This window comes from Psychrobacter sp. AOP30-A2-5 (genome assembly GCF_052378115.1).
GTDB lineage: Bacteria > Pseudomonadota > Gammaproteobacteria > Pseudomonadales > Moraxellaceae > Psychrobacter.
Map to the genome: position 1 here is coordinate 1 of NZ_JBQSXK010000017.1, position 57,671 is coordinate 57,671.

Sequence of the window (57,671 nt, forward strand, 5' to 3'; positions counted from 1 at the left end):
CTAATAAGCGCATAGATACGCTGGTTGAGCCAACTGTTTTCGATATCATTTGGCGCAATTGGACGTTCTGATCCATAGTAAAAAGTCTTAATACGATCAGGATCAATATTATATGTCATGGTCATATAATTTTTAACTCCTTCCACGCGGTATCTTGATAATGTTTGATTTGCATTATTGTCTTCACGTTTGGATATATGCCCTTCAATATGCATAACAGCGTCCAAATGAACTTGCATTTTTTTGCCTGCGTTATCTAGCTGTTCATAATACTCACTTTTTATCTCACTGCTATTTTCATCATAATAGGCTCTAGCTTCCATCATAAATTCATTTTCACCAAAAAGTAAGGAATCTGGACACCCTCTTTCATCTATCACTACGTTAAAAGGTGTACCTGGACATTCATCTATATCATCGAGTACGCCATCGCCATCTGAATCAATCTCTGCTTGCATCGTCCTGATATTTTCATCTTTAGGTAGCTTTTTAGACGGCGCAGCTGTAGTGGTTTGGCAGCCAGCTAAAGCAATAGATGCTATTAATAATAAAACGCTATAAAGTCCCATCAGTAGCCTTCCTCTATACAATTAAATACTACTTTAGCATTCGTAAAAAATTAATTAAGAAAAGTATAACCTAAGCCATCTCTAGATTTTTTTCCACCTGACACGCCTTATCATGCCACTGGATAAACTCATCAATATGAGAAGGTGCTCCACTGCCACTTTCCCTAGCAACCTCTTTACCAACCATACTTTCGACATAATGGCATGCTCGATAGTTTTTGGCATACTTATCATAATCAGCCATCCATTGTTTGCGCGCTTTTAACTCATGTTGACGTTGCTCAATGCTACTATCTATATCTGTGTTCTCGGAGCCAAACCAAAAGTCCTTAGCAGGGATATCTTTAGCCAACTTCTTATTTTCAACTTCACTCATACGCCACGGCTTGGCAGTAATCCGCGCTCGAAAGCACTGTTGCACCTGACACAGACGGACATAATTGGTATCCGCATGGAAATATGCAAACCAACCTTCTACCACGTTATCACTTGGCGATACAACATCGTGAGTCGCAATAATACGAAAGCCTGCAGGTGTTTGATATAAACGAAAGCATTCGGTAGGATGATTAGCAATACGTTTTTTGATCAAATCCGTCATATAGGGCAGTAACGAGGCGGCGTCATCGGCATATTTTTGCGCGCGGGCCTTGTCTTTAACACTGGCTTGTTGCCACAAATAGACGGTCGCACCAAACATAACGACTAACAGCCATAACCATGACAACCCCAACCAAGCGATAATACTGGCGATGAGTATAAAAACAATAACAAAAGCCCAAACTTTTATTTTGGTTGTTGGATTGCTTTGATTAATGAGAAAGGCAGGCATAAAGCCATGATGGTTATAATCATCAGGATAGTTATGACGCAATAAATCATCATTATCAACATCAATAATGGCGATATTATCGACGTTAGCGACTTGTGCGCCATAGCTGTTGCGCGTGACAATGAGCTTCGTTACTGCTGCACTATTATTAGATAATTCATTTTTTGGAAAATCATGCTCATAAATAATCTCTTCACGAATAGGAATGCTATTGCCTTCGTTATACTCTTCCCTGCGCTCACGGCGTAAGATATCTTCACCTGCCAGCCAGCGATGATGCGCCTCATTGACTCGCAATTTAGCATGGGATAGCGCTTCCATTTGGCTGATATCTGACCAACCGTAACGTTTTATAGTGGCTTGCTTGGAAGGTTTACTAGACGTTTCTAGCGATTCAAAGCGCTGTTTGTGTTGCGCCCAGTATTTAGGGATGAGCATGAAGTTTACCTTCGAGTAGTTATTTTTATTTTATGGTTATTTATTAATAAATGACAAAAACTAAAACTCGATACACCTGTTTGAGCCTAGGTCATTTTGATGATAATTAGCTTTGTAGTTTTTTAAATCAGTTACTAAGCTATAAACTCTACGATTCATAGATCTGCCTTCCTCGGTATCAGAAGGTGCAATAGAACCTTTAATACCGCAATCGAGAGTAGTCAGACGACTAGACTCGATTTTGTGATTTAAAACTAGGTAGTTTTTAACAATGAGTGCTCTATTCTTAGCTAGTGAGTTTGATTGCAACATTGAGGTAGAAGCTTTATTGACCTCATCCTTCGAGACATGAGCTTCAATTTTCATAGTAGCCGTATCATAGTTATTCATTTGTTCTGCTACTCTATCAAGCTCATCATGATACTGTGGCAGTAATTCACTGCTGTCCTTGGTAAAAAAAGCACGATACTCCATCATTGGAGGCATACCAATAAGACTTGTAATCTCAGGACAACCTCTTTCGTCCACTACCACGTTCTCTGTCGTATTTGGGCATTGATCTAAATCATCAGGCACGCCGTCGCCGTCGCTATCTAAATTAATCAGAATAATTGGCAAATTAATAGTTTGAGCTTTTTGGTTAGACAAGTCATGTGTTTGACATGCGGATAGCGTTAAGACGCTGATTAAAACAACAAGTATACTTCTCAATAGCGTATTCATAAATTATTTCTTCTAAAGCTGCTGACAGACTTCTTTATAATGCTTCAAAGAATGCTGCTCATCAGGGTAATTCCTAGAATATGCTTTATCAGCTTCTATTACCGCCCCAAAAACTCTTTGATTCAACAATGACATTTCAGCAGCATGCTTTTCAGTTTCAATATTAGCACCTTCATTATTAACACCAAGCTGAATTTTATCCCTGCAATCAAACGCCAAAATTTTATCAGCAACAATCCCTTGCTCTACTAAATAATCTTTGACTAATTTCACGCGATTACTCGCTAAGCGTCTATTATTAGGCGTGGCGTTAGTGGCTTGACGGTTTTCAGCTTCAGCTTTGGAGATATGCCCTGATAAAATGGTAACTAAGTCAGGATTGTTACGCGTTTTTTCAGCGACCTTTTGTACTTCAGTTAAATAAGCTTCGTTGGTTAGGGTAATACTATCTGAGGTGAAATAGACTCGAATATCCATTACTAGTGACCCAATCAAATTGACCGCCACTGGACAACCATAGGGATCAACCTTGACCCCTTCAGCAGTGTTAGGACAGTTATCAATTTCATCGGGCACGCCGTCATTGTCTGTATCTGCAAGTGGTTCTATCAATACTTTAGGTGTGTTGTCTGCCTTTTTATCTATTGTATTATTTTTAGGTGTAGATTGGCAGGAGGCTAAAATAAAACTAGCTATTACGACAGCTATCGCCATCCATGACTGAGTCTTCATACGCCATCCTTAGTTTAGTTAATAACTTCATTCAAACCTCTAAACCCCACTCGCCTGTTTAGCAAACAAACGCATCAATGGCTTGATTTTGCCAACGCGATACATACCTTCATTACGAATTTGTTGAATAGGACGCATCTGTGCAAGTGACCCTGCAAATAGCCAGTTAAGCGCCGAGAAGCTGTGCATCATTAGACTGTTATGCGGACGGCGCAAACGCTCGTAGCTACGCAACGTTTGATTGCTGCCCCAGCTGGTTCCACCACTACGTTCAAAATCATGTGCCAATTGCTCGCTTAAAGTCTGTACATCGAGCATGCCCAGATTCAACCCTTGACCCGCTAACGGATGGACGCCATGCGCTGCATCACCGATCAAGACTAGGTTGTCCGCGACGTAGCTTTTCGCTTGTTGCGCGGTCAGTGGAAAGCTAGCGATTGACTCAATCTGAGTGATAGCACCTAACTCATAGTTACTGGCAGCAGCCAATTTATCAGCAATGACGCGCGCGTCCTCCTCTATCAACGCCAATGCTTGATTGCGCGGCAATGTCCATACGATCGACTGCCAATGTTGTGGGTTGGCTTTATCCTCATCGGTAATATCCGCTAACGGCAATAGTGCCAGCGTACCTGTGGGCAGCATTGCTTGGCGCGCAGTCGCTTGATGCGGTTTTTCGGTGTGAATCGCACAGCAAATAGCGGTTTGATTATAATCAAGTGTATCTAGCCCAATCGCCGCTTGCTGGCGCACAAATGAGCCACGACCATCAGCACCAACCAGCAGCATCGCATCGATAGCAGTCTGATTGTCTAACGTCACACGGTAGCCTTGATCTGCACCTAACCAATCCATGTTTGTGACTTTTTGCCCCGCGATAATGGTTAGATAGTCACTGACATCATCTTCATACAGGCGTTGCCACAATGCATGTTCAATGACGGCAGGCTCGACCATGCTACCGAGCATTTTCGGTAAATGACTGTTAGGATAATTATCAGCACTGTCACCAAATAATAGCTCGCCCATGCCATTCAGTTGCCATACCTGCATTTGTGAGTAGTCCGCTTTACGCTCAGAGGCAGCAATCTTTTGCCATGCGCCCACGTCTTTAAGTAAGTTAATACTGGCAAGACTCAAGGCATAAACGCGCGCATCCCGCTTGCCAAGCACCTGTTGCCATTCTGAGTCATCACGTGCAGGGCGAGCATCAATTAACGTCACGGGCATTTTTGCTTGCGCCAACTGTAAAGCAAGCGTTGCCCCAACAATACCGCTACCGATAATCAGCGTATGATTATTCTTCATAAGTTATTCCTATAGTTAAGTGCAATCGTATAGAACATTGGTCTAGACCGTTAATATACCGTGATATGGCAAACTAGGACTTTAATCCCATCGCGTAGTTAGCGACTAGTGGCTTAATATTTGGCAGTTTATCAAAGGCAACCAAGGCCACATTCCTTGCCAACTTGATGGCTGGATTAGGATGGGTAAAACCATGTACCACGGCATCACAGAAGCGAATGACGCGTTTTTGATCGCTTAGACGCGCTGTCTCATAGCGTTTTAACAGTTGCGTATCGCCGATGTCTTCGCCCTTTAGCACTTGCGCGCTCATCATTTGTGCCAGCACATGGGCATCGCGCATACAGAGGTTAAAACCTTGTCCTGCAACAGGGTGCAAAGTGTGGGCGGCATTACCCATGATGACACAGCGACCCTCGACTTGCTTGTCTGCCAGCACGCGTGTCAGTGGATAAGCGCCGCGGCGACCAGCAGCGACAAACGTGCCCGCACGCTCACCAAAGGCTTGCTGCAATGTCGCTAAGAAATGCGCATCGTCTGCTAAGTATTTATTTTCTTCCCCTTTTGGGCAGACCCAAACCACCGAGCGTCTATAGCCTGTCTGATAGTCATCATTGCCGTCACCTTCTGGATCGGTCAATGGCAACACCGCCAGTGGCCCTGCTGGACTAAAACGCTCTATCGCCACATGTTCGTGTGGCTTGTCCGTTTCTACCACACCGACGATAGCGGTTTGCTGATAATCAAAAGTCGTCGTGCCAATATTTAATAATTGGCGTACCGTCGAATCGCGACCATCACAGGCGACCAAAACGCTGGCTTGCAATTGCTGCTCATGCTCCTCTTGACCATAATAGTTAAAGCTGAGTGTCACCCCATCCGCTTGTTGGGTCACGGCGCTGACATTGGCATTATCGATCAAAGTGATTAATGGCTCTTGCTGCGCGGCTACTAAAAGCTTACGTCCGAGCCACGCATTTTCCATCACTTGTCCAAATGACTCGACCCGCTCTTCAGCTTTGTTTAATTGTGCACGCCCAAAGCTGCCTTGCTCACTAATTTGCACCGCATCGATACGACAAGCATGACTTTGCAACTCATCCCATAACCCAATCTCTTGATAAATCTGTACCGTACGACGTGACAGTGCTGTATTGCGGCTGTCTAAATAATGGCTGCTATTGCTGTCATCATTTGGACTGATGGTTGGATAGCTATTTTTTTCTAATAACGTGCTAGCAATACCGTGATGCGCTAGTAACAGTGCAAATGACAATCCCACATGACCACCGCCAGCGATGAGGACTTGCTGTTCAGTAGCTGCCTTTTTATGTTCAAACTTTTTTTTAGCATTCGATAAATTCACATCACTATTTTGCATTATTATTCCTAATTTTCATGTCTATTTTACGCTGTTGGGCGCACGCACTATAAGCGATGAATAATCGCTAGAATTATCTTAATTTTATAGGGAATAGTTAACATTCACACATCGGCATAGCCTTAGTCGAATACGTAATATGCCCTAACCTTCGTCAGCTTTCATCATTTTATTCATCTTTTAAACCTCGCGACGAAGTACTATGACATCCCCCATAGATTACCACAAATCACTCATCACTCTGTCGCCTTAACAGTAGCCAAAACGTATAACAGAAACGCTTGATTTCGTCACGCTCTAAACGTTATTTGCAATACTGTAACCCGCTCAAAAGTAGACATAAAAATATCAATGTCGAAAAGCGGTTGCAATCGTCGTACAAAAACAGTGTCATCTGTTCGACGTATGGCTTGAAATTTAAAATCTATCGACCATAATAAAGGCAAGACCGTTACTTATCATCACTCCTAAAACGAATAATAATTCTACCGTCATTTCTATCTCTATAACGTAAAGCCAAGACCATAACGACCGACCATTTTATCTCTTAAACCCGCAATGCCATCAAAACCAAATCATAGCGTTGGGGTACATAATAAAAGGATAATCGCTTGACTGATTCCATGAGCCGCCGTATAAAGTTTGAATCATTGACACCCGCACAGCTCAAAACCGTGCTTGGTGAATACAACAACCACATGAAATATATCCAACAACGCCTCGATATCAAAATCATGCAGCGTCAAGGTGACTTCTGCTTGAGTGGCGACATATCGAATGTCGAGCGCGGTGAACGTATTATTTATAAACTGGTAGACGAGGCACAGAATACCAAGGACATTAGCGCAGCGGAGCTACATCTTATTATCCAATCCAGCATTTCTCGTGATGAAGATATGGAAGCGGATGAGCAAGAAGCCAAGGATAATGCAGACGCTGAGGCGGACTTAGAATCAGCTCACGAGTTTACGCCAGTTAGCTTACGCACGCGTAAAGGTCGTATCATTCCTCGCGGTGGCAATCAGCAGACCTACGTCCAAAACGTACTGAACTCTGATGTCTCATTCGGTATTGGCCCTGCTGGTACGGGTAAGACCTATTTAGCCGTGGCTTGCGCCGTGGATATGCTTGAGCGTAATGAGATTGAGCGGATTTTATTGGTGCGTCCGGCGGTAGAAGCTGGTGAAAAACTGGGCTTTCTGCCAGGTGACTTGACGCAAAAAATCGATCCCTACTTGCGTCCATTATATGATGCGCTATATGAGATGATCGGCGTTGAAAAAGTGGGCAAGCTGATTGAAAAACAAGTCATCGAAATCGCACCCCTTGCCTATATGCGCGGTCGTACGTTAAACAACTCGTTTGTCATCTTAGATGAAGCGCAAAACACCACGCCTGAACAGATGAAAATGTTTTTGACCCGTTTGGGTTTCGGTTCACGAGCAGTAATTACAGGTGATATTACACAGGTCGATTTGCCACGTGGTCATAAGTCAGGCTTAGCGCAAGCAATGGAAATCTTAAGTGGTATTGAAGAAATTCATATCACCAAGTTTGATTCAAAAGATGTGGTACGTCATCAATTGGTACAGAAAATTGTAGAAGCCTACGATGTTTATGATGAAGAACAAGTAGCGTTAGAAGAAAAGCGTAAGTTTGAGCGCAGAAAAGAGCAAGAGCGTAAACAAGTTATTGCTAATGCTGCAGCCAAGCTATAAACGGTCTAGCCTGCTACTTAATTTTATAAAAATGCAAAGCCGGATTACTATCAGTAATCCGGTTTTTTACGACGAGAGCTTTTTAGATTTAGTCATAAGTTCTATCAGATGATAAAGCACACCATCTTACAATAAAGTAAAAGGATAATGGCATGAGCCAAGAGAAGGGTAACAACAGCTTTGACAACCATGATACAAATGAGCGTGCTGGCAATGATGCCAGTTTGGCAGCACTTGATATCAGTGCCACCAGTAGTATTGATGATGACATACTAGACACTTTTTATGATCGTAAGCACTTACAGTCTGTGATGATGGCAGCGTTGGATTATATCGATGGGCGCATTAAAGAAGGTCTAACGCTACCCTATTTTGTAGATATCGACCCTGAGCTATGGCAAGAGAAATCTAAAGTATTAGACATATACATTACCGATGAAATTGAGGGTCAGGCTTTAAATCTGGAAGCACGCGGTAAGGATTATGCGACCAATATTTTATCTTATCCAAGTGATCTGCCAGCCGCAATTATTGAGCTGATGCCAACGCTACCCCTCGGTGAGCTGGTCATCTGTCATGGCGTCATAGTACGTGAGGCCGCAGAGCAAGAAAAAACAACCGCACAGCACATTAGCCATTTACTGATACATGGTGTGCTGCACTTATTGGGTTTTGATCATGAGCTTGGACAAGCCGAGCAAGATGAGATGGAACGGTTTGAAATTGAGATTTTAGCAGGTCTCAGCCTTCCAAACCCTTATACTTAGTTCGAATTCTTAGCGACTAGTCTTTGGTCATCGGTAGCTTTTGTGCTTGACTCATCTGATTAATCATTTGATCTAATCCTTTGACATGGACATTACGCTGCGGGAATGGAATGTCGATTTTTTCATCATCTAAGGCGTATTTGAATTGCTCCAGCAAATCACACTGCATCGTCCACCAGTCAGCATTGGTTGTCCAAATATTTAGTGTCAAGTCTACTGAGTTATCACCCAAATTGGTGACACGTACGATAGGTTCAGGGTCAGTAAAGGCCAACGGATTATTTTTTGCCAAATTTAGCATCACGTTTTTGGCAGTTTTGATATCGGCATCATAGCCAATACCGACCGTGATATCGACACGGCGGTTGGGTAGCGCCGTATAGTTCGTCACAGCTGAAGTCGTAATATCACTATTTGGGATAATGATATCGTGATTGTTTATCGTCGTCAGGTGGGTATTGACCAAAGTGATTTCTGTTACAGTCCCTGTGTAGCTGCTGATTTGCACATAATCGCCGCGCACAAAGGGGCGAAACGTCACAATCATGATGCCAGCGGCAAAGTTAGACAACTGATCTTTTAGTGACAGACCAATGGCGACTGCGGCACCGCCCAATATAGCGACGACTGAGGTGGTCTGTACGCCAACCTTACTCAAGGCAGCTAATGCAACCACGACCAGTAGCACCCCGTAGATTAGACGACCTAAAAAGTTCGCAACAGTGTCATCTAAGCGACTACGCAACATCATTTTGTGAGCAACGGTGACTGCCTTTTTGGCAAGCCAGCGACCTACGACGAATATTAATATCGCTAGCGCAACTTTAATGACCAAGCTTAATGCGTTACTGGTTAAGTTGGCAACATCTATTGTAAAACCTAAAAATTCCATACTGACTCTTTATTTTATAGCGGTGTGTGGTATTCGTTTGTTATAAATATTGGTATCTTATCTGTTTGCAGCGTAGCTAATGCTCATCATCTACATATTGAATTCACTCTAATAAGTAACATCCACTTTATCGCTGTAACGATAGGTACGTATCAAACGCAGCTCAACAATATCTTCCATGTCTTTAGTGAATTTACCAAAGGGCGCTGCTTGGCGTACCGATTGTTTTGCTGCTTCATCTAGTAATGTGGAGTTGGAGCTTTCAAGCAGACGTATGGCTTTAATATTACCATCACTACTGATGATGACCATAAGGCGCACTTCGCCCGTGATACCTTGTGCCCGTGCCTGCATGGGATAATGCAAATTCCCAATGCGTTCGACATGCTCACGGAAGGTATTAATATAATCGGCCGCGGCACCACGCGTCGTCGAGTTGCTATCGACCGTCACTACTTTTGATTTGGTTGCATAAACTTGCTGACGTTGAGACAGCTGTGTCTCTAAAATAGCAATTTGTTTGCGCAGACGCTCTTCTTGCGCCATCATATCATCTTGTGCTTGCTTGCTATCATTATCAGACTCCACGCTCGCTTGACGCCAGCTTAAGGTGGTACGCAGATAGCTTTCTTGATAATGCTGCTGGCGGACTTGACGCTGCAGGCTAATCACATCTTGCGTCTCACTTATTTGCTCAGCAGACAATGGGCTGATTTGGTCGTTCTCTTGTCTTAATTGCTCCTCCACTGTGCCGCCACCTTCTTGGGAGGCATTAGCAATAAAGTGAGCGTCTTCATTTGGCTGCATATTGTCGGTTAGCGCTTTTGCCACATCTTGCATCATTGCCGCAGGATCTTTGCCCATCGAAAAGCCAATACCAAAAATAATAATGGCGTGTACGGCCACAGCGATAACGATGGCCACTGGTAAACTAACATCCCGCTTAGGTGCTTGCGCGGAAAAATGATAGCTTTGTGAATCTTTGATATAGGCCACAATAGGTCTCAGCTTATGAATATGAGCTTATAAATACAAGACAGCAAGTAATAAGCGTTATGATAATGGGCAGGATTTATACTGGCGCTATCATAACATGACATAGAATTCTGTCGCTAGCACAACCGTTGCCGACTCATTTTAATCCGCTCACACAGTATTTGTCTCCTTTGGTCAATTTATTGACGAGCGGAACCAGCAAAAATGATATAACACCAATGCGGTTATGTCATCGCTAGACCGTATTTTGAACATATAAGCATTGCCAATTAAATGATTTGCGACAAAACCCATGTGTCCATTTTGAAGCCATCATATTTGTTATATACTGTTTTATAATTTTTGTGTCATTAGGGCGGGTTAAACAGGCGTAAATAGACAGGGCAGATTATTGCTGATTTGGCAAAAACGCATACAATGACCACTCGCCAGCTTTCATTAAAGAACAGTCTGTCATTTTTTAATCAGTCGCTCTTTATGCCATTGAGTCAGCTACCTCCCCTATAATTATAAGGATAATAAGTTTGAGTGATTTTGATAACAGGGATAATTCAGACAATTTTGATGAATTTTTTGAAAATATGGGCTATCGTTTCGACGAATCATTTAGCGATGGTTGGGAGCGCCTTACCCAATCAATCAAACAGATATATCATAGAACGACTGATAAATTCGAAGATGAGTTGTCGCTGCCAGTGGCACAGATTTATGTCAATGATGCGCTGCAGAAGTTCGTCACTGATAATGTAAAAGCCATCTTAGAGCTGCGTGTTGAGATGCATGATGACTGGTTCCGCTTATACTGTACGGTCGATGCTGGTGGCATTTATGCAGAGGTGGCGAGTAATTTTAGTTTGATTCATGTACAGCTCGATCGTAACGTCCAGCGATTTGTCTTTGGTCAACAGACTTATACTGATGTGCTAAATCTACGTTGTGAGTCGTTTATTAAGCGCCAAGGTATCAAACTGTTTATTTGGTTTTATCACACTATTCTGAAAAAAGACCCTTTAGGCTTTATTCTCTCCTATATCAATATCGCCCGTGCAAAGGACGAGGTTATCTACCTTGATATCAATCGCTGGTTAAAAAAGAACAAAAAAATCATGAGCACTTTGCATAAAGTTCAAGTCAACTATGGCGAACTTGAAGAAGAGCAAATGATTTTGAAAACTCAAATCAATTATCGTGATTTATTGGCTGCCAGCAGTAACGAAGATATCATCGGCGATGATGATGAGCCTGAGCTGATGCAAGGCCCTATTAACCCAATAGATGATGCGACCGAACCGAGTCAGGTATAAATCCCTCAGTATAAAAATGACGTTTTTTAGTTAGCAAAAAAGCGCTGACACTTAGAGACTATTGTTGTCTTTTAGCGTCAGCGCTTTTTTATCAAGCAAATTTTCAATGGCTTCTAAAGCGTGCCGTCATCAATCATGCAACTACCAGTAATTTTCTACCGCAATATTGCCCTCGCCGCGACGATTCATCACCAAACCTAAAGTCTTGAGCGCTTCTTTGGTGTCTTCCACCATGTCTGGATTGCCACATAACATGACGTGCGTGCTATCAATATCTAAGGCAATCCCTGCGCGCTCTTGTAGCGTGCCATCCAGCAGCAGCTTGGGCAAACGCTCTGTCATTGCGCCTTCGACAGGTTCACGGGTAACGATGGGAATAAAGATTAGTTTTGCAGGATTGTCAACCAGAGAACCAAAGTCTTCTTGCAAGCTTTCAATCTTGTCGATATAGGCAAGCTCTTCTATCGAGCGCGCACTATAAGCCAAGATGATGTGCTCGTAATCTTCCCACGTCTGCAAATCTTGTAACATTGACAAAAATGGTGCCAAGCCCGTTCCAGTCGCGAGCAGCCATAAATCTTTTGGTAAAGGCTTTTGATAACGTGCTAACGTCAAAAAACCAAACGGCATAGTATTAAGCAGCAGCTCATCGCCCACTTCTAAATGCTGCAACTGCGACGTAAATGCACCATCGGGGATGACAATAGAGAAAAATTCTAATACTTCATCAAAAGGTGAAGAGACGATGGAATAAGCCCGAAAGATGTCTTCATTCAATGCAGCATCAGGTACATCGTTAACGGTGTCGCCTTGTTGCTGCTGGTAATATTTTAATTGACTGGGATTGACGCCCAAACGCACAAATTGACCCGCAGTAAACTTAAAGCTATCAGGACGGCTGACAGTGAAGCTAAATAGGTTTGGCGTCCACGTAGTCTTACTAAGCACGGTTACTGTCTGAATATTATCACTCATAAGAATTATCGACTCACTTTTTAGTAATCATTATTTTTATCAAGACTTTGAACGACACAAAATAAAAGATGCGCCAAGCTTATCATAAAGCTGGCGCATCTTGGGTTTCTGACCGTAATAACAGATAAGCAGCGGTATCAGCATACCCCTACTTACCCTTTTGCTATTTACCAAATACGTGCCAGACTTGCCCATTCAATCATGCTGTTTGGCAAGATACCAAAGAAGATAATCATCGCGGTCACCGCAATAACCATGATCCCGCCAGTACGCATCGCCCATTGGCTAGAAACGTCAAACTCAATGAACTGTTTCGGACGTTTAAAGAGGGTGAGCATCACACGTAAATAATAGAATAAGCCGATCGCACTACCCAAGATGATCATCGCTGCCAAGAACCAATTAGTTCCTTGTACCGCTGCCAATATCGCAAATAGCTTGGTAATAAAGCCAGCCGTCAAAGGAATACCCGCCAATGACAACATCATAATAGTCATAACCGCAGTCAATACGGGACGACGCCAGAATAGACCTTGATAATGGGTTAGCTCATCAGCTTCACCAGACAAGCGATAAGGGCTCGACATCAAGGTTACGACGCCAAAGGCACCGATAGAGGTCAAGGCATAAACCGCCATATACATACTAGAGATACTATCCGCTGCCGCGCCGATACTGACGATGACAATCAACACGTAACCCATATGAGCAATGGATGAATAACCCAATAGGCGTTTTAGGCTGGTTTGACGTACTGCCAATAAGTTACCGACTAAGATAGATAGAGTTGCCATGACCATGAGCAGCATCTGTACCGAGGGTAAGGCCAATAAAGACGTATCGATTAAGAAACGAACCGCTAAGCCCATCATAGCTACTTTTGATACCGATGCTAAAAAGGTAGCAATTGGTGCTGGAGCGCCTTCGTAAACATCTGGTGTCCACATATGAAACGGCGCAGCAGAGAGTTTGAAGGCGATACCGAACATCATCATCGCCGCACCAAGTATCAGAAGTGGCGACTCAAAAACATCACCCAATACCATACTGATTGGCTTAAAGGCGAGCGAGCCTACTTCGGCATAGATAAATGCCATACCCATGAGCAATGTCGCCGATGCCGTCGCTGACAGCACCAAGTATTTCAGCCCAGACTCTAGCGAGCGGTTGCGCATATAGGTATATGACAGCATACCGTATAGCGGTATAGACAGCATCTCTAAGCTCATAAAGAATGACGCTAAATGCTGAGCACTGACCATCAGTAAAGCACCAATCGTCGATAGCAACATGAGCAAATACAGCTCTTCTTTATTATCCTTGAGATTTGCCAAATACGCATAAGAGAGCGTACAACAAGCCAATGCACAGATAAAAATAATCACCATATTAAACTGAGCAAAGTTATCAATAACGAATAACTGCTCAGCGTTTGGTATGAGAGTACCGCTATTCACAATCCCTGTCATTTGCCCAATGAGGGTAAACAGACCAATATTTAAGCCGACGACCGTCATCGTACCAGTCACCATATGTGAGCGTTTAATTGCGATGGCAATCATGACCACCAATACCGTAATAACGACGGCAATGATTGGCGCATAAGGCAATAACCCCATCAAATCATTCATCGTAATATCATTCATGACTTAACGTGCCTCCATTGCATCAAGCAGTTGCGACGCATCTACTTGTGTGACTTGACTGTATATATAAGCGTTATTGATCCACTGCATCGCATGACTTGAGGTATCAAGGAACGGCTGTGGATATAGACCAAGCCATACCAAGCCTGCAGCGAGCATCAATAACAATGACAACTCACGCTTACCCAAATCTTTTAATGGACGCGTAGGCAAACCATGTGCTTTGGTTTCTTGCATGGCGACTGCTTCGATGTTGTTTTTGCCAAATAATGCACGGTGAATCAAAATAAGCGAGTATAGCCCTGCTAGTACCAGACTGAATGTTGCAAAGACCACAAATACTGGATACTGAGCAAAAGCACCAAATAAAATCATGAACTCGCCAATGAAGTTACCTGTCCCCGGAATACCGAGCAATGCCGCACAGAAGAACATCAGTATCGGTGCGTAGTAACGGAACTGACCCCACATACCACCCATCAAGGTTAGATCGCGCGTATGTAGACGCTCATATAACTGTCCTGCCATGATGAATAGCGCTGCTGAGCTTAAGCCATGCGCTAACATCTGAATCATCAGACCTTGCAAGCTGAGTAAGGTTCCAGCATAAATTGCCAATACGACAAAGCCCATGTGCGAGATACTGGTATAAGCGAGCAAACGCTTCATATCGGTCTGCATAAAGGCGAGCCATGCACCATAGAAGATACCAATCGTACCCAAGGTCATCGCAATCGGCGCAAAATCTTGTGATGCTGCTGGAAATAATGGCAAGACGAAGCGAATCAAACCATAAGCAGCCGTCTTAATGAGCACCCCTGCCAAATCCACCGAACCTGCCGTTGGTGCTTGCGCATGCGCATCTGGCAACCAGCCATGGAACGGAATAATCGGCAACTTAACCGCAAAGCCAATAAAGAAGCACAGCATGATCGGATATTCCCAGCCACCAAGTGACGTACCGAGCAAATCATTATAATTAAAGCTCACCACCCCTTTTTGAGCGTAGCTGATAATGACCAATATCAAAATACCGACCAGCATAATAAGCCCAGACGCTTGGGTATAAATAAAGAACTTAGTCGCTGCGTATTCCTTGGTTTTGCCAACCACATCATGACCCCAAATAGCGATCAAGAAGTAGATAGGAACCAGCATCATCTCCCAAAAGAAGAAGAACAAGAACAGATCAATGGCTAAGAACACACCAATGACGCCGCCCAAACTCCACAAAAGGTTGAGATGGAAAAAGCCGACTCGACGCTGAATCTCATTCCACGAACAAGCTACTGCGGCAATACCGAGCAATCCTGTCAACGCCACCATCATCAGTGACAAGCCATCCATCGCTAAATGGAAGCTAATACCAAAGCTCGGTATCCATGGCACACTAAATTCAGCGACCCAAGGCACAGCAGCGTCTGGCGCAATCACTTGCTTACTCATGCCACTAAAGTCGCCGTATTGCCACATCACTAGCGACAATACAAAGGTCAACGTCATACCGATTAGAGCAATCCAGCGCGGCAGACGTTTATTAAAGCGCTCGACCAACCAACATAGCAATCCCGCAATAAAGGGAATTGCAATTAATGCTGGTAGCATCCACGTTTGTTGTAACTCAATCATCTTATACCACCGTCATCATTACCAGCACTAGTAATACAGCCATGCCCAAGCCAAAGCTTGCAGCGTAACCTCGAAGTGACCCAGTTTGCGTCGCAGACAATACCTTATTACCAGCAGATGCCAGCTTAGGCAAGACGAGCCACGCTTTATCGATAGGGTCGGCTTTAAATAAGCGGCCGATGAACAAAAAGGGTTTTACAAAAATTACATCGTATAGCGCATCAAAACCTAGACCATGATAACACCAGTGATATAGCGCCCCACCAACACGTGAGCGCTTAAAGCGGGTGAGCATGCGACCTTTATCCACCACATATAATAGCGCCGCTATTATTAGACCAGCCAGCATCGCACCCATGGCGATAAACTCAGCCGTATGCTTACCATGCGCTTGACCAGCGACTTCCAATAAATGCCCAACACTCTCTGGCAAGACGCCTTGTAATGGCGGGGTAATAAATGCGCCCACTGCCGTTGATAATACGAGCAACACACTAAGTGGTAGCCAATATGACACACCTGATAATTTGTGTGCATGCGTCTTTTCTTCACCAAAGAAGATAATCCAAATCATACGGAAGGTATAAAGCGCGGTTAAGAAAGCACCGAATACACCCATATAGAATAAGACCATATGACCGGTTGCATAACTCTCCCAAAGAATCGCTTCTTTAGAGTAAAAACCGACCGTGACCCAGGGTATCGCTGCCAATGCACCGCCACCGACGATATAGCACCAAAATACCAACGGTATCTTTTTACGTAGACCGCCCATCTTAAAGATGTTTTGCTCATGGTGTACCGCAAGGATGACTGCGCCTGATGATAAGAATAACAGGGCTTTAAAGAAAGCATGAGTCATCAAATGAAAGATTGCGCCTTGCCACGCACCAACGCCGAGTGCTAAGAACATATAGCCAATTTGGCTCATGGTTGAATAAGCAAGAATACGTTTGATGTCAGTTTGTGCCAGTGCACAGAATCCAGCAACGACCAACGTCAACGCCCCTACGCCGCCGACCCAATATAATAAAATACCAGGGGTCAGCTCAAACAATGGATGTAAGCGAGCGATTAAATAAACACCTGCGGTGACCATCGTTGCCGCGTGAATAAGCGCTGATACTGGCGTCGGACCTGCCATTGCATCAGCCAGCCATGTATGTAATGGCAGCTGCGCTGATTTACCCATCGCGCCGCCAACCAACATCATGGTGGTCAACATCATCGTTGGATTGTTGATATCAAACACTTCTGGTGCACGAGTAATAATTTCTTGAATATTAAGCGTACCAAATTCACGGAATAATAAAAACAGACCGAAGGCTAAGAATACATCACCCACGCGCGTCACCGTAAAGGCTTTCATCGCTGCAAGACCATTGGCGCGGTCATGGTAATAAAAACCGATCAGTAAGTACGAACAGATACCAACGCCTTCCCAGCCAAGATAAAGCAAGAACAAGTTATCTGCCAAGACTAGCAATAACATGCTGGCGACGAACAAGTTCATATAGCTAAAGAAACGGGCAAAGCCAGTGTCGCCTTTCATATACCAAGCGGCAAAGAGATGGATTAAAAAGCCAATCCCAGTGATGACACCCGTCATCGTCAGTGCCAAACCATCAAAGCTCAGACCGAAACTTGGGGCAAAATCTCCGACTTGGAACCATGTCCACAGCGGAATCTCTATGACTGTTCCTGCTGGATTATTGGTTAAAAAAGTATAACTAACGATTAGCGTGCATAGTGCTGATAACAGCATACTACCGACACCGACAATCGCTGCCACCTGCTCTGTTAGCTTATCGCGCATAAAGGCTAAAATCAAAAAGCCAACGAGCGGGAATATAAAGGTTAATGGTAATAAACTCATGACATCATCCTTTCATCTCATTGGCGCTGTCGACATCGAGATGCCCACGCTGATGATAAAACCGCAATAATATTGCCAAACCAATGGCGGCCTCTGCTGCTGCCAAGGTCAAAATAAAGATAAACATAATCTGTCCATCTGGATCAACCCAACGACTACCTGCCACCACAAATGCTAATGCTGTTGCATTCATCATGATCTCAAGGCTCATTAGCATAAATAGGAAGTTACGTCGTACCATGACGCCGCACAGACCAATGGCAAATAAGATACCTGCCAAAATCAGTCCATGGCTCATGGGTATCATGCCCAGTACATTCTGCGCCTCAGCAACTGGCTGTACTAAGCCTGCTACCTCGTGGGCAAACGGCACGTTTGACACATCTTGTGCCACGCTCGCTGCTAGTACCATTAGTCTGACTCCTTGCGCGTGACTTTATTCACACCCAGCTGCGTACCTACATTCATACTTACATAGTCATGCGGGTCAACATCTTTATATTCGTAAGATTCTGCCATTTTCGCCGCGTCAGCATCTATCGGCATGCCGTGATCATCGTAGTGTTTGATACTTGCGACATTAGCATTAGATCCTTGACTACCATTACTGTGGTTTGCATTAACAGTAACCTCATCAGCGATAGACTCTTTACCCAAATGATAAGCGGCGACTAAGGCTGCCAATAGTAGCAATGCAGCCACTTCTATCAACATCACATATTTAGTAAATAGCACCGTACCGACTGCTTTGGCAGATATTGTCGAGCCACCAATCATTGCCGCTTCGTCATGACCCATACCAATCATCGCATACAGCACAACCGCGATAATAATCGTTAACCCTGTCGGTAGCGCCCAAGTGCCCGCATCAAGCCAGCGCTCTTCACGCTCATCATTGCTCATGCCTAAATTAAGCATCATAATAACAAAGACAAATAGCACCATAATGGCGCCGGCATAGACGACAATCTCTAACGCACCAGCAAATGGCGCGCCTAGGACGAAAAATATCCCTGCGATTGCCAGTAATGACACAATCATCGATAAGATAGCATGCACTGGATTGGCCTGAGTCACGACGCGCAGACTGGCAAATATGGCCACTGCTGCAAGCGAATAAAACCCCGCCAGTTCAGGATGGTTCAAAATATTCATCATGGTAGCAAGCTCCTTAGATCAATCGGTGCAGCTTCGTTTTGTGCTGCGCCTTTTGGTTTGTCCGCTACCGCCATACCCGTCACACGATAATAGTTATAATCAGGATATTTACCCGGCCCTGAAATGAGCAAATGCTCTTTTTCGTAGACCAAGTCTTGGCGCTTATATTCACCCAACTCAAAGTCAGGCGTCATTTGAATGGCTGTCGTTGGACACGCCTCTTCACACAAGCCACAAAAAATACAGCGCGAAAAGTTAATTCGAAAAAACTCTGGATACCAACGACCGTCTTCACGTTCCGCTTTTTGTAAGGAGATACACCCTACCGGGCATGCCACCGCACACAAGTTACAAGCCACACAGCGCTCGTCTCCATCAGGGTCACGCGTTAGAACAATACGTCCACGAAAACGCGGCGGCACAGGTACCGGCACCTCAGGATAAAGGATGGTGTCACGCGGTCTGAGCGCATGACTATTGACCATCCACATGCTGCGGACAATGGTAAATAGTCCAATGACGGTCTTTTTTATGGTAGTAAACATGGGATTATTATCCTTATCAGCTTTACCCTAGTTCATCAATGATGGCTAGTGATGGCTACTAGTAATGATTACAACGTTGGGGAAAAGATCAAAATGACCGCAGCAGTAACCAACAGATTAATCAGCGTTACTGGCAGACAAACTTTCCAGCCAAAGTTCATCACTTGATCATAACGCGGACGCATGAGTGAGCCTCGAGCCAAAATAAACATGGTCATAAAGAACAGCGTTTTAATCATGAACCAAAAAGCTGGTGGAATAAATGGAATATCTAAATTAAAAGGTGCAAGCCAACCACCAAAGAATAAGCACGTCATCAAGGCAGAAATCAGTACAACGTTGACATATTCGCCAATAAAGAACATACCGAACTTCATGCCAGAATATTCGACATGATAGCCTTCAGCCAGCTCTTGCTCTGCTTCTGGCTGATCAAATGGATGTCTATGGGTAACGGCAACACCAGCAACGACAAAGGTCAAAAAGCCAAAAAACTGCGGAATGATATACCAGCCGTCGATTTGCGCCTCAACAATGGCGCGCAAGTTAAATGAGCCTGTCAATGCGACTACGCCCATCAGTGATAAGCCCAAGAAGACTTCATAACTGATCGTTTGTGCAGCAGAGCGCAAACCACCCAGTAGCGAGAATTTATTGGCAGACGCCCAACCACCGAACATCACTGCATAAACGGCAATACCTGCCATCGCAAAGAAGAACAGAATACCGATATCCCAGTCAGCAACACCAAGCGTTGGCGAAATAGGAATAATGGCAAATGAGGCCAGTGCAGTGAACATCGCGACCGCAGGTGCCAACGTAAACATAAACTTATCGGTAAAGTTTGGCGTCCAATCTTCTTTAAAGAAGATTTTGAGCATATCCGCGACTAGCTGCAACGAACCAAAGGGTCCGACGCGGTTTGGACCGTAACGATCCTGCCATAAAGCTAGCATGCGGCGCTCATAGACAATCATCATAGCGGCAACCATAACCACGACCAAGAAGATGACTAGTGATTGCCCGACCATAAATAAAATGGACCAAGCATCAAAGCTCATGCTACCAGCCAAGAAGCTTGGCACATCAGGGATAATACGGGTAACTTGCATATTACACCTCCTGTGTGGTGGTCGGTGCTGTGTTCATTTGCGCAGCATCGTTATTGTTCATCATATCGTTAGCCATGCTACCCATCATCGTCACTGGTGCATCCACTTTGCGAACCGACGCTGGCATTGATGGATGAATGATACTCACCTGCCCAACTGGGTAACCGATACAGCCTTCTGCTAAATAACCGACAATCTGTACTGGCAAGGTGATTTGTTGCTTATCGATTTCAATCGCTAAGTAATCGCCATTAGCGATGTTCCAGTCCTTAGCATCATCCATCCCGATACGCCATGCAGCAACAGGCAGTTGCTTCGCAACCACTGGGCTACGTGACGCCATCATAGAGCTGGCATAAATATTATGGATAGGCACCAGTTTGGCTTGTCCTTGCTGCATATCCGTCGTCGTCACAGATATAGCATCTGGTGCAACATATTGACGTGTTTCTAAACGTGCTAGCTGATCGAACATGCGCACACCTGGATCACCATTTTTCAGATAACCGCCGACCTTGTCTTGGTATTTGTTCCACGCTTGCGGTGAGTTCCAACCTGCCGCATTGGCAAAAGGAATCATCGAGCTTGGTGTTTCTTTACCGCTATAACCTTCCATTGAAAAGGTCAGACCAGTGTCCAAATCTTTCGGCTGCATTGGCTCGTGCACTGAGATTGGCGCGCGCATAGCAGTACGACCTGAATAACGGCGCGGCTGACGTGCAATCTTAAGACCTGTCATACGGTAATCGGCATCAGGAGCAGCATTTTTAATACCAGCAAGCTTAGGATGCGTTACGATCAATGCATTGATAACGTCATCTAGCTGCGTCCAATCAACATCACGACCCCCGATGCTGCTATGCACGGCATGTAACCAGCGCCAGCCCTCTTTAATACTGCTCATTGGATGGTAGTATTCGTTGTCGTAAACTTGGAAGAAGCGCTGTGCACGACCTTCAGCCGATATCAACGTACCATCCGCTTCAGCAAAGCTTGCTGCTGGCAATACGATATCGACATCTTTATGCCAATCAAGCAGCTGGTGATCTAAGGCAATGACAGTCTTATCGGCTAATAGTTGAGTCAACTTACTGGCATCGATGGCATCTGTTAGCTGATTTTCGGCAACAATCACCACATCAAAATCAGTGGCCAGTAGCTCTTCGACTGATTGACCGCCAAGCATGCAAACACCCATGCTGTTGGCATCGGTAACCGTTAGGTAAATACCTGCTTGTGCCTGATATTTATTGTTTACTTCTTTCAGCTCAAGTTTTTTAGCAGGAACGCGTTCTACATTGTCTTGCGTTTCTGTATCAACACCGGTTTCAGGTTTGTTTGGTTTAGCGGATAGCTCTTTATCTTCTATTTGCGCTTGCTCATCATGGACTTGAGCATTATACGTGTCCACTTGCTGCTGCTCAGTCGCTTTAATGGCTGAGCGTTTTTGGGTCAATGCTTGAGTAATCTGCGCCGCTGCTTCGATCAATACGGTAGACGATAAGCTGCTACCCGAGATGACCAGTGGCTTATCCGCTTGAATCAAGTCATAAGCGATTTGCTTCGCTAATGCTTGCATACCGTCAGTCTCAGTACTGGCATTAGTACTAGTAGCAGTATCGACATCTTGCTCAGCTGCTTGTGGATCTGCGATTTCTGCGAAATCATCAGCGAAATTGGCAATTTCATCAGCCACTTTAAAGCCAAGCTTAGTGATATCTTCAGGCGTTGCTACGACACTGACTTTACTGATGTCTTCTAGCTTAGTCTGTACCACGTCGATGACATAGACTGGGCTTAGCGCATCTTGAGCAATACGTTTAACAGGCTCGGCAAGCCACGGCTGCGTTTGTAGCGCCGCTGCCATTTTCAGGCCTTCGTTTTTTGCCGCTTGGCGTACTGACAACGCGACACGTGATGAAGTTTGGGTGATATCTTCACCCAATACCAACACCGCATCATAACTTTCGATATCAGTCATGCTTGGGTTATAAATGCCATCAGTACTCAATACTTCGATGCATTTATTAACCAATGCTTGCTGCTGATGATTGAGACCTGTTGAAAACTTATCAAAGCCAACCAGATTTTTTAGTGCAAAGTTGGTTTCTAAACTGGCACGAGGTGAGCCAATACCAATGACTTTTTTGTCTTTGAGTCGTTTGATGGTTTCATCAAGTGCATAGTCAATATTGATTTTGACATGCTTATCGTTGATACGCTCAAGCGCTTGGGTTGGACGATCGTCACGATTGACATAGCCGTAACCAAAGCGACCACGGTCACATAAGAAATAGCGGTTCACTTCACCGTTGTAGCGGTTTTCGATACGGCGCAATTCACCATAACGCTCACCCGGTGAGATATTACAACCTGCTGAGCAACCATGGCAAATGCTTGGTGCATACTGCATGTCCCACTTACGGTTGTAGCGCTCTGAATGCGTTTTATCGGTAAATACACCCGTTGGGCATACTTCCGTTAAGTTACCTGAGAATTCGCTTTCGAACTGACCATCTTTGTCACGACCAAAGTAAACGCGGTTGTTTGAGCCGTAAACACCCAAATCTTCGCCGCCCGCATAGTCTTTATAAAAACGGACACAGCGATAGCAAGCGATACAGCGGTTCATCTCATGCGCGATGAATGGGCCAAGCTCTTGGTTATGATGGGTGCGTTTGGTAAAGCGATAACGACGACGGCTATGACCTGACATATACGTCATGTCTTGCAGATGGCAATGTCCGCCCTCTTCACAAGTTGGACAGTCATGTGGATGGTTGGTCATCAGTAGCTCAACCATCGACTTGCGGAATGCTTTGGCTTCATCGTCAGTGACAGAGATATACATGTCATCGCCCGGAGCGACCATACATGACATCACAAGACGGCCGCGACCTGCTTCCATGTCTTCTTTATTTTGGAATTGCTTGACCGCGCACTGACGGCACGACCCTACTGAGCCAAGGGCTGGGTGATAACAAAAATACGGCACATCAATGCCGAGTGATAAGCAGGCTTGTAGCAAGTTATCTGCGCTATCTACTTCGACAGTGGTTCCATCAATATGTATGACTGCCATGCCGCTCTCCTTATTTCACTTCTGGCTGTTGATTGGCTGCCGCATCAATGACATCGACACCAACCGCCTGCGCGATTTTTTGATCAAACTCTGGACGGAAATATTTAATCGCACTCATCAGTGGTTCCATCGCACCTGGCGCATGTGCACAGAAAGTTTTACCAATCCATAAGTCACGCGTGAGGCCTTCTAGTTTTTCGACATCGCCGACTTGCCCTTCACCATCATTGATAGCGGTAAGCAATTTGACACCCCAAGGCAGACCGTCACGGCATGGCGTACACCAACCGCAGGATTCGCGTTGGAAGAAAATCTCGAGATTACGAACGAGTGGCACCATATCTTGTGCTTCATCAACGACCATAATTAGCCCAGTACCCATACGGCTACCTGCTTTTTGAATGGTGTCAAAATCCACCACCACATCTAAATGCTCAGTGGTTAAAAAGTCAGTAGAGGCACCGCCCGGTAGCCAAGCTTTGAGGGTTTTACCATCTTGCATACCACCCGCTAAATCTTCAATGATTTCGCGTGCCGTATAACCAAACGGTAACTCCCACAGACCTGGGTCATTGACTAAACCTGAGCAGCCAAACAGTTTGGTACCCGGTGTCTGGCTCTTGCCTTTGATGTTAGATAATGACTGATACCATTCAACACCATGGTTTAGGATGGCTGGCATGTTACACAAGGTTTCAACGTTGTTGACGACGGTTGGACGACCCCATGCACCAGAAATTTGCGGGAAAGGTGGCTTGGTACGTGGATTAGCACGGCGACCTTCTAAGCAATTAATCAATGCGGTTTCTTCACCGCAAATATAACGTCCAGCGCCAGTATGCACATGCAGATTAAAACTAAAATCTGAGCCTAGAATGTTCTTGCCCATGAGATTGTTAGCCAAGCATTCTTCGATGGCAGTGACCAGACGCTGGGCGGCTAAGATATATTCACCACGGATAAAGATATAACCGTCAGTCGCACCAATCGCATGTGCGGTAATCAACATACCTTCAATCAGCTGAAACGGTAGACGCTCCATCAATAGACGATCTTTAAAGGTACCCGGCTCCATTTCATCAGCATTACAGATGAGATAACGAGGTAAACCATCTGGTGGTGACATGAATGTCCACTTCAAACCAGCATTAAAACCTGCACCGCCGCGACCTCTGACGTTGGCAGCTTTGATCATATTCCCGACTTCTTTAGGCGATTGACTCAAAGCTTGCTTTAAGCCATCAAAGCCTTTTAACGACTCATAGGTGGTCAAATCTAGTACGGCATCATGATGTGCTAGACGCCATGTTAACGGTTTGGTTTCGCTAGTCGCTGTGGCTTTATCACCATAAATTGGAATGCGCTGCTCATTGAGCTGGCTAGGTGCTTTGCCTTGACTACGTTGAGCAATCTGCTCTGAAAGCGTTAATCTCATGCGTATAGCTCCAATAATTGCGTGACTTCTTCGGGCTGTACTGGACCATAGGTGTCTTCGTCAATCAACACAGCAGGGCCTTTGTCACAGTTACCTAAGCAGCAAATTGGCAATAGCGTAAAGCGACCATCAGCCGTCGTCTGACCATACTCAATACCCAGCTGCGATCTGATCTCAGCAGACAAGGCTTCATAGCCTGTCAAGAAACAAGCCACTGAATCACAAATAAGGATGACGTGGCGACCGACAGGCTGACGATAAATACGGTTAAAGAAAGTGGCGACTCCGTCCATATCTGACATCGGAATGTCTAGAATATTGGCAATGGCATTCACTTGTGCGTCATCGACCCAGCCGTTGCGCTTTTGCACAATCTTTAGCGCATCGAGCGAAGCAGCACGCGCTTGTGGGTAATGGTGCATAAACTCATGAATAGCCGCAATTTCCTCGCTAGTGAGGATGCTTGCCACATCTACTTTTGGCATTTTGTCGGAAACAATTTTCATAGTCTTCTATCTGTCCTCACTCATCACGCTTTATCAGCTAATAACGACAGTCTTATGAGTGTCGCTACATGGCAAGATATCAGCATTTTGGTGTGCCATTTGGCAATGATATATTGATAAACGTATTTCTTTAATAACGATAATTTTCTGATCAAAGCATTAGACTAAAGTATTAGCGATCACGGTACTAACGATCACAGTCGGCCATTACGATATCAATCGATGCCAAATACATGATGGCATCAGAAACGAGCGAACCATTAATCACCGATGGCATCTGCTGTAAATGTGCAAACGTCGGCGTACGGATACGGGTACGATAGCTCATCGTCGCCTTATCTGAGGTGATGTAATAGCTGTTCAAACCTTTGGTCGCTTCTACAATTGTCGTACACTCGCCCGCTGGCATCACAGGACCCCAAGATACTGAGATAAAGTGATTAATCAAGGTTTCAATATCGTTTAAGGTACGGTCTTTTGGCGGTGGTACAGCGAGTGGATGATCGGCTTTATAAGGGCCTTGTGGCATATTGTCCATACACTGGCGAATGATACGTAACGACTGACGCATCTCTTCGACCTTGACCATACAGCGATCATAAGCGTCACCGTTGTAACCCACTGGCACTTCAAAATCGTAATTCTCATAGCCCATGTATGGACGCGCTTTACGCAGATCAAAATCAACGCCTGTCGCTCGCAGACCAGCGCCCGTCACGCCCCAAGCAAGTGCTTGCTTAGCATTATACTGCGCAACACCTTGGGTACGACCTTTGAGCACGCTATTTTGCAATGCCGCTTTGACATATTCGTCCAAGCGTTTTGGCATCCAATCCAAGAATTCGCGAACCAGACGCTGCCAGCCACGTGGCAGATCAGCAGCCGTACCGCCGATACGGAACCAAGCAGGATGCATACGATAGCCAGTCACGGCTTCGATGACGTCATAGGCTTTTTGGCGATCGGTAAACATATAGAATACCGGGGTCATGCCGCCCGCATCCTGAATAAACGTACCAACAAACAGTAAGTTATTGGTAATACGAAAAAACTCGCTCATCATCACGCGAATGGTTTCAGCGCGCGGTGGAATCGTAATTCCAGCAAGCTTTTCAACCGACATGATGTACGGCAGCTCATTCATCACGCCACCGAGGTAATCGATACGGTCGGTATAAGGAATAAATGAATGCCAAGTTTGACGCTCAGCCATCTTCTCTGCGCCGCGATGGTGATAGCCGATATCAGGGATACAATCGACGACTTCTTCACCATCAAGCTGTAGTACTAAACGGAATGCACCGTGAGCAGAAGGATGGTTAGGACCGATGTTCAAGAACATAAAGTCTTCATCACGACCTGAACGCTTCATGCCCCACTCTTCTGGGACAAAACGCAAGTTTTCTTGCTCGTATTGCTGCTTGGCAGTGTTCAAGAAGTACGGGGTAAATTCCGTTGCACGCGCATGATACTCTTTACGCAGTGGATGACCTTCCCAGTATTTTGGTAATAGAATACGGGTCAAATGCGGATGACCGGTAAAGACAATACCGAACATGTCCCACACTTCACGCTCGTACCAGTTGGCATTTGGCCAAATCTGCGTAGCGCTCGGTACATTGACATCGTCTTCACTCAGCGCGACTTTAATACGCACATCACTATTACGCTCAAGCGACATTAGGTGATAAAACACTGTAAAGTCACTGTCAGGCAACCCTTGGCGATGCTGACGCAGACGCTCATCTATCGCTGACAAGTCAAATAGCATGACGTATGGCTGGGGTAATTTACGCAGGTATAGAAGAATATCCAGCAAATCAGCACGTGCCACCCAAACCGTTGGAATCTCATCCACAGTGTGCTGCACGACAAACTTACCGGCATACTTCTGCTCCAGCTCGGTGATAACCGCTGGAACAGGCTTAATGTTAGGATCTATGTTTTCGACTACCGTGACCATGAATGATGTATTCCTTCATTAATCATCATTGAGCTATGTTGAGCCTAACCGAGCTACATTAATCATAACTGAACCATGTTAATCATAACTGAACTACGCTAAACATAAGCGAACTACGATGAATATATGCGTACTGAGCACTTTTACGGATTGTGTATGATTGAGCCAAACTAAAACATGATATAGCCAAATAATTTATGCCTAAATGCTGTTTATCACATGCAGTTTGGCTACAGGCTCGCTGATTAAATACTGTCTGGGCTACGCAAGTTTTTCACAGCGATACGATCTGCTTGCTTACGGTCACGCTCAGGCGTCATTTGTGGCTGATAAATACCCTGATCATTGACATGAATACCTAGCGGGCGACGCTCTTTAGTAATCGACTCTTGCAGCAACATCAAGCCTTGGATCAACGCTTCTGGACGCGGCGGACAACCGGGCACATAGACATCAACAGGGATAATTTTATCCACGCCTTGCACGACCGAATAGATATCATACATACCGCCAGAGTTGGCACAGGCGCCCATCGAGATAACCCATTTTGGCTCAAGCATTTGCTCATACAGGCGCTGAATAACCGGTGCCATTTTGACAAAACAAGTACCAGCAACGATCATCACATCCGCCTGACGGGGCGACGCGCGAATGACTTCGGCACCAAAACGTGACAAATCATGAACGGCGGTTAGGGTGGTGGCATATTCGACATAACAGCAAGAGGTACCAAAGTTAAATGGCCAAAGTGAGTGCTTGCGCCCCCAGTTTGCTGTTGAATGGACGAGGTCTTCGAGACGACCCATAAAGACGTTTTTATTCACTTCGTCTTCGATTGGATCATTGACCGTTTGACTGGTCTGTGCAGGATAGACATCTGCATCAGGGTTGGCTTTTGTTAATGTGTATTTCATAACATACAACCTTTATATTAGGCGAAGCGCAGCAATCATCTTGCTTTCACTATCGCCTTAACTTCTATTATTAATAAGCGACCATTTTGCAGTAATGTGCCACAAGACCGTCAAAAGCAATTAGCGTTTGACTTTGTCTTGTTGCGCAGATGTAGCAAAATCCATGGAAGTCACATTACCAGTAGTATTAATATGATCGATATTTTGCAAGTGACGACGGTTGGTCTCGATATTGTTCGAGACATTAATCTGCCCTGAAGACTGGGCTGGTATCTTGCCAGTTGGATCGACCATCAGCTCATCGACGCCATCAAACTGCGTAATATCTGCCAAATTAAAACCTGCTGGAGCTGCATATAGACGTGGTTGCTTGCGGCGCTTGTCCGATGGTGCCCAATTCATCGCACCCAGACTGAGCTCGTATACCAAGCCTATAATCAAGATGGTAATGAATATCGCGGCAGCGGCAAAGCCCAGCCAGCCTGCTTCACGTACTGAAACAGCATAAGCGTACAAATATAGTGCTTCTAAATCAAAGATAACGAAGAAGATTGCCACCAAATAGAATTTGGCAGACAAACGAATACGGGCGTTGCCAGCTCCGACAACACCCGCTTCAAATACTTCTTCTTTTTGTGAGCCCTGAGAGCGACCGCCAAGCAAACGCGGCACAACCAGCATAAAGACCACTAGCCCAATGGCGGCTAAGATAAAAGCAATGGCTGACCAATTAAAAGCAGACATGATAATACGTGCTCCTCACCCAATCGAGTGTCAAGCGCAGCGCGCATACTCACAAACTATAGAGTGGTAATAGCGACTGGCATAACGCAGACGAAAACACAAAGTAACTGCCATTGGGTCTTAATAACTCAATGGCTCATATAGATACTGTGCTGGTAATAACCAATTATCAAGCTTATTGACGACGATGTCAGACATGACCAACTATAGATACTCCGATGTATAACGGAGAAAGGCTGGTCGCCTAACGCATCTTCTAACAACGTAAGATCAACGTATTAAATCAATATCATATTCGATAGTTTATTTAATTGATTTAATAGCTCATTACACGTGGTCAACAATGACGAGACAACTGGCATAAATTATTTACGTACTATACGCATATCAGTGCCTAAAAGCTAGTTTTTAACTGTATTGAACGGTCACTTTATAGGTGAAAGAAACATGTTTTTTTTGCCATGAATTATGATATAGACGTTACCTTATATTAAGCCCAAATCCACATTTTTGAATGGACGCTAGTATATATAGTATAAGTCACGAAAAATTAACGCTTTTTTACTGGGTGCCGATCCTTGAACTCCTCCCCAATGTGACAGTTTTTGCTTTATAATAACCCGCCTAATTGCATGGTAGTATCAGCGGCTGTTTTAACGATGGCTCTCTTGATTAATTGTCACAAAATATTAATGGTCATGAGCGTGATTAGCGGATAGGTTGATTAACCTTATCGACGCTATGTTTTGATATTGAGATGATGCAACCAACTATAATGCTATGTTGCCATTTTGCGCTATCGATCTGCCTCATACGTGCTGTTTTTATCTCACTGAGCAACGCTTGATATCAACACTCGCCTTTTTTGCTTTCTTTTTGCTTTTGTCTTACAGGTCACCTTATGAGTCAACTTAATCCCAAACAACAAGAAGCGATGCTCTACGTATCCGGTCCATTGCTTGTGCTAGCAGGTGCCGGCTCCGGTAAGACATCGGTGATTACCCGCAAGATTGCCTATCTAATCGAAGAATGCAACATGCCAGCCGAGCGTATCACCGCGGTGACCTTTACCAATAAAGCGGCGCGCGAGATGAAAGCCCGTGTCAGTAAATTGCTGCCGAGTGAAAAAACTCGCGGGCTGACGGTGTCTACCTTTCACCAATTTGGGCTACAGTTTTTGCGCTATGAGCTGATTCATACACCACTCAAGGGTAACTTCTCCATCATGGACAGTGACGACAGTAAGCGTTTGCTGATGGAGCTGATGATGCGTGATAATTTAAGCGGCGCTGAAAGTCGTGAATTGGTCGGCAAAGCCATTAAAATGATTTCTGACTGGAAAAACGATCTGATTGAACCGGATAAGGCGATGGAAACCTTAGACGATCCAGAAGACATGATTTTTGCGACCCTCTATGCCTTATATGAGCGCAATTTGCGTGCTTATAACGCCGTTGATTTCGATGATTTGATTGTCCTTCCGACCAAGATATTACGTGAAAACAGAGAGCTGCGCGATAAATGGCAAAACCGTATTCGTTACTTACTCGTCGATGAATATCAAGATACCAACACCGCCCAGTATGAGATGATTAAATACTTAGTCGGACCGCAAGGGCGTTTTACCGTCGTTGGCGATGACGATCAATCTATCTATGCGTGGCGCGGTGCAAAACCGGAAAACATGGCGCTACTCAAAGAAGATTTCCCAAAACTCAAAATCGTCATGCTTGAGCAAAACTATCGCTCGACCACGCGTATTTTGACCTCTGCCAACGCTGTTATTACCAATAACGAGCATTTATTTGAAAAGAAACTCTGGTCAGATAAAGGTCAAGGCGAAAAAATTCGCATTATTAACTGTCGTAATGATGATGATGAGTCTGAGCGTGTGGCAAAAGAGATTGTCACTCATAAACTGCGTTTCGGTAATGAGTGGGAGCAATATGCCGTTCTTTATCGCAGTAACTTTCAGGCGCGCATGCTAGAGGCGCAGTTGCGTCAACTGCAAGTGCCCTATAAGTTGTCGGGTGGTCAGTCGTTCTTTGCGCGTAGTGAAATCAAAGACATCATGGGCTATCTACGTTTGATTCTGAACCCTGAAGACGACAGTGCGTTTTTACGTATTATCAATACGCCTAAGCGTGGAATGGGGCCAGCAACGCTAGAGAAGTTAGGCTTATTTTCACAAGAGCATAGCATCTCGCTACTCGCTTCTTGTACGCATGCAGGGCTCGCGCATGTTTTACCGTCGAAGGCTTATGGTACGATAAAGGAGTTCGGTGAGTTTATTGAACATTATACGCGTGAGCTCGATCAGCATCCTGACCCTGTGCCTATCGTCCGCCAAATGATTGATGAAACGGGTTATATCGACTTTGTGCGTAGCGACGCCAAAACGCCGCAACAAGAAAAAAACCGTATCGATAATATTGATATGCTCTACACTAGTATTCAATCGCTGATTAATCGCGCCGAAGAAGACGAAGATCGCACCATTGATACTATCATTCGTAAGCTGGTGTTGCTGGATATGCTCGAGCAACAGCAAGAAGAAGAAAACACCAACAAGGTTAACTTGATGACCTTGCATGCAGCAAAAGGTTTGGAATTTGATTTTGTGTATATCATGGGGCTTGAGGAAGAAATGCTACCGCACCGCAATTCTATCCTAAGCGAGACGGTCGAAGAAGAACGGCGCTTGATGTATGTCGGCATTACTCGTGCGCGTCGAGAGCTGACATTGACACTAGCGACTCAGCGCCGTGCGGGCGGTCAGATGCGTGTCACTTCTGAATCGCGCTTTTTAGATGAGTTACCAGAAGAGCATATCGACTGGCCAGCCAAGGCGAAAAAGAAAAAAGCGACTAAAGACCCAGAAGCTGTTGCTGATGAATACTTGGCTAATATTCGCGCTTTATTGGGTAATCGTTAGCGTTAGGCTCAACGCTTGAGAGCATCACCAGTTAGCGACATGAGAAATTAGCACTTATTCGACATTTTAGTGTTTGTTATTATTTATACTTTCTAAAAACTTTGGAACCTTTATGCCTACCCCTATGCCTGATCAGGAAAGACCATCTACGCTACAGGGAGATTATAATCCGGCAGAGTATAGCGGCGAATATAAGCTTTTATACCTGCAAAGTTTGGTTGCTGACAAGGCATACGAGGCGATTACTGAGTTTTTAGAAAAGCAGTCCAAATATGAGATTGCGAGCCTATTAGAATCGTTCCCTAGCCAAAATCGCTTATTGATTTGGGCACAAGTACCAGAAAACATCAAAGGCGAAGTACTTGCCGAGTTAGAGTTTGATACACGCCAGCCGCTGTTAGAAAACGTTTCATCGAAAGATATTTCCTTATTTACCCAAGACCTTGATGCGCAAGACATCTCTGAGATTTTAGACACCGTCACCGAAAGTGTGCGTACCTCAGTGATGGCAACCTTGGATGAAGACATCCGAGTGCAGGTCAATAAGCTCGATACCTATGCTGACTGGGAAGTCGGGCGTTACATGGATCCTGACCTCATTCAGATCAGGGATGATATCACCCTTGCAGAAGTACAGAACTGGCTACGAGAAAATGACGATTTGCTCGATGATGAAAGCCAAGAGCTGCTGGTCGTCGATCAAAGCCAACAATTACTCGGGCTGCTCAGTCTGGTCGATTTGATTAAACATGATCAAACTACCTTAGTCTCAGAATTGATTGATAACGCCATCACCATTAATGATCGCTTAGACATCCAAGATGCCGCAGCGATTTTCCGCTCAGAGGACATTCGTTTTGCCCCCGTTATTAATAGCCATGGTGAGTTGGTCGGTCAGTTAAATGGCGAGGACATCATGGAAATTATCCAAGATGATGTTGATAGCACCATGAAAAACCTCGCGGGTGTCAGCCAAGATGAAGAGCTGTTTGCGCCTATTTTAACCAGTGCTAAAAGCCGCAGTATTTGGCTAGGTATTAACCTGTGTACCGCCTTATTGGCTGCCGCTGTGATTGGTCAGTTCGAGGCGGTACTGGCAAAAGTGGTGGCGCTAGCGATACTCATGCCTGTGGTCGCGAGTATGGGCGGTATTGCTGGGTCACAAACTCTGACAGTGGTTATTCGTGGTATGGCGATGGGTCAAATCGGTGGTTCCAACCGTTTGTGGTTATTAAATAAAGAGCTGTGGGTTGGTGCGATAAACGGTATCATATGGGCGATAATCATGGCGATTATTGCCCAATTATGGTTTCATGACATTAAAATTAGCGCCGTCATTGGTTTTGCCATTGCCATTAATATGACTGCTGCTAACGTTTCGGGCATTAGTATTCCACTGCTCCTAAAACGCATGAATATTGACCCTGCCCTATCCGCCTCGGTTATTTTAACCACCGTGACAGATATCGTCGGCTTTATGTCATTCTTGGGTTTGGCAAGTGTGTTGATACTATAATCACATAGCCAACGTTCAAACAATATTATTTAGAAGCAATATTATTTAGAAATTATCTTATTTAGAAACAATATTATTTAGAAACTATCCAACCGTTAAGTGAGTGCGTTATGCAAGCTGTACAAGTTAAAGTATTAAACCCCAAAATTACTGAAGATAAAGCGTTCTCGTTACCGACACGCGCCACTGATGGCAGCGCTGGTATCGACTTGCGCGCTTGTATTGATGAGCCATTGACGATTAAAGCAGGTGCCACGCATTTAATTGGTACTGGTTTGGCGGTTTATATCCAAGATCCTAACTTTGCAGGAATGATTTTACCGCGCTCAGGTCTCGGTCATAAGCACGGTATCGTCTTGGGTAATTTGGTTGGCTTGATTGATGCCGATTATCAAGGTGAGCTGATGGTCAGTATTTGGAATCGTAGTAATGAAGACTTTGTGTTGAATCCTGCGGAACGTATGGCACAATATGTCGTCGTACCCGTTGCCCGCCCTGAGTTTGAAGTGGTATCAGAGTTTAGTGATACCAGTGCACGTGGTGCAGGCGGCTTTGGACATTCAGGCCGCCAGTAATTAGTTATCATTACTGATTTGCCATTTTAATTGTACTTTAGTCATCACAAAATCACCATCACGTGAATCACGCCATAAGGAGAGTAAGCGATGCCGTCTTTTGCTGCGCAGCAATGCTTATTTCGTGCTTATGATATTCGTGGTTCACGCCAGCATTTTACCACTGACTTTATTCAAGCATTGGGCAAGGCATTTGCTCAGCTTTATAGTGCCGCAGATTGCAACTCAACCGCAGCTCCTGTCAAGGTCTGCCTACCAAAACCAAGTATCGACCGCAAAAGAACCGTCATTGTGCTTGGTTATGATGTGCGTCTCGGTAGTAATATTATCGCTCAGAGATTGGCTAATATACTGACTGAATATGGCTTACAAGTTATCCAGCTGGGGTTAATTACTACCCCCATGATGGTTTTTTGGGCAGAGCAATATTCTGGTCATGGCATCATCGTTACCGCCAGTCATTCTGCTAAAGACATTTTAGGTATTAAATGGTTGGTCAACCATCAATCTCCGAGCCATGCAGAGATTCAGTTGCTTTGGCAAAAAACACGGTCTACCTATGCTTGCCACCTCAATCACGCTCAAGCACAGGTTGATGCTCAAAATACGCTGAAAAATACAACTGCTAAATCTATTTGTAATCAACCTTTCAATTTATCTGATGCACAAGTCGCGACGACTTATATTGAGGCTATCGCTCAAGTCTTTAAGCAAATCCATCCCTGTAATAAACCACTTCTCAAAGATAACCAACAACCATCTGGCACCCTTGATGTGGTGGTGGTCATAGACTGCATGCATGGCGCGACCAGTAATATCGCCCAGCGTTTATTTGAGCATTTTTGCCAGCAGGTCATCATGATTAATGACACCGCAGATGGCAGTTTTCCCTCTGGCAATCCTGATCCCACTGAACCACACCGTCTTAAACAATTACAGCGAAGTGTGCGTCAACATCAAGCAGATATAGGTATCGCTTTTGATGGCGATGGCGATCGCTTAATGATCGTCGATAATAGCGGTAAAGTTGTCACGCCCGATCACTTGCTATATTTATTAGCGCAAGTAGCACTGACCGAACACCCCGAATCGCTGTGTTCTAAAGGCCGAGGCCATTCACAACTGCCCTCTCAAATCCTTTTTGATATTAAATGCTCCCATCATCTACCGAAACTCTTGTCTGAGCTTGGCGCAACACCTGTGCTCAGTAAAACGGGCAGCAGCTTTATGCGCCGACAGATGCAGCAGTCTGCTGGTCAAATCGTCTTTGCAGGTGAATTGTCAGGGCATTTCATATTTAACGATAGCCGCTTTATTATTTATGATGACGCCATGTACGCGGCCTTGCGATTGCTGCATTGGCTAGCGGCTTACGATGCTCACGGTAAAAAATCTCTGACTGATATTACAGAGCAATTGCCTGCTATGGTCAGTACGGCGGATCATTATTTGCCGATGCCTAAAACCCTTAGAAAAGACGATGCTCTCGTCGTACAGCTGACCAAATTTTGTCAGTATTTACGCCAGCTCGTGGAAGCGACCGTGGCAGAAGATTCTGGTGATCATTGGATAGCTACTAGCCAGCCATCGCTTTGCCGTTGTTCGATGAGTCGGCAATATATGACGTCCAAGCAAGCCAAATGCTTATTGCCAGTGGGGACGAAGCTGAGCTGTATTGATGGCGTGCGTTTGGATTTCGACCATGGTTTTGGGGTGCTCCGCCAATCAAACACCAGTCACAATCTTACCGCACGCTTTGCTGGTGATAGCATAGAAGACTTACGCGACATCCAAGCAAAATTTGCCGCTTTATGTCGCCCATTTGATAAAAAACTAGCGGAACAAATTGTCGCTATTCCTGCCGAATAGTTTTGATCAAAACAGTTACCGTCAAAGTAGTTGCTGTCACATAAAAATATGATTTTTTAATACCATAACTTAGGAGTTTATAATGACGCTTAATTTAGATGATGCCAAAAACACTGCTGAAGTATTGACCACAGCGCTGCCTTATATCCAGCGCTTTGTCGATAAGCTTATCGTGGTCAAATACGGCGGCAATGCGATGACGGATCCTGCGCTTGAAAGCTCATTTGCCCGCGACATCGTCTTGTTAAAAACCGTTGGCATTCATCCCGTGGTCGTGCATGGCGGTGGTCCACAAGTGGATAATTTGTTAAAAGAGTTGGGGCGTCAGTCAGACCGTATCGATGGGATGCGCGTCACCGATAAAAGCACCATGGATATTGTCGAGATGGTTTTGGGTGGTAGTGTCAACAAATCTATTGTTAGCTTAATCAACAAGCACGGTGGCCGCGCTATCGGTTTGACGGGTAAAGATGCCAATTTAATCCTAGCCAAAAAACTGATGATGGAAAAAATTGGCGCAGATGGGATTGCTGTGCCCGTAGATTTAGGGTTTGTCGGTGATGTGGTCAGTGTCAATAAAGACGTGATTAACATGCTCATTGCCTCTGACTTTATTCCCGTCATCGCGCCACTTGGGGTCGATAGCGAAGGCAATACGTACAATATCAATGCCGACTTGGTTGCAGGTAAAGTAGCCGAATTCTTACAAGCTGAAAAGCTCATGCTTCTAACCAATATCAAAGGTGTGCTGGGTCGTGACGGCGAAGTCGTGACTGGACTCACACCAAAGAAAGTCGACAGCCTCATTGAAGACGGCACTATCTCAGGCGGCATGATTCCCAAAATCCAATGTGCACTTGATGCGGTACGTAGCGGTGTAAAAAGCGCGGTGATCGTCGATGGTCGCGTGCCTCATGCCACACTGTTAGAGATTTTTACCAATGAAGGGGTTGGTACATTAATCAGTCGTGATTTAGGTTCATCATTGGCCGAGTAGCAGGAGTAAATCATGGCATTATGGCTTTGGTGTCTGCTTTTTATCTTAGAAAGCCTATATTGCTGGTGGATTATTGGCTATGGTGGCGCAAAATGGATAGAAGGGTGGAAGTCATTTTTCCTCATTAATTGGTTTGCACTAGATTGGAATGCTGAACAAATTCGCTTTTACGTCTTGCTTATATGGCTCGCAAGTGTGATTTGGTTTATTTTAGGTGTTATAAAGCCCGAGCTAAGAGGTTCTTAGCTCGGGCTTTATTGATGGTAGCCGTATTCTTTTACGAAAAAACTTTATCAAACTCAGCTTCATCATAACCGCATAGTAGTATAATCCTATTTTTATCAGTCAGCTCACCTTCAACTATCGGACGCTTAATCATACTGGTATTTTCTACGAGCAAATCAATGGCGTTATCTAGACTAGCATCAGCCGCTTGCTTTTGAGCATCTTCTAGCTTACGCCATGTCGTACCGCGTTTATTAAGCACTTTATCGATGCCTAATTTAGCTACCCAACGCTGAACGCTATCTTTATCGATACCTTGTTTTTTATAATCATGAAATTCATAGCTGACACCGAGCTCGTCTAGTTTGGTAAAGGCTTTTTTCATGGTGCTGCACGATTTGATACCGTAAATAGTGATGGTCATAGAGACTCCTCAACGTCAAATATAAATTAAATGCTTATTTACTGAAAAAAATAAACGAGCGATAACAGTATAAAAATAATTAATAATAGCCATTTGGTTTTTTTAGTAATCAGCTTTATTCTTTCCATTTCAATCGACTGATAATGTATGGCAGGCTTTCCTTCAAAAGCGAGTTTAACAATATGATAAATCTCCATCTCATTGAGTAGCGTATCTTTGTACCTCATAGTTTTTAACGGATACTGTATGACCTTACCTTGTTTTGGTTGAATAACCAATGCCCAAGTCTCTGTTCTACCATAAACCTGATAACTTATATCTATACACTCAACATCACGCCACAACACAGATTTTTGTTTTGACTTGCGTAGAACTTGCAAAATGGTTAGTCCATTCGTACTGATCTGTAAGGCAGGTTTACCGCTAAGTAAAGCCAGTAATGACACTATTACTCCTAAAACGATAAGTATTATAAGTAACAACAAGATTATGACGGCAACCCAACCGCCCTCCTCTTGCATTATAGGTACGCAGTAATAATACAGCGGAAAAATCAACAACCCCAAAGCCAAAATTAATAATATGTGTTTGTTTGATAAATACAAATCAATAGGATATGTTAATACTTGCCCTTTTTTTAGTTTTTGCATGCCTAGCCTTACTGTAAGTCCATAAGTGTTTATATAGTATTTAATACTGCTCTATTATTGCGCTGCCCCATCGCATTTTTTGCCGATTTGCGCTATTCTAGCGTATCTAATTTCTTATCAAAATATTCAATCTCGAGCCAACTATGAGCAATACTGTGACATCTGACCAAGCTGAAAATAATCATTATAACCCACAAGCGATAGAAGCGGCGCAGCAAGCCAAATGGGCAACTGATAAACGCTTTGAAGTGAGCAATGAGCCAAGCGATAAGCCAAGTCGCTATATGCTGTCGATGTTCCCTTACCCAAGCGGTAAGCTGCATATGGGTCACGTGCGTAACTATACGATTTCTGATGTACTGAGCCGCTACTATCGCCTCAAGGGCTATGAAGTCATGCAGCCTATGGGCTGGGATGGCTTTGGCTTGCCAGCAGAAAACGCGGCGATTGCTAACCAAACTCCACCTGCCAAATGGACGTTTGCCAATATTGACAGCATGCGCGCGCAGCTTAAACTACTGGGTTTGTCTATTGACTGGTCACGTGAATTTGCTACTTGCAGCCCTGAGTATTATCAGTGGGAACAGTGGTTGTTTTTACAGCTATACAAAAAAGGCTTGGTCTACAAAAAACTGTCAACAGTCAACTGGGATCCTGTTGATAATACCGTCTTAGCCAACGAGCAAGTCATCGATGGTAAAGGCTGGCGTAGTGGCGCTGCGGTCGAAAAGCGCGACATCCCAATGTATTACTTTAATATCACCGATTATGCTGACGAATTGCTCGATGATTTGGATCAGTTAGAAGGTCACTGGCCATCAGAAGTATTGACCATGCAGCGCAACTGGATTGGTCGTAGCGCAGGCATGGAAGTACACTTCCCTTATGAGCTTGCTGGCGAGACCAATACCTTAGATGTGTTCACTACTCGCCCTGATACTTTGATGGGTGTGACTTATGTGGCAGTCGCGGCCGAACATCCGCTAGCGCAGTATGCGGCTGAGCATGATGAAGCGATTGCGCAATTCTGTGCGCTTTGCAAAAAAGGCTCAGTTGCAGAAGCAGACCTAGCTAAAGCTGAAAAAATCGGCATGGCTACTGGTCTTACGGTCACGCACCCACTCACTGGCGAAGAAGTGCCAGTATGGGTTGCCAACTATGTACTCATGAGCTACGGCTCAGGCGCGGTGATGGCTGTCCCTGCTCATGATGAGCGTGATTATGAGTTTGCGATTAAATACAGCTTACCCATCAAACAAGTCATCGATATCCCTGTCGGCTATTTCGATGCGTTAGAAGCAGATGCAAAGGCAAACGATACTGAGATTAATCGTGCTTATACCGAACGCAATACTTTGGTCAATTCAGGTGAATTTGATGGGTTAGACTTTGAGCAAGCATTTGAAGCGATGCTGACCAAACTAGAACCACAAGAGCTTGCTAAGAAAAAAATCCAATACCGTCTCCGTGATTGGGGTGTTTCTCGCCAGCGTTATTGGGGCTGTCCTATCCCAATGGTTAACTGTGAGCATTGCGGCACCGTACCTGTCGAAGAGCAAGATTTGCCCGTTGTCTTGCCAACGGATGTCGTTCCTGATGGTCGCGGAAATCCGTTAAAAAATATTCCAGAGTTTGTCAATACGACGTGTCCTAAATGCGGTAATCCTGCCGAGCGCGAAACCGATACCTTTGACACCTTTGTGGAGTCAAGCTGGTACTATGCACGCTTTGCAAGCCCAAATGATGCGCAAAGCATGGTCAACAAATCTGCCGCCAATAAGTGGCTGCCTGTCGATCAATACATCGGCGGTGTTGAGCACGCGGTGATGCATCTACTTTATGCACGCTTCTTCCATAAACTGATGCGTGATGAAGACTTGGTGTCAGGAAATGAGCCGTTTGCTAATTTGATGACGCAAGGCATGGTATTGGCAGGGACATTCTATCGCCTAAATGCGGATGGCAGTACCACCTACTATTTTGCAGAAGACATTGATATCGACTATGACGAACGTGGTCAACCGATTAAAGCCATCTTAAAATCTGATGGGCAGCCGGTGACCATTGGCAAAATCGAGAAAATGTCTAAGTCAAAAAATAACGGTGTCGATCCGCAAATTACCATCGATAAATATGGCGCTGATACCGTTCGCCTCTATACGCTTTTCACCGCACCTGCGGATCAAACGCTAGAATGGTCAGATGATGCGCTCAAAGGCCCTTATAACTTCGTCAAAAAAGTATGGCGTATTGCTACTGAACACATGCAAGCGCTTACTGCCGCGAACCTAAGTATCGAGACGCTGAACAATGAAGCTTTGAGCACTGATGGCTTAAGCAAAGAAGCCAAAAACTTACGCCGTAAAACCCATGAAACCATTGCTAAAATTGATAGTGATTTGGGTGATCGTTTGGCATTGAACACACCTGTATCAAGTTTGATGGAGCTTACCAACGAGCTGACTGGTTTTAAGGCCAATAGCAAGCAAGACCTACAGGTACAGCATGAGGCATTGACGGATCTGCTGATTATGCTATCCGTATATGCGCCGCACATTGGTGAACATTTACTTGAGCAATTGGGTTTAGATACCATTACCTTGAATTATCCAGAAGTTGATAAAAATGCTCTGGTACAAGATATGATCACGATGGTGGTACAGGTCAATGGTAAAATGCGCGGTAAAATGGACGTAGCCCCAAATAGCGATCCAGAACAGCTAAAAGCACAAGCACGCTCAATGGAAAGTGTGGCAAAATTCTTGACTGGCGACATCAAAAAAGAAATCGTCGTCCCTAATAAGCTGGTAAACATCGTGGTGGTAGGCTAGATTTTTTAGGCTCAGTACTTTTTATTAGTTTAATGATTAGTCTGAGCCTTTTCATAATATTAGGATAGCGATTATGTCGTATAAATATCGAGCAGGTCAGTCACCCAAAGCCAGCTTAAGCAAAAAAGACGCTTTTGCCAAAAAATCAAACGGACAAAAACTGGCGGCGGCTTTTCTAACTGCCCTGCCAATGTTTACGCTACTAAGTGCAACGGCAGCTATTAGTGGCTGCGGCTTTCAACTGCGTGGCTATGATGCGCCGATGCTGCTTGATGTCGCCAAAACAGCCGTGATTCTCGAAGACAATCGCACCTCATTTCCGCTTAAGCTGCCATTGACAAGACGCCTAAAAACTTTAGGTGTTGAGGTCATTGACAACATGACAGCAGCTGATGTTGCGAACAATAACAAACAAGCAAATGCTGAACCTATTGCCGCTATCACCATCAATAACGTCCGTTTTAAGCGTTATGAGCTGGTCGGTGTACTGACAGAGATCCGCTTGGTACTTTCAGCAGATGTCAGCTATCAGACCATGGAAAATGGCAAACCAATTACGCTAAGCAACCCTATCCAAGTCGAGCGTAGCTATCAATATAATGAAGCATCGGTAAGCACTGATGATCAGCAAGGCGATCAAATTCGTGACTGGCTCTATGACAGTTTGGCACGCCGAATTACTGATCAATATGTCGCCATCTCCCTACCAAAGGTCAGCTCTTCTGGAGTCAGACAATCTGTGCAAAGCGGTAATGGCTCAACATCGATCGCGGTGGTGGTGCCAAACCCATAGTTTATAATGCGCAACACATTCCACGTTTATTTTCATCAATCTGTGTACTTATTACCCTATGCAAGATACCTTTATACAAGCCTACCCAAAGCTACTACAGCCTTCCGTTGCAGTCGCGGGCTTGTGGCTGGCGCATGGTGATGAGCCACTACTCAGTCAATGGCTCATCGATGCCCTGCGACCACATTGGCGCGCGCAGAATTACGCGATTAAGCGTATTGAGCTGATATCAGTCAAGAGCTGGCAAGAAGTATTGTCAGAGCTTGGTAGCCAGTCTTTATTTGATGATGCCAGTGCACTCATCGTGACGGGTAACCATAAGCCTGACAAGGCGGTCATCACTGAGCTTGAGCACTTTGCCGTTGAAGCTCAAACAGGGACGCACAGTCATAGTTTATTATGGCTCACGCCCAAGCAAGACAAACGAGCGCAAAGCAGCAAGTGGTTTACGCCATTTGCTCAATATGGTCATGTCATTGATTGCAATTTATATAATGAGCAGCAACGACAGCAGCTACTGCAAATACAAGCTCAGCAGTTTGGTTTACGGCTATCGCAAGAGGCGTGGCAGCTGCTTATGTCGCATACTGAGCACCATCTGCTAAGCGCTTATCAGACCTTATGGCGGCTCTCCTATTTATTTGCGCCGCAGCTAGTCGCTAAGAATATTGAGGCTAATCATCAGGCTGATCACTCTACACAACTTCCAAACAATGTTGCCTTAGACATTAAGGATCTACAAGCCGCGTTGGTCAGTGATGCACAATTTAGCGTCTTTGATTTATCGGATGCCATGCTTGCCGGTAACAGCACGCAAGTCGCCAAAATCATGTTTCAGCTGAAAGCCACCGACGAGCCAACCACCTTGGTATTATGGGCGATTAGTAAAGACATGCGGCAAATTATGCAATTGATGGATGGGCAAGATCCGCAAGCGCTTGGTATTTGGCGTAGCAAACAAGGGTTGTACCAGCAAGCTTGCCGTCGCCAGTCAAAAACTCAAACGGCTGAATGGCCTGCCCTGCTTTATAAATGTGACCAAGCCATCAAAGGACTCGTGCGTCAGCCAGCGTGGGAGTTATTATTGCAGGCAGCGCTTGAGTTATCAGGTAAGCGGCTGTTTGCCGTTTGATTGGTTGAAAAAATTCAATAACTTATTTAACCAAGTTTTCTTATCGTAAGTTCTGTTATTAACTGAATAAGGAAATTTTTTTAAAGTTTCTGTTATATCTGCTTCTTTTTTTCTACCCCATTCATGATTTAGCTGCGTCATAAGTTCAATTTGCTTATTAAAGCGTATAACTCTTTGATCTTCACTCATGACACTATTCTCTTGCTCATACTCGCCTGCTACCCTAGACGTTACCATCTCAAAAAACTCATAAATGAAATCGTCTACATCTAAAAAAGATTCTCTAGATAACTCACTACCGCGCTCACATATTACATAGTGGTAATAGCCACCGCTTATCTCCAAGTGTGGCTCACCAAATCCAGAAGGCATATCTCTTAAAATAACATCATCAATATTTAGCCCTATCTTTTTACTATAATCGTTAATTATTTTTTGAATTTGCTGATGGTTTAACATTACATTCTTCCTTTGTTTATTATTTCCATAATATAGTCTGCCTTATCTCTACTGCTGAACTTCTTAACCTTTCTTAAACTAATTACCATTCCCTTTTGGACTTCAAGCCTCTACTATATGTACACTTGATTTCATTGTGACTGGATTGTTGTTATGCGCAAAATAAGCAAAAAGTCTGCTATCAAATGGGGTGTCATCGCCTTAATCATCGTAGCATTAGGGGCTTTGGCCTATACTTTTTTAAAACCAGAGGAAGAAAAACCCAGTTATTTAACCGCACCTGTTGAGGTTGGTGATATCGAAAACAATGTCATGGCATCAGGTAAAGTTAAAGCACTTAATACCGTCGATGTCGGTGCACAGGTTTCTGGTGAGGTCACAAACCTCTATGTAGAAGTGGGTGACGAGGTGAAACAAGGCGATTTGATTGCACAGATTGATCAAGTGACTCAGAAGAACAGCCTGAGCAATGAACAAGCCAGTCTTGAGCAAAGTGAAGCCGCGCTACAAAGTGCGCAAGCAGAATCGTTAAGCAAACAAGCGAGTCTAAAAAGTGCCTATGCCGATCTTGCCAGCCGTCAGTCTGAGCTCAAACAAGCACAGTCTGACTTTGCGCGCTTGCAAGGCTTACTGGCTATCGATGCGATATCGCAGCAGGATTATGATACGCAAGCGACAAAGGTTGCTACCGCTCAGGCATCAGTAGCCAATGCCCGCGCTGCTATTGATACAGCACAAGCCGCCATTGCAACAGCCACTGCAAACATCAATAGCCAACAAGCAGCATTACGAAAGTCTCAAACCAATGTCGCAACGGCTCAAGAAGACCTTAGCTATACAACGATTCGCGCGCCAATATCAGGTACTGTCGTCTCAGTGACCACAGAGCAAGGCACGACGGTCAATGCCAATCAAACAGCCCCGACCATCGTAACTTTAGCAGATTTGTCTACTGTTAGAATCAACGCACAAATCTCCGAAGCCGATGTTATCAATGTCAATGCTGGTATGCCCGCCTACTTTAATATCATCGGTAATCCAGACAAGCAGTATGATGCGACACTGACAGCTATTGAGCCGGCACCCGAGGAAATTAGCAAGACCAGCTCAACCGATTCTGCAATCTACTATGTTGGCTACGTAGAAGTAGCTAACCCTGAGCGATTATTTCGTATTGATATGACCGCCCAGATTTATATCATCATCGATCAAGCCAAAGATACCCTACTTGTACCATCAGCAGCCATACAAGAAAGACCCGCGAGAAATCAAACTGAAGGTCAAGCAAAAACCAGCAAGGTTGTACGCGTACTAAATGATGACGGCACAGTAGAACCTCGCACAGTAGAAGTGGGCATTGATAACCGAGTAAATGCGCAAATTTTAAGCGGATTGGAAGAAGGTGAGCAAGTCATCATCGGCGAAGCTAGTGCCAAAGCTCCAGGTAACCGTGGTGGTGGTGGTACTCGTATACCTGGTACTCCAAGGATGTAATTAATTCTTTGACTATGTTAACGATAAAAGGGCTTGAGCAACTTAGCCCTTTTCTCACGACACTCACTATCTTTGATTAAAGACATTGCTATGACTATATCTCAATCTACTAAACAGCCGACTGACAGCACTAGTGCTTCGATAGAAACCAAATCACCGAATAATATCAATACTGCAGCTACCGCTGACAAGCCAATTATGGAGCTGTCGGGTATTATTCGAGAGTTTGCTGCCGGAGAGCAAACCATTCGCGTATTGCACGAGGTTAATTTAACGATTAATCAAGGTGAAATGGTCGCGATTATCGGGCAATCTGGCTCTGGTAAGTCTACACTAATGAATATCTTGGGTTGCTTAGATCAGGCGACAGCAGGTGACTATAAGATTTATGGCCAATCAGCAAACAAGCTAGAGGCAGATGAATTGGCTGAGTTACGCCGAGAGCATTTTGGCTTTATCTTTCAGCGCTACCACCTGCTTGGTGACATTAGCGCTAAAGATAACGTTGCCGTCCCTGCCGTATATGCTGGTATGAACACTGAGGCACGAATCAATCGCGCAGAAAAGCTCTTGACTGATCTAGGTCTTGGTGAAAAAGTAAATAATCGTCCTAGCCAGCTCTCAGGCGGCCAACAGCAGCGTGTTTCTGTTGCTCGTGCCCTGATGAATGGTGGCGATGTTATCTTAGCAGATGAGCCAACTGGTGCACTAGATAGCAAATCTGGCGAAGACGTGATGGCGATCTTACATGATCTAAATGCTAAAGGTCATACCATTATCATGGTCACTCATGATCCCAAACTTGCTGCCCAAGCCGAACGAGTTATTGAGTTAAAAGATGGTTACGTCATTGCAGATTACAAAACTGAGCATTATAAACCGACAACTCAACACCCAGAATCTATCCTCGGTGGACATCGTAAAAGTGCCTTTGGCAGTTTTGTGGATCGTTTGCTCGAAGCTTTTAAAATGTCCTTACTTGCCATGCGTGCACACAAGATGCGCACCTTGCTGACCATGTTAGGCATTATCATCGGTATCGCTGCGGTTGTGTCTATCGTTGGTCTTGGTCAAGGCTCTCAGCAGCAAATTCTCGCAAATATTAGCTCGCTAGGAACCAATACCATCACCGTCAATGACGGCTACCCTAGAGGCGACCCGCGACGTAAATATAATGACGACAACCTCACACCAGAAGATGCAGAAGCGGTCAGCAGTCAACCGTATGTTATCAATGTGAGCCCTCAAGTCAATACCAGCTCTAGTGTACGCTATCGCAGCGTGCAGGAAGACTCGACCATCAATGGTGTTGGTGAGTATTATCTAGAGGTCACTGGTGAGACGCTGGCATTAGGTCAAGGTTTCGATTCGCAAAGTATCGACCTTCGCAGTCAAGATATTATTATCGATGACAATGCCAAGAGTGCTTTTTTTGCAGATATAGATAACCCTATCGGAGAAGTCATACTCATCGGTAGTGTGCCTGGACGCGTGGTTGGCGTCCTTGAGGCAAGCGACGGTGGCTTTGGACCAAGTAGCACGACACCTGTCATATATATGCCTTATACCACTGTGATGTCACGTATAACTGGTAGTGCAAATATTGATAGTTTTATAGCACTGTTAGATGATAGTGTCTCATCTAGTGTAGCTGAGTCAGCTATTTCCGATATAATAGAAGGTCGCCATGGTAAAGATGATTTTAATATTATTAACTCAGATTCTATTCGTCAGACCATTGAATCAACGACAGGTACTATGACACTGCTCATCTCATCGGTTGCTGTTATCTCATTGATCGTTGGTGGTATTGGTGTGATGAATATTATGCTAGTATCGGTCACGGAACGCACTAATGAAATTGGTGTACGTATGGCAGTTGGGGCTCGTCAAAACGATATCATGCAGCAGTTTTTGATAGAAGCCGTACTCGTCTGTATTTTGGGCGGCTTATTAGGTATTGGACTGGCCTTTGCTATTGGTGAAATCATTAATAATTTTGCTGGTGATAGCTTTAAAGTGATTTACTCACCAACCTCTATCATTGCTGCATTTATATGTTCAACACTGATTGGTGTCGTATTTGGATTCTTGCCAGCGCGTAATGCTGCTAAATTAGATCCTGTTGAAGCACTGTCTAGGGACTAAAACGTCGCGACTGACGTTTTAAATAGGCATTTACTGCCATGAAACAGCCACCAATAAGCCAAATTATATAAAAAAACGCATTTTTTCGCATTAATTGCACTTTTTTTATATTACGGGGTTGTAATTGTCCTGATAGTGTATATAATGTGCTCTCACGTTTAGGGATAGAAATTCTTTAAACGTTGAAACAAACTTAATGCCTCTTTTAATGTTGATTTACCTAATATTAAAAATTAAGTTTAAAGACATTTTTTAGATGTCTAGTTTTAATAAGTTTGCCTTCAAGGAAACTTATCTTGTAGTAGATATAAACCTAGTAAAGGTATAGAGTTTTTAGAATTTACGAAAATGTAAACTCTCTTGTACTCAGATGAAGTAATATTTCATTTTATCTTCGCTCAGGGCCGATAGCTCAGTTGGTAGAGCAGTTGACTTTTAATCAATTGGTCCCGCGTTCGAGTCGCGGTCGGCCCACCATATTTAGTATTATGCTTGTTATGTACATTGCCCTATCAGGTATTGGCATAATAAGTAACAAAGTTTAAGAAGCTTTCCTTTAGAAAACTTCACCGAATTTACGAAGTTGTAAATTCACTTGCAGAGTTAAAAAAAGCCATGCTTTTTTATACACTCTTCAGGGCCGATAGCTCAGTTGGTAGAGCAGTTGACTTTTAATCAATTGGTCCCGCGTTCGAGTCGCGGTCGGCCCACCATATTTAGAAAGCCCAGTCATTATATTAATAATGACTGGGCTTTTTTTTGCTTAAAATTTCACTTTATTTTTTACGGTTTCGTTTAAAAATAGTGAAGTCAGTGTCTTTTCGCCACAGTAGCTTATGCTTAATCGTGTCTTTGATCGTCCGTGGATGCTTAGGTGCTTGCGTAATCAGCATATCAAACGTTTCTGCGTCGATTGCTAGCTCACGCCCATGTGCCATCATAACCATAGAAGGTTTTAACGCCTTTATTCTTTGTAGTGACTGAATATAGACTTTAGGATCATAAATAGGAAAAGGCGCCACAAACTTATGACGCAGTTTGATAATGAGATCGGCCGTATAGACTTGCCGACTTGGTACATGAAATAGAGACAAGTCACGATCTGTATGTCCGGGTGTTTCCAGTACTTGCCATTCATCAAATTTCGGCACACTATCCCCATCTTTAACGGTCATATCAGGCGTAAGATGGGCAGGATAATACAGATTTTTAAGGGAGCGACCTTGACGTCTCGCCACATAATGCGCAAGATTTATATCCACAAAATGCATGGCATGCCCACCGATACCGCTATACCATTGACGCTTTTTTTCTGCCGAAACAATGATACAGCCCGTCTCTTTTCTGAATTGATGAGCGCCGCCTGCATGATCAGGATGCATATGGGTCACCACGACGACTTTTAGATCGCTGATTGGTCGCTGTAACCTCGTTCTAATATAATCTAATACCATCGCTACATCAGGGCGGCAACCACCGTCCAGCAGCATGATTTTATCTGGATATACCGCAAGATAAGTACTTTGGATATATCCTTCTAAACGTACAATTTCACATAAACTCATTTGCGTTCCCTGCTACATGATTGCTCACTGTTATAGTATCCCTACTATAGGAGACGCTTTTAACGCGCCTTAATAGGATTTAGTATAACGCCCACCATTCAACTTGTAATGACTTTGAGTGAACGCTTGTGGCTATTTTTTTGAGATGAGCTTTTGTCTGAAATAGGTTTGCTTCTTAACTCTTTTTTTGGCTTAATCATCATTGGCTAAAAAGCAAAAACCTAACATTAATGTTAGGTTTTTATTTGAGTTTTTACTGCCTATTAATTCATGCTGTTTTTAAATTAGAATGGTAAAACCAATGCCTCTTTATCGTCACTGGTGATTTCCATATACTGATAAATCCCTTTTCTATCATAAATCTGGGTTTCTAAAGAGTAGCCAAACCCTGGTTGATATGCTCGGCCCATTTGAGCAACTCCATCACTACCCAATGCAATTGCCATCAGATACTGCTGCTCACTGGTATTTTTAGAGGCCTCTAATGACATATCAGTGGGGTTATTTAGATAAATTACTTTTTTCCCAGCTACTGTTTTGACGCCTTCTTCTAGTATTTGAGGTGAAACATTATAATTGATGGCATAAGTACAAACTGGTTGTATATTATACAAAGTAGCACCAAGAGTGTCTTTGTTAAAGACCAGTCCACTGTTACTCAATTTAAGCGCACAAACCAAATCTTCAATTTTTGAGTGAGCGTCACGATACGCTTTTAATGTTGAATACTTGTTGGCATCTCCTGATTGATTATTTCCTGAGAAAAAATCCACATCTTCAAGCGTTATTACCTCACCTTGCGTTAAAATAAAGTCGATATTGTATCTTTTAGCCCCGCCCGGAAGACCTACCGCTTTAATAATAACGTCATATTTTGAGCTGCCTTTATCAAAAATCAGCTTACCCGCGCCTACCTTGAAATCACTTCTATAATCAGGAAACGTAAGTTCGTCGCGGCTGCCCCATTTGCCATTGTAGCTTAGAGTATCTCCAGTAAAGTATCTATTATAAAAAAAGTCTTCCGTAATACCATCACTGACTGAGAGCCATTGCTTTAATGCAGGCTCATACATCCAATGGCGTTCAACAACTTTATTTAAACTTTCGTCCAGCTTGTACTGTTTAACAAAAGTACAATATGTTCGATTCTTGTCCGTACAGCTATAACCCTGCGGGTTATTATCCTCGTAGCGACCAATGTCAATATCAAATATTCCTGTTTTAAGGTCATTCAATCCGTCATTATTAGCTTCGATATCTAATGGCTTATTATTGAGAGGTAATGAAGGTAGGGTCAAAGTATCTTTTAGCTCTACTGCTTCAGGTTTCGGTATTTCAGGCCTGGGTTTTGAAGTTTCTGGCTTGGGTTTTTCGGGTTTCGGTTTTTCAGTATTTATCTGTTCGTTAGAAGTAGCATTATCGCTGCCACTTGATCCGCCACAACCTACTAGACTGCCTGTCAGTAGAATCAACAAACTAAGTGATAAATTCTTATTAAGTATTTTCACGATAAAAATTCCGGACGAATAGTATTGTTAGATAATTTAAACTTTATTTAACAAAAAAACAACTAAAATACACATTGAGTTTTTATTCTATTTTCAAATATTTGGGCGCTACCAAGCACTCTGAAATTAGCTTTAAAAATTCAATAAAAAACCCAGCACAATGGCTGAGTTCTTTATTAAAGGTCTAAAAAAAACTACGCCAAATCACGAACCTTTGGCTCACGTTCCCACAGACGAGATTTGGCATTCTCAATAAAAGTATCCAATTCAGCCAGTGGCGTGACAAAGGCATCTTTTTCAATAGGTAGCTTACTTAAGATAAACTCATCGGTCGCCCCGCAATAAGCAATGGCTTTGCAATGACCATACGCATCGTTGAACCAATCTAATGCTGAGCTGTCTTTTGCTAGCTTCTTAGCTTGCTCTGGCATAATGATACTAACGACCGCGTCAAACATCACTGAAGGGCCGCCAGCGAGACGCTCATCTGCTTGTATGCGAGTGTCGTCATCTAAGACAACTTCCTTATTGGGCGCAACGATTTTCACGCTAGCACCCTGCGCTTTTGCCGCCTCTTCGAACTTTTTGATTTCACTATGCTTTGAGCCTTCTGCGACCAAGATACCAATCAAACGGCCTTTTAAACTCTTAGGCGTTAGACCAATCGTTTGTACTGCTTTCGATGTCGCCATATCCTGTACAGGAGCAGCGGCATCAGCAGGCTCTGGCAGTTCCATACCTAGCGCTTTTGCCACACGATTTGCCAAGTCTTCATCGATATGCGGTAGATGACTCAGCATACGAGTACGTACATGCGCCGTATCTACTTTACCTAACTCAAAGGCATAAGCAGAGGCAATGTGCGCTTGCTCAGCTGGCGTCTGGCTACGATAGAACATCCGCGGCTGACTATAGTGATCGGCAAAACTTTCTGCACGCACGCGACCTTTCACACCATCATCCAACTGTTCGTGGAACGATTCAAAGCCACGCTTGGCGCTTTCACGTGGTCTGGTTGGGTCTAAACTTTGTGGTTCATAGAGCACACGAGTCTTAGGTACTTGCATCTGCATATGACCATCTTGCTGATTATTGGCAAACGGACATTTCGGCGCGTTGATTGGAATTTGGGCAAAATTAGGCGAACCTAAACGTGATAATTGCGTGTCTAGATAACTGAACAAACGACCTTGTAATAATGGATCGTTACTGAAGTCGATACCTGGTGGCAGATGCGATGGACAGAACGCCACTTGCTCCGTTTCTGCAAAGAAATTATCGGGATAACGGTTCAGCACCATTTTACCCACGACTTTCACTGGCACCATCTCTTCTGGAATCAGCTTGGTGGCATCTAGATGATCAAACGGGAATTTATCAGCCTCTTCTTCAGTAAATAACTGGACGCCAAACTCCCATTCAGGATAGTCGCCATTATTAATGGCTTCAAACAAATCACGGCGATGATAATCAGGGTCAGCGCCTGAGATTTTTACCGCCTCATCCCACGTGGTTGACTGTACACCGAGTACAGGTTTCCAATGGAAACGGACAAAGGTACTCTTGCCTTCTTTGTTGATTAAACGATAGCTGTGAATACCAAAGCCTTCCATCATGCGTAAACTGCGTGGTAGTGCACGATCACTCATCAGCCAAATTAAATTATGCATGGTCTCAGGACTTAATGACACAAAGTCCCAAAAGGTGTCATGCGCCGAAGCAGCTTGCGGAAATCCACGATCCGGCTCTGGTTTGACCGCATGAATGAGGTCTGGAAACTTCATCGCATCTTGAATAAAGAAAATTGGCATGTTGTTACCCACGATGTCCCAATTACCTTCTTCGGTATAAATCTTCACAGCAAAACCACGCACATCACGTGGCGTATCTTTTGAGCCTTTGTTACCTGCAACCGTAGAAAAACGGGTAAATAAAGGCGTCTGTTTACCTGTTTCAGTCAAAATTTTCGCCGTGGTGTATTTTTCGAGCGACTCAGTGAGTTCAAAATAACCGTGAGCAGCACTACCACGCGCATGAACAATACGCTCAGGAATACGCTCATGGTCAAAATGATGGATTTTTTCTCGTAACACAAAGTCCTCTAATAAGGTTGGCCCACGTGCGCCTGCTTTTAGAGAGTTTTGATTGTCAGAGATGATGACACCTTGTTGGGTCGTCAATACTTTGGTGTCATCCCCTGCGCGCTGGTGAGTCTCACCGCCATTGCCACGTTCCGTATTCATATCTTTAGCGGGGTCAGTATGATCAATATTATTTTTCATTATGCATCCTAGCTAGTAATTAAAAGTAGGCTCTATTTCTTTAGAACTTTTGTATAGAGCTGTCTTTAATATTAGCCAAAAAATATGACTAATTCATGGCACTCCTTGTTGATATTTGGTTAAAGTTTGCAGCCGTGATAAAGCCGTAATTTCAGCGTATTTAAACAGAGCCTCAACGTTGACGATAGATTCTTGTCATGTAGTGATTTTTTAAGGTATGCTCTTAGGAAGCATTAAAACAGTTGATAAATAAAATGGGCATGGTTTTAGCCAACTATTTATCTTTTTTATACGATTATAAGGCGACATACCATGTTATCAACTTCAAAGACTACGTCCAAAAAACCTTATCACTCATTGCTAATGGGTGCGTCAATCGGACTAATGGCACTGACTTTCAGCCAAACAGCTGCCGCCATTACAACCAAAAATATTACCTATACCGTGGATGATCAAGCATACGAAGGCTATTACGCCAAAGCCGACAAAGCTAATGCGCCTTTTATCCTACTCATTCATGATTGGGATGGATTGACAGACTATGAGCGCAAACGTGCTGACATGTTAGCCACGGAGGGCTACAACGTATTGGCGGCAGACATGTTCGGGCAAGGCGTTCGTCCTACTTCTATTGAAGAAAACAAACGCTTAACTGGGGAATTATACGATAATCGCAATAAAATGCGCCGCATACTTCAAGGTGCGTTGAATGCTGGAAGACTACAAGGTAATGATGTGCGTAAAGGCACTACCATGGGATATTGTTTTGGCGGTACCGTTGCTCTGGAGCTGGCGCGCTCAGGATTTGAGCAAAAAGCATTTGTACCCTTCCATGGTGCCTTCGATATTCCAACAGGTCAAAGTTATGACAAGACAACTGGAGAAATCTTAGTATTCCATGGCTCTGCTGATGAATCTGTCTCTCTAGAGAGCTTCGCAACTTTGGGTAAGACATTAGAAGCAGCAAAAGTACCGCATGAGATGGTGACATATAGTGGTGCACCACATGCCTTTAGCGTGTTCGGCAGTGATAGATATGATGCACGTGCCGATGAGCGCTCGTGGAAACGCTATTTGGATTTTTTAGCAAATGAATATAAATAACTTTAATTCATATCCTATAAGAACAGCGACCCTTAATTATTAACCAGCCTATCTCATTGATAAATGAGTCGATTAAAAGCCAAGGAAGCCAATTATGTTATTGAAGAACGACGTATTGCGTGCGCGTGTTAGATTGTTAGGCGCATTTTTAGGTGAGGCCATTTCTCGCCAATCTGGGGAGGATACCCTACGTACTATCGAAACATTGCGCAAGGGCTTTATTCAGGAGCGCCGCGAGCATAATCCAGCACACAAACAGCAGCTGATCGATCTTATTGCCTCATTAGACAATCAAACCTTAAAAAACGTCATTCGCGCATTCTCTATTTACTTTTTCCTTGCCAATTTAACTGAAGAAAACTATCTGCGTGAGCAACGCCGTACTATGCGTGCTCAGTCCAATCAAAGCTGGGAAGGATCCTTTCGCCGCACCTTGTTAGAATGCCGTGAGCGGCAAATCGAACCTGCGCAAATCAAAGAGCTTATTGATCACCTTAAATTTATTCCTGTTTTTACGGCTCATCCTACCGAAGCCCGTAGACGCACCACCATGAATATCTTGCAAACCCTCTATGAGCATACCGATGCCATGAGCGACTATCCCGAAGGCAGCCTAGCCTTTATGCAAGCTAAGCAAAAGACAGCAGAAACCATTGACTTGCTGTGGTCGTCAGACGAAGTTCGCAGCCGAAAACCTTTGGTTTATGATGAAATAAACAACGGCTTACACTATTTTGATGCCAGCTTATTCACTGCCATTCCCAAAGTATATCGTAATATAAAAGACGCTATCGTCGATATCTATCCTGAGTTAATCAACTACCCTTTACCCGCCTTTGTCAGTTTTGGCTCTTGGATTGGCGGCGATAGAGATGGCAATCCATTCGTCACCCATGAAACCACTGAAATGGCGGTATTGATGCATGCTAATACCGTGCTACGCCATTACCAAGTGTTGATCAGAAAATTGCGTCGTGAGCTGATTCATAGCGATACTATCGTCGATATCGCGCCAGAGATTTATACCCGTATCAAAGACTACAACACACTCGATCAAAAAGTCTTTTGCTACAATCCTGATGATTACAATAATGAGCCGTACCGAAGACTGCTGTCCATTATTCTGGCTAAAATAAAAGCGACCAACCAGCATATCCAAAGCCAAGGCACAGATGAGGAGGCTGCAAAAGAGGCTTACTCAACACCGACGGCCTTGCTAGATGATTTACGCCTTATTCGCAAAAGTGTCAATACTCATGACAAAGCGCATGGCGAAGGCTTACTGCTTGATACCATTCGCCTAGTCAAAACCTGTGGATTCCATTTAGCCTCGCTAGATATTCGCCAAGATTCAGGTTATCACGGCGAAGTCATTGCAGATATTTTTGCTAGCGCCTCGAATCTGCCCGACTATCACACTCTCAGCGAAACAGAGCGGCAAGAATGGCTAACGCGTTTGCTAGAAAAGCCAGGTGCACCGCTGATTTATACCGACAACTTAAGCGCGCAAACACACGAACAGCTTGCTCTGATGAATTCTGTCGCTAAACTGCGTAAACTGGTCGGCGACGATACTTTTGGTAGCTATGTAATTTCGATGACCAATAACGCCAGTCAGCTATTAGAAGTGCTGCTACTGATGCGTTTTGCAGGTTTATCGGGTATTGATAAGAACGGGCATTTATTTTCTGCCCTACCAGTTGCGCCACTGTTTGAAACCATCGAAGATTTAAAAAATATCGATAAAATTATGCCAATGGTGTTGGACAATCGGCTATATCGTGATTTACTTGAGCACTCAGGAAACATTCAAGAGATTATGCTTGGCTACTCAGATTCCTCTAAAGATGGCGGCATTATTACCTCCGCTTGGCAGTTATATAGTGCCCAGCAAACCATCACCGATATCGCCAATCAATATGGTATCACCACCCGCCTGTTCCATGGTCGTGGTGGTTCCGTCAGTCGTGGTGGTGGCTCAACCCATCAAGCCATCGCTGCTCAGCCTGCTGGCACTTTACATGGACAGATCAAGTTCACTGAACAAGGCGAAGTACTTTACGCCAAGTATGCCAATCCAGATACTGCCGTGTTTGAATTAACCATGGGAATCACGGGAGCGCTAAAAGCCAGCTCGTCACGATTTGTCGAACAACCCAAACAGCTAGATAGCTATGAAGCGTTGTTTGCTGATTTGGCAGATGCAGGCGAACAGCAATATCGAGAGCTGACGGATAATACAGAGGGCTTCTATCAGTTTTATTCTGAGGCCACACCAGTACAAGAGATTTCATTGCTCAATATTGGCTCGCGTCCTGCTCACCGTAAAAAAGGACTGCCGAGCAAATCGACGATTCGGGCGATACCATGGGTATTTGGCTGGTCATTGGCGCGCTTTACCCTTCCCGCTTGGTATGGCGTGGGCAGTGCTTTAGATAGCGTCAAAAAAGACGAAGCGTTAATGAAGGAGATGAATAAAAACTGGCCATTTTTCAATGTCTTTATCAGTAATATTGAAATGGCTTTTACCAAATCCGAGATGAATATCGCCCGTGCATACAGTCAACTGTGTAAAGACGAAAGCTTACGTGAGCAAGTCATGCAGGCAGTGATTGATGAGCATGAACTGACGCACGCAGGTCTCAACTCCTTGCTAGAGCAGGCGTCTTTACTCTCAAACCAACAAGACTTGGCTCATTCATTGGAATGGCGTAACGCCTATTTAGATCCCATTAACTACATCCAGATTGAGCTACTCAAGCGTATGCGCCAATCCGATAACACTGACAATGACAATCTGGAAAATGACGATAGACCTGCTGTCGAAGATGCATTAATTCGTAGTATCAACGCTTTGGCAGCAGGGCTACGCAATACAGGTTAGTATTTATAAATAGGTTGATCTTTACTGATTGGAACTTACATAAAGCTGAGTTGATTCATAGTGTTATCACAGTGAACCAACTCAGCTTTTTACGTTAATAGAGTTTTTCAAATACTAATATTTGATTGTTAGATGGCATCTCATAACGCTTATTTAACGTTAAATGATGTGTATTTGCCAAATCTATAACGTCTTCTAAATGACGGATGCCGCTGTTAGCATCGCGCTGGCGCAAGCTATGGTCAAACTGACGATTGCTTGCGCTGCTATAACTGCCATTTTCGTTAAAGGGTCCATAAATGATGAACTTACCATTTAAGGGTAGCATATCACCGACCAATTGGAATAATTTAGCCACTAAAGACCACGACATGATATGCAAGGTATTGGCGGTAAATACCGCATCATACGGTATATCGACCGCATTTTTCATTGGCACTGAATCACACGATACATCAAAAGTAAGCGGTGTATATAAATTAGGGGCAGGATAGGCAGCATGCCAAGCATTGATGGTGGCGTGATTAGCCAACATATCACTGGTCTGCCATGTTAAATGAGTCAATCTAGGGGCAAAATACACACTATGCTGACCCGTACCTGACCCAACCTCTAACACATGAATAGAACCTTGCAACTCTTGCTGTAAAAATTCTAGAATCGGCTGCTTATTATTTTCACACGCTTGAGAAAATGCTATTCCAGTAGGAGCAATCTATTGGCTATTATCTAAATCATCATTCAACACTGCTAATATCCTTATATATCTTCATTACTGTAGCTTTGATATTAATAATGGCGACAAGCAAAGCGTCGAAAAAACTAATAAATACCCGCTTCTACCCCAGCTGCCAGTGTCATCGCTAGCTCTTCGACTTGATCAGTAAAGATTTCTTGCCAATCACCTTGTAAAATCAGCGCCTCTTGCACCCATGACCAGCGCAGTCCTGTGGTAATGGTTTTGAGCGCAAGCTTAGTACCTGTCCCATCATGCCCAGCTCGAATATATACCGCAAACGGCATGCCCTGCTTCTT

The 57,671-nt window shown here is 44.1% G+C and carries 46 protein-coding genes and 2 tRNA genes (1 of these 48 running past the window's edge); 18 read left to right on the forward strand and 30 right to left on the reverse strand.

Annotation, left to right across the window (positions count from 1 at the left end; translation table 11 throughout):
* From ACT3S4_RS11315 to ACT3S4_RS11340, 6 genes are all read right to left on the reverse strand, one after another.
* On the reverse strand, positions 1–569 hold a 569-nt coding region (locus ACT3S4_RS11315), incomplete at its 3' end, for an OmpA family protein (RefSeq protein WP_444761085.1).
* A 70-nt stretch (positions 570–639) separates the two neighbouring features.
* Positions 640–1,839: a hypothetical protein gene (locus ACT3S4_RS11320; RefSeq protein WP_444761086.1), complete on the reverse strand. Its 1,200-nt coding sequence runs from the start codon at positions 1,837–1,839 to the stop codon at positions 640–642.
* 60 nt (positions 1,840–1,899) lie between these two features.
* Positions 1,900–2,562 (reverse strand): OmpA family protein, encoded by a 663-nt coding sequence (locus tag ACT3S4_RS11325; protein WP_444761087.1) that lies wholly within the window; start codon positions 2,560–2,562, stop codon positions 1,900–1,902.
* Between the two features lie 12 nt (positions 2,563–2,574).
* Complete coding sequence (locus tag ACT3S4_RS11330; RefSeq protein ID WP_201559960.1) at positions 2,575–3,294, reverse strand: OmpA family protein; 720 nt, start codon at positions 3,292–3,294, stop codon at positions 2,575–2,577.
* Between the two features lie 39 nt (positions 3,295–3,333).
* Complete coding sequence (locus ACT3S4_RS11335; RefSeq protein WP_444761088.1) at positions 3,334–4,602, reverse strand: FAD-dependent monooxygenase; 1,269 nt, start codon at positions 4,600–4,602, stop codon at positions 3,334–3,336.
* Positions 4,603–4,675: 73 nt separating this feature from the next.
* Positions 4,676–5,983: an FAD-dependent monooxygenase gene (locus tag ACT3S4_RS11340; RefSeq protein ID WP_444761089.1), complete on the reverse strand. Its 1,308-nt coding sequence runs from the start codon at positions 5,981–5,983 to the stop codon at positions 4,676–4,678.
* 623 nt (positions 5,984–6,606) lie between these two features.
* On the opposite strand from ACT3S4_RS11340, the gene ACT3S4_RS11345 reads away from it, so the two are divergent.
* Positions 6,607–7,701, forward strand: a complete 1,095-nt coding sequence (locus ACT3S4_RS11345; RefSeq protein WP_045451672.1) for a PhoH family protein — start codon at positions 6,607–6,609, stop codon at positions 7,699–7,701.
* Positions 7,702–7,853: 152 nt separating this feature from the next.
* Positions 7,854–8,468, forward strand: coding sequence for an rRNA maturation RNase YbeY (gene ybeY / locus ACT3S4_RS11350; protein WP_250163834.1), 615 nt, complete (start codon positions 7,854–7,856; stop codon positions 8,466–8,468).
* 16 nt (positions 8,469–8,484) lie between these two features.
* Here ybeY and ACT3S4_RS11355 read toward each other — a convergent pair whose 3' ends face one another.
* Both ACT3S4_RS11355 and ACT3S4_RS11360 read right to left on the reverse strand, forming a co-directional pair.
* Positions 8,485–9,360 (reverse strand): mechanosensitive ion channel family protein, encoded by an 876-nt coding sequence (locus tag ACT3S4_RS11355; RefSeq protein ID WP_045451667.1) that lies wholly within the window; start codon positions 9,358–9,360, stop codon positions 8,485–8,487.
* A 108-nt stretch (positions 9,361–9,468) separates the two neighbouring features.
* Positions 9,469–10,356 (reverse strand): energy transducer TonB, encoded by an 888-nt coding sequence (locus tag ACT3S4_RS11360; protein WP_444761090.1) that lies wholly within the window; start codon positions 10,354–10,356, stop codon positions 9,469–9,471.
* 524 nt (positions 10,357–10,880) lie between these two features.
* Between ACT3S4_RS11360 and ACT3S4_RS11365 the strand changes: the two genes are divergently transcribed.
* On the forward strand, positions 10,881–11,660 hold the full coding sequence (locus ACT3S4_RS11365) for a hypothetical protein (RefSeq protein WP_045451664.1): 780 nt from the start codon (positions 10,881–10,883) through the stop codon (positions 11,658–11,660).
* 141 nt (positions 11,661–11,801) lie between these two features.
* On the opposite strand, the gene ACT3S4_RS11370 is transcribed toward ACT3S4_RS11365, so the two are convergent.
* The 14 genes from ACT3S4_RS11370 to ndhC all read right to left on the reverse strand — a co-directional run bounded on the left by ACT3S4_RS11370 (position 11,802) and on the right by ndhC (position 29,245).
* Positions 11,802–12,635 carry a ferredoxin--NADP reductase gene (locus ACT3S4_RS11370; RefSeq protein ID WP_201553492.1) on the reverse strand — a complete coding sequence of 278 codons (834 nt, stop codon included), beginning with the start codon at positions 12,633–12,635 and terminating at the stop codon, positions 11,802–11,804.
* A 167-nt stretch (positions 12,636–12,802) separates the two neighbouring features.
* Positions 12,803–14,281 carry an NADH-quinone oxidoreductase subunit NuoN gene (nuoN, locus tag ACT3S4_RS11375; RefSeq protein WP_201553490.1) on the reverse strand — a complete coding sequence of 493 codons (1,479 nt, stop codon included), beginning with the start codon at positions 14,279–14,281 and terminating at the stop codon, positions 12,803–12,805.
* A gap of 3 nt (positions 14,282–14,284) precedes the next feature.
* The gene (nuoM, locus tag ACT3S4_RS11380; protein ID WP_201539525.1) at positions 14,285–15,910 is read right to left on the reverse strand and encodes an NADH-quinone oxidoreductase subunit M; all 1,626 of its coding nucleotides are present in this window, start codon (positions 15,908–15,910) and stop codon (positions 14,285–14,287) included.
* Position 15,911: 1 nt separating this feature from the next.
* Positions 15,912–17,786 carry an NADH-quinone oxidoreductase subunit L gene (gene nuoL, locus ACT3S4_RS11385; protein ID WP_087815852.1) on the reverse strand — a complete coding sequence of 625 codons (1,875 nt, stop codon included), beginning with the start codon at positions 17,784–17,786 and terminating at the stop codon, positions 15,912–15,914.
* Between the two features lie 4 nt (positions 17,787–17,790).
* Positions 17,791–18,099, reverse strand: a complete 309-nt coding sequence (gene nuoK / locus ACT3S4_RS11390) for an NADH-quinone oxidoreductase subunit NuoK (RefSeq protein WP_045445153.1) — start codon at positions 18,097–18,099, stop codon at positions 17,791–17,793.
* Positions 18,100–18,197: 98 nt separating this feature from the next.
* Complete coding sequence (gene nuoJ / locus ACT3S4_RS11395) at positions 18,198–18,944, reverse strand: NADH-quinone oxidoreductase subunit J (protein WP_201559964.1); 747 nt, start codon at positions 18,942–18,944, stop codon at positions 18,198–18,200.
* Positions 18,941–19,489 (reverse strand): NADH-quinone oxidoreductase subunit NuoI, encoded by a 549-nt coding sequence (nuoI, locus tag ACT3S4_RS11400; protein WP_045444743.1) that lies wholly within the window; start codon positions 19,487–19,489, stop codon positions 18,941–18,943. Before nuoI ends, nuoJ begins: the two co-directional genes overlap by 4 nt.
* Before the next feature lie 68 nt (positions 19,490–19,557).
* Positions 19,558–20,550, reverse strand: coding sequence for an NADH-quinone oxidoreductase subunit NuoH (nuoH, locus tag ACT3S4_RS11405; RefSeq protein WP_045445151.1), 993 nt, complete (start codon positions 20,548–20,550; stop codon positions 19,558–19,560).
* 52 nt (positions 20,551–20,602) lie between these two features.
* Positions 20,603–23,683, reverse strand: coding sequence for an NADH-quinone oxidoreductase subunit NuoG (nuoG, locus tag ACT3S4_RS11410; protein WP_444761091.1), 3,081 nt, complete (start codon positions 23,681–23,683; stop codon positions 20,603–20,605).
* Between the two features lie 10 nt (positions 23,684–23,693).
* Positions 23,694–25,118, reverse strand: a complete 1,425-nt coding sequence (gene nuoF, locus ACT3S4_RS11415; RefSeq protein ID WP_444761092.1) for an NADH-quinone oxidoreductase subunit NuoF — start codon at positions 25,116–25,118, stop codon at positions 23,694–23,696.
* The gene (nuoE, locus tag ACT3S4_RS11420) at positions 25,115–25,624 is read right to left on the reverse strand and encodes an NADH-quinone oxidoreductase subunit NuoE (protein WP_045444735.1); all 510 of its coding nucleotides are present in this window, start codon (positions 25,622–25,624) and stop codon (positions 25,115–25,117) included. The genes nuoF and nuoE overlap by 4 nt, the downstream gene beginning before the upstream one ends.
* Before the next feature lie 187 nt (positions 25,625–25,811).
* Positions 25,812–27,587 (reverse strand): NADH-quinone oxidoreductase subunit C/D, encoded by a 1,776-nt coding sequence (nuoC, locus tag ACT3S4_RS11425; protein WP_201553478.1) that lies wholly within the window; start codon positions 27,585–27,587, stop codon positions 25,812–25,814.
* Positions 27,588–27,832: 245 nt separating this feature from the next.
* Positions 27,833–28,501, reverse strand: a complete 669-nt coding sequence (locus ACT3S4_RS11430) for a NuoB/complex I 20 kDa subunit family protein (RefSeq protein ID WP_025653094.1) — start codon at positions 28,499–28,501, stop codon at positions 27,833–27,835.
* A 120-nt stretch (positions 28,502–28,621) separates the two neighbouring features.
* Positions 28,622–29,245, reverse strand: coding sequence for an NADH-quinone oxidoreductase subunit A (gene ndhC / locus ACT3S4_RS11435; RefSeq protein ID WP_055124534.1), 624 nt, complete (start codon positions 29,243–29,245; stop codon positions 28,622–28,624).
* 901 nt (positions 29,246–30,146) lie between these two features.
* Here ndhC and ACT3S4_RS11440 point away from each other — a divergent pair.
* The 6 genes from ACT3S4_RS11440 to ACT3S4_RS11465 all read left to right on the forward strand — a co-directional run bounded on the left by ACT3S4_RS11440 (position 30,147) and on the right by ACT3S4_RS11465 (position 37,383).
* The gene (locus ACT3S4_RS11440) at positions 30,147–32,180 is read left to right on the forward strand and encodes a UvrD-helicase domain-containing protein (protein ID WP_060490569.1); all 2,034 of its coding nucleotides are present in this window, start codon (positions 30,147–30,149) and stop codon (positions 32,178–32,180) included.
* 112 nt (positions 32,181–32,292) lie between these two features.
* The gene (gene mgtE / locus ACT3S4_RS11445) at positions 32,293–33,696 is read left to right on the forward strand and encodes a magnesium transporter (RefSeq protein WP_083475673.1); all 1,404 of its coding nucleotides are present in this window, start codon (positions 32,293–32,295) and stop codon (positions 33,694–33,696) included.
* 110 nt (positions 33,697–33,806) lie between these two features.
* Complete coding sequence (gene dut / locus ACT3S4_RS11450) at positions 33,807–34,271, forward strand: dUTP diphosphatase (RefSeq protein WP_045444733.1); 465 nt, start codon at positions 33,807–33,809, stop codon at positions 34,269–34,271.
* A 90-nt stretch (positions 34,272–34,361) separates the two neighbouring features.
* On the forward strand, positions 34,362–36,140 hold the full coding sequence (locus tag ACT3S4_RS11455; RefSeq protein WP_201553476.1) for a phosphomannomutase/phosphoglucomutase: 1,779 nt from the start codon (positions 34,362–34,364) through the stop codon (positions 36,138–36,140).
* Between the two features lie 82 nt (positions 36,141–36,222).
* Complete coding sequence (gene argB / locus ACT3S4_RS11460; RefSeq protein WP_055124537.1) at positions 36,223–37,137, forward strand: acetylglutamate kinase; 915 nt, start codon at positions 36,223–36,225, stop codon at positions 37,135–37,137.
* A 12-nt stretch (positions 37,138–37,149) separates the two neighbouring features.
* Entirely contained in the window at positions 37,150–37,383 is a 234-nt protein-coding gene (locus tag ACT3S4_RS11465) for a hypothetical protein (protein ID WP_087815830.1), read from the forward strand.
* Positions 37,384–37,414: 31 nt separating this feature from the next.
* Here ACT3S4_RS11465 and ACT3S4_RS11470 read toward each other — a convergent pair whose 3' ends face one another.
* Positions 37,415–37,786 (reverse strand): Spx/MgsR family RNA polymerase-binding regulatory protein, encoded by a 372-nt coding sequence (locus tag ACT3S4_RS11470; protein WP_201553474.1) that lies wholly within the window; start codon positions 37,784–37,786, stop codon positions 37,415–37,417.
* Positions 37,787–37,824: 38 nt separating this feature from the next.
* The gene (locus tag ACT3S4_RS11475) at positions 37,825–38,436 is read right to left on the reverse strand and encodes a hypothetical protein (protein ID WP_201553463.1); all 612 of its coding nucleotides are present in this window, start codon (positions 38,434–38,436) and stop codon (positions 37,825–37,827) included.
* A gap of 143 nt (positions 38,437–38,579) precedes the next feature.
* On the opposite strand from ACT3S4_RS11475, the gene leuS reads away from it, so the two are divergent.
* The 3 genes from leuS (at position 38,580) to holA (ending at position 43,192) form a co-directional block, all read left to right on the forward strand.
* Entirely contained in the window at positions 38,580–41,267 is a 2,688-nt protein-coding gene (gene leuS, locus ACT3S4_RS11480) for a leucine--tRNA ligase (protein ID WP_444761093.1), read from the forward strand.
* 73 nt (positions 41,268–41,340) lie between these two features.
* Positions 41,341–42,060, forward strand: coding sequence for an LPS-assembly lipoprotein LptE (locus ACT3S4_RS11485; protein ID WP_227675937.1), 720 nt, complete (start codon positions 41,341–41,343; stop codon positions 42,058–42,060).
* 58 nt (positions 42,061–42,118) lie between these two features.
* Positions 42,119–43,192, forward strand: a complete 1,074-nt coding sequence (gene holA / locus ACT3S4_RS11490) for a DNA polymerase III subunit delta (RefSeq protein WP_201559969.1) — start codon at positions 42,119–42,121, stop codon at positions 43,190–43,192.
* Here the strand turns inward: holA and ACT3S4_RS11495 are convergent.
* The gene (locus ACT3S4_RS11495; protein WP_201559970.1) at positions 43,166–43,651 is read right to left on the reverse strand and encodes an Imm63 family immunity protein; all 486 of its coding nucleotides are present in this window, start codon (positions 43,649–43,651) and stop codon (positions 43,166–43,168) included. The two genes, holA and ACT3S4_RS11495, sit on opposite strands and share 27 nt — an antisense overlap.
* Positions 43,652–43,804: 153 nt before the next feature.
* Here ACT3S4_RS11495 and ACT3S4_RS11500 point away from each other — a divergent pair, with 153 nt between their 5' ends.
* The 4 genes from ACT3S4_RS11500 to ACT3S4_RS11515 all read left to right on the forward strand — a co-directional run bounded on the left by ACT3S4_RS11500 (position 43,805) and on the right by ACT3S4_RS11515 (position 48,006).
* Positions 43,805–45,145 (forward strand): efflux RND transporter periplasmic adaptor subunit, encoded by a 1,341-nt coding sequence (locus tag ACT3S4_RS11500; protein WP_201559971.1) that lies wholly within the window; start codon positions 43,805–43,807, stop codon positions 45,143–45,145.
* A 198-nt stretch (positions 45,146–45,343) separates the two neighbouring features.
* Positions 45,344–47,293: a MacB family efflux pump subunit gene (locus ACT3S4_RS11505; RefSeq protein WP_227675939.1), complete on the forward strand. Its 1,950-nt coding sequence runs from the start codon at positions 45,344–45,346 to the stop codon at positions 47,291–47,293.
* Between the two features lie 401 nt (positions 47,294–47,694).
* Positions 47,695–47,770: transfer RNA gene (locus tag ACT3S4_RS11510), tRNA-Lys, on the forward strand.
* Positions 47,771–47,930: 160 nt separating this feature from the next.
* Positions 47,931–48,006 (forward strand) — tRNA-Lys (locus ACT3S4_RS11515).
* A 63-nt stretch (positions 48,007–48,069) separates the two neighbouring features.
* On the opposite strand, the gene ACT3S4_RS11520 is transcribed toward ACT3S4_RS11515, so the two are convergent.
* The 3 genes from ACT3S4_RS11520 to ACT3S4_RS11530 form a co-directional block, all read right to left on the reverse strand.
* Positions 48,070–48,858, reverse strand: coding sequence for an MBL fold metallo-hydrolase (locus ACT3S4_RS11520; protein WP_045451637.1), 789 nt, complete (start codon positions 48,856–48,858; stop codon positions 48,070–48,072).
* A 284-nt stretch (positions 48,859–49,142) separates the two neighbouring features.
* Entirely contained in the window at positions 49,143–50,366 is a 1,224-nt protein-coding gene (locus ACT3S4_RS11525; protein ID WP_193007149.1) for a hypothetical protein, read from the reverse strand.
* A gap of 194 nt (positions 50,367–50,560) precedes the next feature.
* Entirely contained in the window at positions 50,561–52,648 is a 2,088-nt protein-coding gene (locus ACT3S4_RS11530; protein ID WP_444761094.1) for a catalase, read from the reverse strand.
* Between the two features lie 312 nt (positions 52,649–52,960).
* On the opposite strand from ACT3S4_RS11530, the gene ACT3S4_RS11535 reads away from it, so the two are divergent.
* Both ACT3S4_RS11535 and ppc read left to right on the forward strand, forming a co-directional pair.
* Complete coding sequence (locus ACT3S4_RS11535; RefSeq protein WP_201553433.1) at positions 52,961–53,752, forward strand: dienelactone hydrolase family protein; 792 nt, start codon at positions 52,961–52,963, stop codon at positions 53,750–53,752.
* A gap of 94 nt (positions 53,753–53,846) precedes the next feature.
* A complete protein-coding gene (gene ppc / locus ACT3S4_RS11540; RefSeq protein ID WP_201553431.1) occupies positions 53,847–56,636 on the forward strand; it encodes a phosphoenolpyruvate carboxylase in 2,790 nt (929 codons plus the stop codon).
* A 94-nt stretch (positions 56,637–56,730) separates the two neighbouring features.
* On the opposite strand, the gene ACT3S4_RS11545 is transcribed toward ppc, so the two are convergent.
* Both ACT3S4_RS11545 and ACT3S4_RS11550 read right to left on the reverse strand, forming a co-directional pair.
* A complete protein-coding gene (locus tag ACT3S4_RS11545; protein WP_444761096.1) occupies positions 56,731–57,351 on the reverse strand; it encodes a DUF938 domain-containing protein in 621 nt (206 codons plus the stop codon).
* 107 nt (positions 57,352–57,458) lie between these two features.
* Positions 57,459–57,671 carry the 3' portion of a flavodoxin family protein gene (locus tag ACT3S4_RS11550; protein WP_201553427.1) on the reverse strand. Its footprint extends 252 nt past the window's final position, so the window shows 213 of its 465 coding nt (coding positions 253–465); its start codon lies beyond the right edge, outside the window; it ends in the stop codon at positions 57,459–57,461.

Excerpts from the sequence above, each read along its gene's own strand:
- ACT3S4_RS11320 (WP_444761086.1), bottom strand. The coding sequence starts at position 1,839 with ATGCTCATCCCTAAATACTGGGCGCAACACAAACAGCGCTTTGAATCG.
- ACT3S4_RS11325 (WP_444761087.1), bottom strand. The coding sequence starts at position 2,562 with ATGAATACGCTATTGAGAAGTATACTTGTTGTTTTAATCAGCGTCTTA.
- ACT3S4_RS11330 (WP_201559960.1), bottom strand. The coding sequence starts at position 3,294 with ATGAAGACTCAGTCATGGATGGCGATAGCTGTCGTAATAGCTAGTTTT.
- ACT3S4_RS11335 (WP_444761088.1), bottom strand. The coding sequence starts at position 4,602 with ATGAAGAATAATCATACGCTGATTATCGGTAGCGGTATTGTTGGGGCA.
- ACT3S4_RS11340 (WP_444761089.1), bottom strand. The coding sequence starts at position 5,983 with ATGCAAAATAGTGATGTGAATTTATCGAATGCTAAAAAAAAGTTTGAA.
- ACT3S4_RS11345 (WP_045451672.1), top strand. The coding sequence starts at position 6,607 with ATGAGCCGCCGTATAAAGTTTGAATCATTGACACCCGCACAGCTCAAA.
- ybeY (WP_250163834.1), top strand. The coding sequence starts at position 7,854 with ATGAGCCAAGAGAAGGGTAACAACAGCTTTGACAACCATGATACAAAT.
- ACT3S4_RS11355 (WP_045451667.1), bottom strand. The coding sequence starts at position 9,360 with ATGGAATTTTTAGGTTTTACAATAGATGTTGCCAACTTAACCAGTAAC.
- ACT3S4_RS11370 (WP_201553492.1), bottom strand. The coding sequence starts at position 12,635 with ATGAGTGATAATATTCAGACAGTAACCGTGCTTAGTAAGACTACGTGG.
- nuoN (WP_201553490.1), bottom strand. The coding sequence starts at position 14,281 with ATGAATGATATTACGATGAATGATTTGATGGGGTTATTGCCTTATGCG.
- nuoM (WP_201539525.1), bottom strand. The coding sequence starts at position 15,910 with ATGATTGAGTTACAACAAACGTGGATGCTACCAGCATTAATTGCAATT.
- nuoL (WP_087815852.1), bottom strand. The coding sequence starts at position 17,786 with ATGAGTTTATTACCATTAACCTTTATATTCCCGCTCGTTGGCTTTTTG.
- nuoJ (WP_201559964.1), bottom strand. The coding sequence starts at position 18,944 with ATGATGAATATTTTGAACCATCCTGAACTGGCGGGGTTTTATTCGCTT.
- nuoI (WP_045444743.1), bottom strand. The coding sequence starts at position 19,489 with ATGTTTACTACCATAAAAAAGACCGTCATTGGACTATTTACCATTGTC.
- nuoH (WP_045445151.1), bottom strand. The coding sequence starts at position 20,550 with ATGAGCTTTGATGCTTGGTCCATTTTATTTATGGTCGGGCAATCACTA.
- nuoG (WP_444761091.1), bottom strand. The coding sequence starts at position 23,683 with ATGGCAGTCATACATATTGATGGAACCACTGTCGAAGTAGATAGCGCA.
- nuoF (WP_444761092.1), bottom strand. The coding sequence starts at position 25,118 with ATGAGATTAACGCTTTCAGAGCAGATTGCTCAACGTAGTCAAGGCAAA.
- nuoE (WP_045444735.1), bottom strand. The coding sequence starts at position 25,624 with ATGAAAATTGTTTCCGACAAAATGCCAAAAGTAGATGTGGCAAGCATC.
- nuoC (WP_201553478.1), bottom strand. The coding sequence starts at position 27,587 with ATGGTCACGGTAGTCGAAAACATAGATCCTAACATTAAGCCTGTTCCA.
- ACT3S4_RS11430 (WP_025653094.1), bottom strand. The coding sequence starts at position 28,501 with ATGAAATACACATTAACAAAAGCCAACCCTGATGCAGATGTCTATCCT.
- ndhC (WP_055124534.1), bottom strand. The coding sequence starts at position 29,245 with ATGTCTGCTTTTAATTGGTCAGCCATTGCTTTTATCTTAGCCGCCATT.
- ACT3S4_RS11440 (WP_060490569.1), top strand. The coding sequence starts at position 30,147 with ATGAGTCAACTTAATCCCAAACAACAAGAAGCGATGCTCTACGTATCC.
- mgtE (WP_083475673.1), top strand. The coding sequence starts at position 32,293 with ATGCCTACCCCTATGCCTGATCAGGAAAGACCATCTACGCTACAGGGA.
- dut (WP_045444733.1), top strand. The coding sequence starts at position 33,807 with ATGCAAGCTGTACAAGTTAAAGTATTAAACCCCAAAATTACTGAAGAT.
- ACT3S4_RS11455 (WP_201553476.1), top strand. The coding sequence starts at position 34,362 with ATGCCGTCTTTTGCTGCGCAGCAATGCTTATTTCGTGCTTATGATATT.
- argB (WP_055124537.1), top strand. The coding sequence starts at position 36,223 with ATGACGCTTAATTTAGATGATGCCAAAAACACTGCTGAAGTATTGACC.
- ACT3S4_RS11465 (WP_087815830.1), top strand. The coding sequence starts at position 37,150 with ATGGCATTATGGCTTTGGTGTCTGCTTTTTATCTTAGAAAGCCTATAT.
- ACT3S4_RS11470 (WP_201553474.1), bottom strand. The coding sequence starts at position 37,786 with ATGACCATCACTATTTACGGTATCAAATCGTGCAGCACCATGAAAAAA.
- ACT3S4_RS11475 (WP_201553463.1), bottom strand. The coding sequence starts at position 38,436 with ATGCAAAAACTAAAAAAAGGGCAAGTATTAACATATCCTATTGATTTG.
- leuS (WP_444761093.1), top strand. The coding sequence starts at position 38,580 with ATGAGCAATACTGTGACATCTGACCAAGCTGAAAATAATCATTATAAC.
- ACT3S4_RS11485 (WP_227675937.1), top strand. The coding sequence starts at position 41,341 with ATGTCGTATAAATATCGAGCAGGTCAGTCACCCAAAGCCAGCTTAAGC.
- holA (WP_201559969.1), top strand. The coding sequence starts at position 42,119 with ATGCAAGATACCTTTATACAAGCCTACCCAAAGCTACTACAGCCTTCC.
- ACT3S4_RS11495 (WP_201559970.1), bottom strand. The coding sequence starts at position 43,651 with ATGTTAAACCATCAGCAAATTCAAAAAATAATTAACGATTATAGTAAA.
- ACT3S4_RS11500 (WP_201559971.1), top strand. The coding sequence starts at position 43,805 with ATGCGCAAAATAAGCAAAAAGTCTGCTATCAAATGGGGTGTCATCGCC.
- ACT3S4_RS11505 (WP_227675939.1), top strand. The coding sequence starts at position 45,344 with ATGGAGCTGTCGGGTATTATTCGAGAGTTTGCTGCCGGAGAGCAAACC.
- ACT3S4_RS11520 (WP_045451637.1), bottom strand. The coding sequence starts at position 48,858 with ATGAGTTTATGTGAAATTGTACGTTTAGAAGGATATATCCAAAGTACT.
- ACT3S4_RS11530 (WP_444761094.1), bottom strand. The coding sequence starts at position 52,648 with ATGAAAAATAATATTGATCATACTGACCCCGCTAAAGATATGAATACG.
- ACT3S4_RS11535 (WP_201553433.1), top strand. The coding sequence starts at position 52,961 with ATGTTATCAACTTCAAAGACTACGTCCAAAAAACCTTATCACTCATTG.
- ppc (WP_201553431.1), top strand. The coding sequence starts at position 53,847 with ATGTTATTGAAGAACGACGTATTGCGTGCGCGTGTTAGATTGTTAGGC.